This window comes from Finegoldia magna, assembly GCF_003182075.1.
GTDB classification, from domain to species: Bacteria; Bacillota; Clostridia; order Tissierellales; family Peptoniphilaceae; genus Finegoldia; species Finegoldia magna.
Map to the genome: position 1 here is coordinate 57,672 of NZ_QGTH01000001.1, position 57,671 is coordinate 115,342.

Sequence of the window (57,671 nt, forward strand, 5' to 3'; positions counted from 1 at the left end):
TTAAAGGAGGCTTTTTTATGTTTAAAAACAATTTAGCAAAAGAAAATTTGGCAGTTATGTATTTAAGATTATCAAAAGAAGATGGCGAAAAAACAGAAAGTAACTCTATATCCAATCAAAGAGAAATTATAAACTCTTATGCAAGAAAAAATCAAATTACAATGATCAAAGAGTATGTTGATGATGGATATTCAGGTGCAAATTTTGATCGTCCCAATTTTAAAGAAATGATAAATGCTGCCTATGATAGAAAGTTCAATACAATTATTGTAAAGGACTTATCAAGATTCGGAAGAGATTATATAGAAGCTGGAAAATATATTCAAAGAATATTTCCGGAAAATGGTATAAGATTTATATCAGTAAATGACAATTACGATAGTAAAAGTGCAGATATAAACGATACACATCTTATACTTCCTATAAAAAACTTCATCAATGATAGTTATTGCCGAGATATTTCCAATAAGGTAAAAAGCTCTCAAAAGATAAAAAGAGAAAAAGGAGACTTTATCAGTGCTTTTGCACCTTATGGATATAAAAAGTCTGAGGAGAATAAAAACAAGTTAGTGATTGATAAAGATATATCGGATATTATCAAAAATATATTTGATATGAAACTCTTGGGATATTCCTCAAAGGCAATTGCAGATGAACTAAATCATTTAGGAGTTTTAACTCCAAGAAAATATAAAGAAAGTCAAGGATTTAAGTGTAATGGATTTCAAAATACAAAAGGTGGAAATTGGTCAGCAAAGACAGTAAATAGAATTATAGAAAATGAAGTATATATTGGAAATACCTTACAAGGAAAGAGTGTTACTTTAAGTTACAAAAATAAAAAGCAGATAGAAAAAGAGAAAGAAGAATGGATAAGAGTAGAAAATACCCATGAATCAATTATAAGTAAAGAAGTTTTTACTATTGCAAATACTATGTTAAAAAGAGATTTGAATAATTCTCGTGGAAAGGACAAAATTGATATTTTTACAGGAATGCTTTTTTGTAAAGAATGTGGAAGTTCTTTGATTAGAAGGACTGTAAAGTATAAAAAAAGAGAAGAGGTTTTCTATATATGCTCAAAGTATAACAAGGAAAAATCTTGCACAAGACACAGCATAAAAGAAGAAACCTTGATAAAAGCAGTATCTAAAATAATGAAGTCCTACATTGAATTTAATGAAAATCTATATTCTAAAGTTCAGCGTATAGATATAAATAAAAATTTGAAAGACAATCAAATTCCTATACTAAAACGAGAAAAAGCGATGACAGAAGAACTCTTATCTTCCCTATACCTTGACCTAAAAGAAGATGTTATTAGTAAAGAAGAATATCAACTTTTTAGAAAAAACTATACAGAGAAATTGACTAAATTAGATGAAAGTATCGAGTATAGATTGAAAAAACAGGAATATACTAAGGAGAGGATTGACAAAAATAAGAGTTGGATCATCGACATTAACAAGTATAAAAATTTATCTGAGATAGATAGATTATCTGTTGTGATGCTCATTGATAAAATTTATATTTCTGAAGATAAAACGATAGATGTTAGGTTTAATCATACCGAAGAATTGTCTTTACTTGAAGAAATGACAAAAATGGATAAGTCTGACATTAAAGCTAACACTATAAAAAAGAAAAGTATCGATATAAGCAGGAAGTCAAAAACTATACCCACTGTTATGAATAAAAGTCTTGTAAGGGCTGAAAGTGAGGTATGCTGTGGCTAGAACAAAAAATAGGCATATATCACAATCAGAAACAGAAGTTGTAAAAGTGATTGAAAAAATATACATTGCCGGTATTTATGCTAGATTATCACAGGAAAGAAAGGAAGCTTATAGGGATAAAAGTAATTCACTTGAAATGCAGGAAGAACTTTGTATAAATGCTGCAAACGAAAAAGATATAAAGATTTTAAGAGTGTACAAGGACTATGAGTATTCTGGAACAAATTTTAAAAGACCTGCATTTATTGAAATGATGGAAGATATCCGAACAGGTAGGATAAATTGTATAATCGTAAAAGATATGTCAAGGTTTGGTAGAGAGTATTTAGAAATCTCAAACTATATCGAAAAAGTATTTCCATTTTTGGGAGTTCGATTTATTTCCGTAAATGATAATCTAGATACTAAAGACGGTATAAAATCAGATCAGAGTTATGAAATAGCAATAAAAAATATCTTCAATGATTTATACGCAAAAGATATTTCAAAGAAAATAAAAGCCTCTAAAGAAATAAAAATGAAACAAGGGTCTTTTATAGGAGCGATGGCTCCGTATGGCTATAAGGTTGATAAAATTGATGGTAAAAGAGTTCTGGTGATGGACGAACAGGCAGCAGATGTAGTAAGACTTATCTTTTATATGGCAAGTCAAAGAAAATCCAATATGCAAATAGCAAGAGAATTGACTAAAACATATACAACACCTGATGAATATAAAAGAACAGGTAAAATTTTTAAGGATAAAGACGATACAAAACAATGGGATATTTCTCATATATCAAAAATGCTTTCTGATGAAGTATATATTGGGAATTTGATTCAAAGAGTATACTCAAATAGACATGATCCAAGTAGGAAAAGTAAGTTTCGTGATAAAGAAGAGTGGATTATAACAGAGAACACCCATGAAGGTTTGATAGACAAAACTACATTTGAAAATATCAGAGATATAAAGGAGAAAAAACAAAACTATCTACCTTACCATTCACTGAAAAACATAATAAAAGACGGAAAAGAAAATGTTGGAGTAAAAATTCAAAGAGATTATAAAAAAGAAGGAAAGTATGATGACCTCATACAGTGCAGTGTTTGTGGAAGATATTTGAAAAAACGATATGGACCACGAGGACTGAAATATCATGATGAGATTTGCTATTGCTATTATTGTAAAGGTGGAGACAGATTAAACTTAGAAAAATCTCATGTAAGAATATACGAAACAGACCTCGACAAAATTTTAGTAGATACCTTAAAAAGACTGTTTTCATGCTTTTATAAAAAGGATAAAAGATTACAACTAAAAATATATTTAGAAAATATAAGTGCTGAAAAGATAAATCAAGTTTCTATAAAAACAGATGTAAATAATAAAAAGATTGCTTCTCTTAGTATCAATCTGCAAGAACAATATGAAAACTATGTTAAAGGAGAGGTTCTTTTAAGTGATTTTAAAATAGAAAGTAAAAAAATAAATAATCAAATAAAAACCTTAAAAAATGAATTAAAAGTTTTTGATGATAGAATAAGAAATATAAAAAAGAAAAAAAGAGAAATTATAGAATTTATAGATGTACTATTTTGCTGCTTGGATGCTAAAAGCATAGAAGTTGATAAAGAATTGGTTGATACATTAATTAGCCATATAGAAATATCAGAGTATAAGCAGGTTACCATATATTTTAAGTTTAAACTTGATAAAGATGTGGGAAAGCAGTTGGAGGTAGAGCATGAATAAGATAGCTATATATTTAAGACTTTCTGAAGAAGATTATCACAAAGTAGATGAAAGTGAAAGTATAGCAAATCAAAGAGATTATATAAAAAGCTACATTCAAAATGAATCATCTTTAAAAAGTTGTGAAATAGAAGAATATGTAGATGATGGATATTCTGCCACTAATACAAATAGACCTTCATTTTTAAGGCTTATTGAGGATATAAAGATTGGTAAAGTAGGAACTATAATTGTAAAAGATATGTCTAGGTTTTCAAGAGATTATATTTTGCTTGGGGATTACTTAAGCAATATATTACCATTTCTAAAAATACGATTTATTGCTATTAATGACAACTATGATTCTTTAAAAGAACAAGGTAATGGCTTAGATACAGATACACAGTTTAAGACATTGTATTATGATTTATTCAGTAAGGAATTATCTGAAAAGGTAAGAAGTTCTATTAGGCAAATTAAATCGCAGGGGAAAAATATAAATTGGGCAGCACCTTTTGGATATATTAAAGATCCTAAAGATAAACATAGTATCATCATTGATGAAAAAACAGCTTTTATAGTTAAAGAAGCTTTTGATTTATTGCTAAAAGGATATTCCTGTATTCAAGTGGCTAATATATTTAATGAAAAAGGTTATATTACACGCTCTGAACGAAAAGAAGAACTGAAACTTTCTGATTATACTGGAAATTTAATTACTGGAAGTGAGGTAAAGAAAAGAGTTTGGACAAATGCAGCTATCTCACAGATTACAAGGAACGAACTATATACAGGAGATTATGTATATAATAAATTCAAAGAAACAAAAATAGGTGGAAGAAAAAGAATTTTACTTCCTGAAGAGGAGTGGAAAATACTTCCAAATACCCATGAAGCGATTATTTCAAGAGAAGTGTTTGATAAGGTTAAGAAAATAAAAGAAAAACGAAGTTTTGGGGGATATACAGGAAACAAAAATCGTTCTATTTTTTCTGATAAGATTTTTTGTAAAGAATGTGGTAGACATATGAGTTTACGATGTGACAGTAGACAAAAGAAGAATTCAGATAAAATATACAAGTATAAAAGTTATTATTGTAATTTATGTAAAGCTGAGAAAACACCAAACAATATCAAAGAGAAAGATATTATTGAACTTATAAAACCCAAATTAAAAGATTTTAAGATACAAAACACATTAAATAAAGAGAAAGTTATAGAACACAAGAATGTAAAAGAAGAGATTTTAAAGGAAATATCCATATTAAACAGTAATTTACAAATCATTTATGAAAATTATAAAAAGAAAAATATTTCGAAAGAGGAGTATCTAAAGGAAAAAACTTTTATCAAAGATAAAAAGATATTATTGGAGAGTAAGTTGGAAGAATTGAAGTCAGAGAAGATTGATTCAAGGAAAGAAATGGATATTACAGTCTTAGACGAAGAAAGTTTATTGAAGGCTTATGTGGACAATAAAATTGATAAAATAGTTGTATCAAGAAGTGGAGAAATAGAAATTATGGAGAAGTATTAGTTTGTATAGTTGAAGTTGTAACAAAATATAAACGAAAATTTCTATATCATAAAATGACTACTATGTCAATAGTGGAGATACTATTTATTTGCTAAATGTGGTATAATACAAATATGAGCGAGGAGAAATTTATTAAAATTTAGAATAGCGGTGGTGAAAATTTATGGTGAAGAAAAAATTTTATGCAGTAAAGGTAGGTAAGACACCAGGGATATATGGCACTTGGAGTGAAGCGGAGGAACAGGTTAAAGGATTTCCGGGAGCTGTGTATAAATCTTTTTCTACTGAGGAAGATGCAATAAGATATATATCTTGTGAAGATATAAAAGAAATTAAAAGTGTATCTGATGAAACGTCTGCAATAAATAAAAAAATAGAACAGGAAATAAAGAACTTACGAGATAGAGAAGTAATTGCTTTTGTAGATGGCAGCCATTCTTTAGATGCAGATGGAAAAGAAAAATACAGTTTTGGTGTCCTTCTTTTAACCAATGAATCAGAAGACAGTCTATATAAGGCTTTTATAGATAAAACTTATATGGATTCAAGAAATATTGCAGGTGAAATTGAAGGTGTTAAACAAGCTATTTTATGGGCTATTGAAAGCAATAAACAAAGAATAAAAATTTTTTATGATTATGAAGGCATTGAAAAGTGGGCAACGAAAGAATGGAAATCTAAAGTCAAGATTTCACAGGAATATAGTAAATTCTTTGATGAGAAGTCAAAGTTGATAAATATAGAATTTGAGCATGTAAAAGCTCATAGCGGAATTGTGTATAATGAAAAAGCGGATGAATTAGCAAGAAAAGCTCTCTTGTCGCAAGGGTATAAAACATATAATGATGGATCTATCTATTTTATAGGTTTTCAAAAGCAAGATTGGCTTAATATGGTAGAATCACTCAATAATGAAATCAATGAAGAAGATATTAAAGATAAAATTAAGGTAGAAGAATCTAGTCCAAAAGATTACTTAGATAAATTGTTACTTGTGTTTGACGGTCAACGAGTGATTATTAACTGCTACAAAGGTAATAAATCTTACGTTCAAGGGAAACAGAGTTTGCTGTTTCAGAAAATTATTTCATTAGCCATTGAAAAATTACCAACAGATAATGCTGTTATAGAAGTCCTAAATACGTATCATGCTTTAACAGTAGAGAAGCCGGAGGTTGAAAATGCTTTTTCTACGTTATTGCCTAATTTTCCAATTGATGATAAAGATACAAAACTTAGAAATACTTTATTATCCGCAGTATTTAATACACTAATAACAGGCTATATGCCGGATTATACTTGTCTGGTTACACCCCTTTTTAGAGCAATGGAATTTTATTTGCATAGAATTTTAAGTGATAGGTTAGGACAGGATACAACCACACTAAAAGGAAAGAATAATTTTGGATATTTCAAACCTAATGAATTAACAAATAGGTACGAATATAATTCTTCAAAAGGGAATCTTAATAATAATCAGATAGATTATTTAAATGATTTGTATAATAGGTATAAAAAGATGAGACATCCATATTCTCATTGGTCAGAGAATTCAATGGATACTCAAGTTATAACAGATATAAAAACGGCTCATGAATTAATTTTGGAAGGCTTGCAATTTATAAATAAATATTATATAATATTTTAGCTACTTTTTTGTATAAATGATTTGAGAGGAAGGAGGAGATATTGTAATGAAACCATATTTGATAAATAGTTTAAAAAAGGATGGATTTGATGCTATAATAACATTGTTGGATTACCAAACTCAAATATCAAGATGTTTAAAATCCATTAGAATGTCTCCGAACGAAACAAGAAAACTTTTGATAGATACTATATTATGTTCAGGAATGAATGAGTATCGTTTTATTGAAACTACTTTAAATGAAGATGGAACAATTAATTTAAATCATTATAACTATGTTAATGTGGACAATGATGTACTAGAAAAAGCAAATGAGATTCTAAAATATCAACCCGCTTTTTTAAGAAATTCTGTATTGCCGGAATCACAAATAAAAAAAATAGCACAGAGTTAAATATACTGTATACCATATGACGCATCAAAGCACTTAAAGAAATTTAGGTGCTTTTTTAATATCAATTATTTGACATTGTAGGGTAAATCAACTATATTCAAGATTTTGCAAAAACAAGAAATAGCAACCGAAGGAGTAGTTCAGATTAACAATAAAAATATTTTGAATATTACAGATAGCACATATTATTCGAAAATCGGATTTGCAACACAAGACACTGGAATATTCACAGCAAGCATCAAAGACAACATATCCTTGTATGACAACAGACCTGTAGATAAAACAATCATTGAACAATTGGGATTAAATACTATGATTAATTCCAAACCAAAAGGAATTGACACTGTAATCTCCAGCGAAGACAAGTCTATCTCAGGTGGAGAAAAACAACGAATAGCCATTGCAAGACTTCTCAACGAAAACTTCAACTGTATTTTATTAGATGAATCAACATCCTCATTGGATAAAAATAGCGTAGATATTGTTGAAGAATGCATACTTTCGAAAAAAGATTTGACAGTAATAGCAATCACACATCATTTGACAAGTAAAGCTATCGAAATGAGCGATTGTATTTTAAAATTAGAAGACGGGAAACTAGTACCAGTTACAATGTAAACTAAAAGAGGGTAATGATATGGGAACTAAAAACACTTATAACAACTATCAATTTTATGAAACACCAGCATTGACTAAATATTTGGAAGAACAATCAATAAAAGGCTATAGTTTTTGTGGTGCAGTGGGAAGTTTTTTGGATATACTGAAGTTTCGCTATGATGAAAACAAAGCCCCACAATCTTATTGTGTCTTACGTAAGCGCTTGGATAAAAATATAGATGAAAAAATACAAATCATGAAAACTAATTCTCAGATCATTTATGAAAATAATGTGTATGTTGTATTTGCAAATAATTCTGAGGAGGATACGGAGTTAGAATCCATTTTAAAAAAGCAAAATGCTCTCCAAGCAGTTTCCATTAAAAAATCTGTAGCATTTATCAGTATATTATTGATTATTTCTGTGATTAGTTTGGTTTTGAATTTATTATGGTCACGAAATACAAACTTAGTGTTAAACAGTCTGAATGTGGGAGTTTGTATTTCTCTAATTATTAATTTTTTGATTTATTTTATTGGAGATTTGCACGATTATTTTTCAGGAAAAGCAGTAGTAATAGACGGGAAGCTAATATTTAATAACCGCACCAAATTAAAAGATTCGCTATTTCGACTTGGAGATGTACTTAAATTCTCAATATTATTGGTAAGTATATTTCTTAGCATAAAGGTTGTGCTACAAGCAAGTGATCCTGCTGTTACAGTTAATGTTTTAAAAATGTGGTCGATATTTTGTATTGTGGGATTTGCTTCAAGGATAAAATTCCAAAAATCATATATCGCATTGCTTTATATCGAAGTATTTCTAATAACACTTGGAGCGATATAGAATATATTGTATAGTTTGTTACAAATTGAAAATTGATTAAAATTGCGCGATTAATTTCGCGTTTTTTTATTGCATATTTGTTATAGGAAATTGTTTTTTTTAGGATATGCTCTATAATTATATTTGAGAGTATAATTATGGAGCGAAATATGATAGAAGTAAACAACCTGAAAAAAGATTATGAAATAGTTAAGAGAAAAAGTTTATTAAACAAAGAAAAAACTATCGTGAATGCAGTTAAGAAGATTTCTTTTGAAATTGAAGATGGAGAAAGAGTCGGACTCATTGGGCTTAATGGAGCTGGAAAGACTACTACGATTAAAATGATGACTGGAATTTTGTATCCAACAGATGGTTTTATAAAAGTGAATGGATTCACTCCGTCTGACAGGAAAAAGCAATTTTTGAATGAAATTGGAGTATCAATGGGACAACGTTCGTGTATGTTTTACGATATTGATGTGATAGAATCTTTCAAGTATTTTAAAGAAGTTTATGAAATTTCAGATAAGGATTTTGAGGAAAGATTACAAGAATTTGATAAAGTCCTTGGACTTTCACAACTTTTACATACTCCTGTAAGAAAATTGTCTTTCGGTCAGAGGATGAAGTGTGAATTGGCAGTGAGCCTTATTCATTTGCCGCGAACAATATTTTTGGATGAGCCTACTATTGGTCTTGATGTTGTGGTTCAAGAAAATATATTTGAGTTTTTGAATATGATAAACCAAAAATACAATTCTACGATCATATTGACCACACATGAGATAGAAAATATAGATAAATTTTGCCCTAGAATTATAGTATTAAATCATGGAGAAGTGATTTACGATGGAAGGTGCAATAAATTTTTGGATAGGGATAAGTACAGAAAACTAACCGTATCTTCAAAATACGTTAATTATTTGAAGGATTTTAATCCAGACATCGACAATGAGAAGGCGACAGCTTTATTGACAACCGATCAGTTAAATAGTGTTGATATTTCACAATTTTCTAAGTCTGAATTTACTATCGAAGAATTGAGCTTGGAAGATGTTTTGAAAACTAAATTGAGGGTTGAATGATGAAATTATTTGCTTGTTCTCTAAGAATTGCTCTGAAAAAGATGTTTGCTTATCCAAATGAAATAATCATGATATTTTTTCACAGCCTTTTCCAATTATTGTCGACGATTTTGTTTTGGGTTGTGTTATTTGACAATGTAGAATCTTTTGGATACGACAAATCTTTCATATATTTGTTGGCAATGGTCGGGATGTTATCTTCAGCTATTGAAGAAATGTTTTTCGGACTCAGAGATTTTGAGTGGTTAGTGCGTGACGGAAGTTTGGATAGGTATTTGTATCGCCCTCAAAATACTTTGTTTATGATAATGATAGAAAATATTCCACTTGTTGCATTCATTGAGCAACTCTTGCTTGGAATTGTTGGAATATTTTTGGTAGTAGTGAAATTTGATATCGCGATTTCTTTTGTAGCTGTATTAAAGATGATAATTCTTTTAATAATAGGGAACGTGTATTATCAAACGATTTATGCGACAATAACGATGCTGAGTTTAAGATTTGAAAAAATATCGACATTAAGGGATTTGATTTTCAATTTTAATTTTTCAAAAAATTATCCCACTACAATTTTTCCGAATTTTTTGAGAAAATTTCTGACTTATGTAGTTCCTGTTTCATTGATAGCATTTGTTCCAACACTAGCTTTAAGCGGAAAACCTACTAGACATTTTCCTCTAATATTAATTTTTTTAGCAGTGAGCTTGATGATTTTATACATTGTGTACAATCGTGGACTTAGAAGATATTCTTCAAATGGAGGTTAGAATGAAAAAATACTTGCAGTCTTTGAAAATAGAATACCTAAATTCAAAAGAATACTTTATTTCTTTTGTTTCCTCCATATTTTATATACCAATTACAATAATTGTTTATTATTTTTTGTGGAAATTCATAATGAAAGAACAAGCTGATATTGCTGGAATGAATTTTGATGATGTGATTGCGTATTTCATGACGATTTTGGTAGTAAAAAATTCAATATCAAATACAATGGCTGAAACTTATTACATATTTCAAGATATAAATTCGGGAAATATTGATACTCTGATAACTAAGCCAATTTATTATCCTCTTACTAGATTTTGCATATCTATAGGAAGAGTTGTAATATCAATGCCTTTGGGGATAGTTTTTTGGATAGCAGTTCAGTTGTATTTCAATAAGTTTTCATTTGCATCGCTTGGTTATTTTATAATATCCTTGTTTCTAGGATTTTGTTTGATGTTTCAAGTATTATGCATTTTAGGATTACTAACATTTTGGTTAAAATCTGTACTTAGTCTCAGAGATATTTTCTGGTATATTCTGGCAATATTTTCAGGAGAAGTAGTTCCCTTAGCGTTTTTCTCTGGGAAATTTGAAATTATACAACACAATCCACTTGCCGGAATTTATTATATCCCTGCAAACATAATTAACTCAAACAATATGAGCTTGTTGATATTAGAACAAGTAATTTACATCGTGATTTTTTCCATAATAATTTATTTTATGTGGAGAAGAGGAATAAAACATTACGAATCACAAGGCGGGTAAATATGATTTTGATATTAAATAATATATATGATAGGATTAAATTAGCAATGGAGGTGGGTTTATTTATGTTTACAGTATTAAGAGAAGGTGGCAGTGGCGGAGAAGATAAATGCCCAAGAAGAGCTTAAATATTGAATTGTAAAAAAGAGAAAGCAAAAATGAGCGAATATTCTTAAAGTTGGTTTTATATCTAATTTTTGAGAATCAGTTCAAAATGTTTCCTTTTTTTATAATAAATGAAAAGATTTATAATAAATTGTAATTATGAATCTATAAATTATTTGAATAAATTATATTTTTTGTTTGAATTGTCAAATGAATTTGGTTTTTACATAGAAAACCCATTGGAGATGATAAATAATGTTGAAATTAAAAAGATATGTTTCAAATAAAAGGCTTGCTATTTATTGTTTGATAAATGGTCTATTAAAAATTTTGTTTTTAGTATCTCCACTTGTTGCAAAAAAGTTTATAGATAATGCAATGAATAAAAATTTTAATAATATGTTGATTTTTGGACTGATAGATGTTTTCTTATTTTTATTAACTCAGGTTGTATCTTATATATTTGATATTTTCAGTAAAAAAGTAGAAACATCAGCAATATCTAATATTTTCAAAGAGGTAAATGAAAATTTGGATACATATAGAGTAAAAGAACATTCAATTAATAGAGATAGGATTAATCAAGAAATAACAAATAATCTTACATTAATAAAAGGCTTTATTGTAGATATACCTGTTAGTATTGTATTTTCTGTTATTACTATGATAGCAATATTTTTAATAATGTTAAAATTGTCTATTAGCTTAGCATTAGTTATGATAATTGTAGTCCCAGTAGGTGCATATATATCATATAAATTAGGTTATTTGATTTCAGATTATTCGGAAAAGGATTTAACGAATAATAGAGATATTAAGGGATATCTGCTAGATAAATATTCTATTACAAAGTCAGAAAGACTTTTAAAAAAAAAGCAGATGTTTGATATAAAAATTTTATTAGAAAATTATGAAAATACCTTAAATAAAAAATATAAATTAGAATCTCTTGTAAATAATATGATGATTTATTTTGTTTTAAATGGTGTAATAATTTCTATGTATTTGATTTCTGGATATTATGTGTATAGAAATATGATTACAATAGGTACTTTTTATGCTACACAACTTTATGTGTCTAGATTTTGGACACCAGTAGAATATTTGTTTGACATAAGAAATCAATATTTAACAGCAAAGCCAGCAATAAATAGTTTTTTGAATTTTATGGAAGTAAAAAAAACAAGATACAATTATGATATTATAAAAGAAATAGAATTGGTGAATTTTGAATGTTTGAGTAATAAAGGGAAAGTATTAAATGAAAAAATTTCTATGAAATTTGATAATAAAAATATAAATATAATTTCTGGAGATAATGGTGTAGGAAAAACAACTGTGATAGAATCTATTTTGAATTATACTGATAGATACAATGGAGATATATTAATAAATGGAAGAATATTAAAAGAGAGCTACTATGATATGGTGTACATATCATCTGATTATAATATATCTAATTTTGGATTGTTATCTGATAAAATAAATTTTTCTTCTGGACAAAAGAAAAAAGCACAAATAGAGTTAGCATTAAATACGGATAAGAGTGTTTATATAATAGATGAACCTACTAATTTTTTAGATGAAGAAAATAAAATCAAAATAGCGAATATGATAAATGAGTTGTATTTTAAAAGGAAAATAGTGATTTTGATTACGCATGATAGCGAAATTATTAATATGATAAAAAATAAAAAAATGTATTTTTTAAAAAAATCTGCATGAGATTATACTCGTGCAGATTTTTCATTTATTAGCATTCTTTGTTTTCTTCGATTGTTTATGAAATTAATTAAAGCTCCACTGAATATTAAAATATATCCAATTATACTCAAATAATCAGGAATTTGATGTAAGAATAAAAATCCGAACAAACCTGTAAAAATTATCGTCGAATAATCAAACACTGAAATCTCAGAAGCAGGAGCGAATTTGTAAGCTAATGTAATTCCAAATTGTCCGATAAGGGCTGCAAGTCCAACACCTATAAGAGCATGAATTGATGATGTTCCCATTGGAACAAAATTAAATATCATAAAAGGAATACATACTATACACGAAAATCCTGAGAAAAACGCAACGATAAACGAACTATTAACTCCTAGAGTGTTCAATTTTCTAACGCAAGTGTAAGCTCCACCTGCGCAAATTCCACCCAAGATTCCTATTAAATATGGAAGAATTTCGTGGATTTGTAGTGTAGGTTTTACGACGAATAAAACCCCTACAAATGCTATCAAAATCGAAATTATGTGTTCTTTCCTCAAATCTTCTTTTAGGAAAACCCAAGACAAAATCAATGTCGCAAATGGAGCTAGTTTGTTGAGAACTGATGCATCAGAAATAAAAAGATGATCCAACGCGTAATAATTACAAAAAATTCCTGCAGTACCCAAACTTGCTCTCAAAATCAAAGTTTTCCATGGGATTGATTTAACATCGTGAAGTTCTTTTACTTCTTCTTTTTTATTTGATTTTAGTAAAAGCGCGAATGCCACCAAAAAAGCAATCAAATTTCTGAAAAAACTTTTTTGTATAGTTGGCAAATCTCCAGCAAGTGGTATGAATAAATTCATAAGAGCAAATCCAAATGCTGATAATAATATTGCTATAATACCTTTAGTTCTATTATTCATTTATTACCTCCGTATTAATAAATGATATCATAAAACAATGTAGATTTGAAATTTATTCTATTTCGCAAGATTTTATTAGGTGGTATAATCAAAAAAGAGAGGAATTTGTGATTATGAAAACTAAAGAGAAAAAATATTTTATTTATTCAAGTTTGTTTTATGTATTTATTTTTGTGCTTGATTTTTTAGTGTCTGTAATTACATCAAATTTTGCAGACGAATTTGTAAAACTAAATACAGTAGAATTTCAAAATACAATAAAAACTATGTTAATTATAATATTAGTATTTGGTGTGAAATTTTTATTAGAAAAACTGATACCTTATAAATTAGAATTAATAAAACATCAATTAAAATTTCAGTTTAAAAATAATATACTAAAAGATATTTACAATTTACGAAAAGAATTGTTATTCGAATTGTCAGGAGAGCAAGTTTTGCAAATTGTAGATAAGGATAGCGAAATCGTAGCAAGTTTTAGGTATGAATATTTGGTAGAATTTTTTTCTTCATTATTTATTTTTGCGATGGTACTTGTTTCATTTTTGGTTTTAAGTTATAAGGTGACTTTTATTTTTGTTTTATTAGCTATTTTGCAAGTAATACCGCCAATAATTACTAAAAATAGCTTATATAAGATTTACATGGATACTAGAAAAATAGAACAAGATACTACTAACTGGATTATTTCAGCATCAGAAGGAAGAGATGTTTTGAAAACTTTTAATGCGACTGATTGGTATTTTAAAAATAAAAGGAATTTAGATGAACTGAATGTAAATGCTGGTACTAAGGCTGAAATTGCATTTGCACTTGAAAATGCTATGTATTCTCTGTTAGATTTGATTTTAAAAATAGTTAGTTATGCAATTATAGGTATAGCAATCTATAATCAGGAAATTTCCATTGCTGATTCGGTGTTTATGATTATGTTACTTAGTACGTTTTATTCCAATTTTGAGAATATAATAAAATATATTTCGAAGGTTCAAGAATTCAATGTATCAAAAACTAGAATAAATAATATTTTAAATAAAGATATTAATAGTAATGATGTAACAATTTCGGATACTGATTCTCTAATAGATTTAAAAATTGAAGATTTAGATTTTTGTCAAAATTTAAATGGAACAAATCTTAAATTAGAAAAAGGAGATAAAATTCTAATTTCTGGGAGTAATGGCAAAGGGAAAACAACCATTTTCAATTTGATTTTAGGACTTTTACACTCAAATAGCAAATTGGTTATTAGAGATGTTCCAGAAAGACTTATAAGTTATTTAAATCAAAATGATTTATGTATTTCTTTTACAATGAGAGAGATTATGGGTATGCTTGAAGGAAAAGAATACGTTAAAAAAGTCCAAGAACTCTGCAATTATTTTGGGATTAAGGAGCTTGAATGGAGTAAATACTTAGGTGAATTATCAGGTGGAGAAAGGAAAAAATTCGCATTAGCAGTTTGTCTGGCATCTGATAAGAATATACTTTTGTTAGATGAACCGACAAATCATTTAGATGATAGATCAGTGGAAAAACTAATCGGTGTTTTAAGATCTGATTCACGAGAAATGATTGTAATTAGTCATGATAAAAGGTTAAATAAAATATGCAATAAAACTTTAGATTTAGATAGCGGTGATAATTATGTATAAGGATTTATTCAAGTCTATGAGGCTTGGCGCAATATTAGGCCTGATTAGCAATATAATTCAAGATGTGTCAGCAGTTTTCATAGCGACTGTTTTGGGAACTTTTACATCTGCAGTATTGAATTCAGATATAAAAATGATGAAATCTTCAATATATAAGTTGCTCATTGCTATTTTGATTACTGTAGTTTTGATACCTATTTTTCAGATTTTATCAAATAAAATTATCCTGAAAAATAGTTTTACTCACGAAAATTTGCTAATAGACAAATACTTAAAATTTGATGAAAGTATTTTAAGAGATATAAAATCTTATAAATTTGACAATATTATAGAAAAAGAAGCAACTATGCTTAGATTGAATTTTATATGGGCATTTCAAAATATTTCAGAAGCTTTAATAATAGTTTTAATTTTGATAATAAGCTTGAAAGAATTACCAATTTATTATTTCATATTCATAGTTGCTATGGGATTTTTAAGATTTGTATCATTTACTACTTTTAAGAATGAAGTTTCTGAATATACAAGAGACAAATATACATTTAAAGAAAATGAAAGAAAAATATTATTTTCTTGCTCTTTTGAAAAAGATTGGTTGAAATTTAATAATTTGTACACAAAATTCATACAGGTATACAAAGAATTATTTGATGAATTTCTGAATGATAAAATATCAACAGGAGAAATGTACACTAAAACTCAAAACGCAGTAAGAAATTTAGCAGATGGATTGTTTCTAATATTAGTAGTGGGATTTGGAATTATTCTATGTTTCAAGCAAATTATAGGAATCAATTCAATAATAAAAGTTTTAGCTATGTCTGTTATTATCAATAAATTTTTTGATTGCGTTAAAAAATCTGTGGATTCATTTATTCAATTAAAAAGTTTAAAAGTTAATGTTGGAAAATTTTATTCAGATATTTCTCAAAAGAAGAATTTTGATAATAAAACAAATCATATTGAAATTATTGCTGAAAATCTAAGTTACACGGTAAATGATAAAAACATTTTAAACCCTGTAAATTTTATTATAAAAAAAGGAGATAAAGTTAAAATATCCGGAGAAAATGGAACTGGAAAAACAACTTTAATTAAAATTTTAAGTAACATTTATACCGATTATAATGGAAATATTAGTATTAATAGCACAGAGTTAAATAATGCTAAGAATATCAACATAAATTATTTTTGTCAAAACTCTTATGTTTTTCCAACTACTGTGAAAGAGAATATTTTCCTTGGGAAGAATAAAATAGATACTGTATTCACAGATAATAAGTTACTAATGAAAACAGATGTGAATGGTATATCTGGTGGGGAAAAACACAAAATAACTTTGGATAGAGCGTTAATAGGAAACTCAAATATATTTATATTTGATGAACCACTCAATCACTTGGATAGCGAATCAACCGAAAAATTTCTGAAAGTTTTTGATGAAATTGAAGGAATAGTTATTTTTGTCGACCATAAAAACATAATTAAAAACTACAATAAAGAAATAATTTTATCTCACTAAAAAATCTGCCTATTTCAAGGCAGATTTTAGTTCTAATATGCGTTATTGTAAATTGTTTCGATGTCTGATGTTGACAAATCTGAGTAGCTTGTTTTATATGCAGCTGTGTTTTCAGCCATTTCTTTGATTTTGTCTTTTGGAATGTCAAGTTCACGAAGTGTAGTTGGAGCTCCGATTTCTTTGAAGAAGTTTTGTAGTGCTTCGATTGATTCTAGCGCTAATTCTTCATCTGTTTTTCCTTCTGGATCTATATTCCACACGTTGATTGCAAAGCTTCTGAATTTTTCCAAATGATTTTTGTAGACAAATTTCAAATAATTTGGATGAACTACTGCAAGTCCCATTCCGTGAGTTACATCAAAATATGCGGATAATGTGTGTTCCAATTTGTGACTTAACCAATCTGAGCTTTTGCCAGTGGCAGTAAGTCCGTTGATTGCAAGGGTACTTGCCCACATTAGATTGCTTCTAGCTTGGTAATCTTCAGGATTTTTGAGAGCTACTCTTATACTGTCGATTACAGTTTTCATCAAACTTTCTGATATATTATCTGTTGTGTTTTCATAATCTGGTTCTGAAAAATATTCTTCCATTATGTGGCTGAACATATCGCAAGTTCCGCTGATTAATTGATATTTTGGAAGTGAATATGTGTATGTTGGGTCGATTATTGAAAATACTGGATACAATAATCTGTGTCCGTAGCCGTATTTTTTCTTTCTTTCAATATTTGAAATTACACAACTACCATCCATTTCACTACCAGTTCCAGCCATTGTAATTACTGTTCCAAGTTTGATAGCGTCTGTTGGTTTGTTTTTTTCTTCGAAGAAATAATCCCAGAAATCTTCATTAGTTTTTGCACCCATTGCAATAGCTTTTGAGCAGTCCAATGTTGAGCCACCACCGACAGCTAGTATAAAATCAATGTCATTTTCTTTACAGATTTTAATTCCTTCATAAACTTTGTCAGTTCTAGGGTTTGGAGTGATTCCTGAAAGTTCAAAAATTTCTTTGCCCTTTAAGTTCTCCATAACATTATCGTAGACTCCGTTTTTCTTGATGCTTCCTCCACCATAAGTTACTAAAATTTTATTGTAATCTTTTAATTCTTCTTTTAGGTTTGTAACTTGACCTTTACCAAAATGTACTCTTACAGGATTGTAAAATGTAAAATTGTTCATAATGCCCCCTTGTTTTATTTCAAAATTTCTCTTATTTTAATATATATCCGATATTTGATTATTTAAAACAAAAAGCAGCGTGAAATTTGCGCCGCTTAATTCATTTCTTGTATTTTTTTGTAAACTATATCTTTGATTTCAGTTGAATCAAAAATCGTAGTGTCAATTTTTTTGATGTTTTGTAAATTATCGGGAATAGGCGATTTTATAAAAGAGTTTAACTTTTCCAAAGCCATATTTATATCCAAATTTTCATTGTACCCGAATGATTTCAACACATTTTCCGTAGAAGAATATGGTGATGTTGTAGCCATAATTATTGAAGGAGTGTAGTCATAAGAATCGATGACATATTTGTCGTAGGCAAGAGAAGCCATCGCAGTTTGAGGGGATAATGGATACTGACATTCCAAGAATAATCTCAAAATTTTCTGACTGACTTCATCACTTGTCATGCTGTAAGTTTCAATACAACTCAATTTTTGTAGTTCTTCAGGATATAAAGTGAATTTATTTTTTTCTCTAAAATCGGTGTAAATCTCTCTTATTCTATCTTGATTATTTATCAAATGATGAAGCAATCTTTCGATATTCGCCAAGACCAATCTTTCAAATGAAGTGGATTCTTCACCGAAAACTTCGTCATAGACAAATTCTCCCGTATCCAAGAATTTTTTGAAAGACAATGGACTTTTTGTTGCACAAATTATTTTATTAATAGGAAGTCCCATTCTTTTTGCATAGAAACAAGCCATTATATTGCCGAAATTTTCCGTAGGAATACTTACGTTGATTCTTTTTCCAGCTTCTATCTCTCCGTATTTTACCATTGTCACATAACTGTAAAAATAATAAATAACTTGAGTGAGAACTCTGATTATATTCAAAGAATTGCACGTAGAAATAACCGATTCTTTTTGTGCAATCAAATTTTTGATATCAGAATCATTTATCAAACTATCCACCAATTTTTTACATTCATAAAAATCACCATCTACGCCAATTGCACAGACATTATCGGAAAGCGTGGATAATAATTTTGATTTTTCGATATCTGAGATATTATTTGGATAAAACACGAAAACTTTTGTGTTCATCTTTTTAAAATTCTCAATCGTGGACACAGAAATATCAGTGGAAGCTGTGAACAGGTATAAGTTTTTCACATCTTCATTATTATTTAAATTAATATCTATAAATTTAGAGATAATACTCAATGACAAGTCCCTATAAGACAGACTTTTGTTGTTGAAAAGTTCAACGTAGCATCTATCATTCGTTTTTCTCAAAAAAACATTAGGCTCATCTCCATCGTAAGCGTTATTTACAATGCTTGATATTGAATCTTCGTCGATGTCAGTTAAAAAATGCTTCAAAATATATATAGCAAGTTCGTTATATGTCATATCTCTAAGCACATCAATATCGTACAAATTATCTAAATTCAAAGGAACGTAAATATCATCATTTATACAATTGAAGATTACTTCTTGAGAATCGATAGTTATTGAATTATCTCTAGTGCTAATAAATTTCATATTTCCTCCTAATATTATTCTAATTATATCATTTTATGAGATTTAAGTTAATCTTTTTAAATTTTGATGAATTTTAGGTAAAATTATGCCGAAAATATAACGAGAAGCTTATAACTATTGTTTATTTTTTTTTGAAGAGTATAATAATAGTAAAGCGTTTTCTAATCAATAGAATTGATTGTAGCTTTGGGTAAGAATTATAAAATTGAAGGAGATAGGGCATTATGATAAAAGTAATTCTTAAGAAGAACATCAAGTTTATGGCAGTATCTTTGATTATGAGTTTAATTATGGTTGTGGCGATACTGTCCGTACCATTTTTAAGTAATAAAATTTTCAGAGATATAACAAACATTCAAAAAAGTGATTTGTACTTATTGTTTGGGATAATGGTGTTAAATTATTTTATTCAAATAGGGCTGATATTGTTAAAAGAAAAAGTAGCGGTGAATGTGAATTCAGAAAACTTGGATAATTTTATGAAAGATTTATTTCATGTGAAATACGACACTATGATAAATTTGGGAAACATTTCACTGATTACGAAGATTTCTAAGTTGACTAATTCTATTTACAGTTTTTTGATTGATGATGTAAATACAATGGTTAGTTCTATTTTGATAATTATTGGAGCTTTGATTTTTGTTTCAATTCAAAATATTTATTATGGTTTGATTTTATTAGCGATAATACCATTTACATTTTTCGGATTTAAATTAATCAATAAGAAATTATCTGAAAAATGCGTATCACTATCTGCAATTACTTCCAAAAACTACCAAGATTTTAACAATATTTACAGCAATCCAGATTTTTTGAAACAATACTCCAAGTTTGATGGTTTTGATAATCTTATCAACAAGAAAATCGTGGAAATTTTTGAAGCACACAAAAGCGTTAATCAATTCGCAGGTGCAGCAAGTAGTAGTATTAGAATGTTTAACGAGCTTGTGCAAAATGCTTTGTTGATATGGATAAGTTACAATGTTACCATTGGAAATGCTAAGTTATACTCAATTGTGGTGTTTACTTTGGTAATCAATGTATTCTTCGACTCATTGTATTCATTAAATGGAGTAAATATCGACTTAACGAATTTGAAGGTGGATTCTGGATTTTATAAGGAAAATATTTTAGATAATTTAGAAAAGAAAGACGGAATTGCTGTTGAAAATACTATTAGCAAAGTGAAGTTTGAAAATCCTGTTGTGAAAATATTGGACACTGAGTTCAAATTTGAAATTAATGAAGAATTTTATCCTTCAGACATTGTATACATAGACGCAAAAAGCGGTGCAGGTAAAAGTACACTTCTACGTTCGCTGTTGAATATCAGAGATGTTGAGGGAATATCTATCAACGAAAAGGAAGTTAATTCATTATCTTTGGATGAATTAAGAGAAAAGGTCGCATACGTTCCACAAAATCCACTTATCATTCCTGCAAGTTTGAGGGAAAATATTTTGGTGGATGCAGTAAAAGACAAATCTATCGATGAAAAAATATTGTCTATGGATGTTTTGAAGCCTGTGTTGAAGAATAAAAACTTGGATTCAGAAATTTTGGCAAATGGAGAAAACTTATCGGGAGGAGAAAAACAAAGAGTATCCATCGTTAGAAGTCTTATGAGAGATGCAGATGTTTATATTTTTGATGAAATAACTAGCAACTTGGATTCAGAATCACAGGAAGATTTCTTCTCGAATTTTATTAAAGATATCGACAATAAAATCGTGTTCATTATAAGTCATGATAAAAAAGTACAAAAATATTGCAACAAAACAATGCAAGTAAAATAAGAAACGAGCTGATTTAATTCAGCTCGTTTTTAATATGTGATTCTGTCTAATATTTTATTGATTTTCGCAAGAACAATTCCATAATTGGTCATTGGTATGTTGTGCGATTTTGCGAAATTCGTTTTGCTTTGCATGTACATTTTGTTTTGCATACAGCCACCACAATGAATTATCAAATCGTATTTGCAAGCTACGTTGAAGAAATCATCTCCTCTTGTGAAATCAATTGTAACATTTGGATTGATTTTACGAATTAAAGATGGAATTTTGACTCTTCCGATGTCTTCTTCTTTTGGTGAGTGAGTACAAGCTTCTGTTATCAATATTTTCACATCATCTGTCAAATTATCAAGCACTGATACTGATTGGATAAAATAATTGAGGTCGCCTTTGTTTTTTGCGAAAAGTATTGAAAATGATGTTAGTTTTATATTTTTGTCCAAAATTTTGTCTACTTCTTTGAAAACTTTTGAATCTGTGATTACAAGGTCTGGTTTTTTCATCATTTGTAGTGATTGCTCTAAAGTTTCTAGTCCTGTGCTTAAAACCAAGCATTCCTTGTCCAAAAGCTCTTTCATTATTTGAGATTGGGGAAGGATTAATCTTCCTGTTGGACTGCTTTTGTCTTGAGGCATTACTAAAAGAATTTTGTCGTGATTATTCACCAATCCATCTGTTATTGATGATGATTTTGGAATTAAATTTTCTGAAATCTTTTTTAATAATAAGTCGACATTTTTTTCAGTTAGTGCATTTACAGATAAAATTTCAGAGTTCTTTGGTTTAATCATTGCAGACGATTTGTTGTTGAATACTTTTATTATTTTGACGTTTGTATCGGTTTCAAAATCAATTTGAGTTTTGTTCATATCGTCTGTTACATAAATTATCAAATCAGCGGACTTGATTTCATTGAGAGTTTTTGATTTTCTGTCTTCTCCAAGAGATGTATCGTCATCAAGTCCTGCCGTATCCACAATTGTGCACGCGCCAACACCGTCAATTTCTATAGTTTGCTTAACAGTATCTGTGGTAGTTCCTTTGATGTTGGATGTAATCGAAACATTTTGTTTGCAAATTTTATTGATTAAAGTTGACTTACCAACGTTGGTATCGCCGACGATTACGATTCTGTTTTTCATCGATTTGTGAGCGTTAGAATCTGAAATCTCTGTTGCCATTTTCTATTTCCTGTAAATATTCTTTAGTTTTTTCTCGGACTTTTTCATTTGGAATATTTGCTAATTCTTTTTGGATTATTTCTTCACCTTTTTTCTTCGTTTCATCACTGGCATAATCCATCAAGTATTCCTTCAATGTTAGTAGTGCATTTGGACCGCAGACATTGAGGATTTGTTTTGATTTACAAAGTGACATGAATCGGTCGCCAGTTCTTCCTTCTCTGTAACAAGCTGTACAAAAACTTGGAATGTGTCCCATATCCAACAGCCAATTTACAACTTCATCCAAGCTTCTCTTGTCAGATGTATCAAATTGAGAAGTTTCATCTTCTTCTACACAATATCCACCGACAGATGTACGAGATCCACCAGAAATTTGGCTGACACCGACTTTCAAAGCTTTTTCTCTGCTTTTTTGTGATTCTCTTGTAGAGACGATTATTCCAGTGTAAGGAACCGCAATTCGCAATAACGAAACTATTTTTATGAAAATATCATCTGATAATGCGTTTTCAAAATCGTTCGTGTCGATATCATCAGCAGGACAAATTCTAGGCACGCTAATTGTGTGAGGGCCAAAGCCAAACTTTTCTTCCAAATGTTCCTTGTGCATCATTAGCCCAACGAGTTCGTAATCGTATGTTTCCAAGCCAAACAACACACCAACACCAACATCGTCAATTCCACCTTCCATTGCACGATCCATCGCTTCAGTGTGATAATCGTAGTTGTGTTTTGGTCCAGTTGGGTGTAAAATTTCGTAGTTTTCTTTGTTGTATGTTTCTTGAAATAAAATGTAAGTTCCAATTCCAGCTTCTTTTAATTTTCTGTAGTTTTCAACAGTAGTAGCTGCAATGTTTACATTGACACGTCTAATTGATCCGTTTTCGTGTTTGATAGAATAAATAGTCTTGATGCTTTCTAATAAATATTCCATCGTATTTATCCTGTCGTCTTCTCCCATTTCAAGAGCAAGTCTTTTGTGTCCCATATCCATGAGTGCGATTGTTTCTTTTTTTATTTCTTCTTGTGTAAGTTTTTTTCTTGGAATAGTTTTGTTCTTAGCGTGATAAGGACAATATGTACAGCCGTTTATGCAGTAGTTTGATAAGTATAATGGCGCAAAAAGAACAATTCTGTTTCCATAATAATCGTTTTTGATTTTGTTTGCTAATTTGAAAATCTCATCCCATACTTCATCTTTGTTGCAATTAATTAAATATGCAACCTCTTCGTGAGTTAATCCTTTTTCTTTTTTTGCTTTTTCGACAATGTCCATGTAAAATTCCAATGGTTTTTGTTTTTTGGATTCGTCCAAGCATCTCAAAATTTCTTCATTAGATATAAATTCAACAGCTTTATCGCTTTTTTTATCGTACATTTTATTCACCATAATTTCCTATACTCATATTTGGGTTAAACCCAAGTTCTTCTATTTTTTCTTTTAATTTTTCAAAATTGCCAGATATTTGAATTTCGAAATCTTTTTTATCGTTGTAAATCGAATAATTTTTCCTATTTTCAACAGGAGAAACATTAGGCATCAGAACATTTCCTCCAACACTCAAACCTTTTTTAATTGAGTCCTTGTCTAATGTTGATAGTGCTGTTGTGATTGGAATAAGAGCCTTAAGGTCAATTAATCTTATCATTGCCAAAAGAAAATATGTCAAATCCAAATCACCGTGCTCATAATTTTCAAAAGGAGTGTTGTCAGCGGGAATAAATGGACCAATTCCAACCATTTCCGGTTGAAGTTCTTGAATGAAATACAAGTCCTTTGCCAATGTTAAATCAGTTTGAAAAGGAGACCCTACCATCATTCCACATCCAGTTTGAAAGTGAAGACTTTTTAAATTTTTTAGGCAGTCTTTTCTGTGATCAAGACTCATCGATTTGGGATGAAGCTTCGAATAGTGATTTTCATCATTTGTTTCGTGACGAAGCAAATATCTATCAGCTCCAGCGTTTTTTAATTTTTCGTAGGAAGAAAAATCTCTCTCTCCTAATGAAAGCGTCACAGCAGCATCAGAATATTTTGATTTGATTTCTTTAATTAAATCTATCAAAAACTCATCGGTTATTTCAGAATCTTCTCCACCTTGAAGCACGAATGTCCTGAAGCCTCTCTGGTAAGATCCGTCTACTGACTGTAGTATTTCTTCTTTGGATAATCTGTAGCGATGAGCGTTCTTGTTAGAATGTCTGAGTCCACAATAAAAGCAATCATTTTTGCAGAATGAACTTATCTCCACCAACGCTCTGAAATAAACGTCGGTTTTGTAATAATGTTTTCTTATTTTTAAAGCTTCATTTGCAAAATCATCGTAAAAATTATTTCTATTTTTTATCAAATATTCAAACTCTTGTATTGTTAATTTGTCATTGTTTTTTAATTTTTCTAATAGCTCCAAGCCTTGTATCTCTCCAATTATTAATAAAAATATCTAGCAAAAATTTTCAATATTATAATATTATTAACGCAAGAAATTGTCAAATTTTATTTATGCAGTATCAATTTAATAATTAAAAAAATTTTTGATTGACAACATTTGCATACTTTGCTATGATGAAGTTAACAATAAAAATAAGGGGGAAATATGTGTAATTGTTGCGAAAACAAATTTGATATAAGTTGTTTTCTAAAGGGGAAAGACAAGACCGATTTGATTGAAGTTTTGCATAAAGTTCAAGATAAGTACGGTTATATTCCACAAGAAGTTGTGGATAAAATTTCAGAAGAATTTGATATTACACCAGCTAGTATTTACGGTGTAATCACTTTTTACTCAAGATTTACCTTGAAACCAAAAGGAAAGTACGCGATTTCTGTGTGTATGGGAACTGCATGTTATGTAAAAGGTGCTGAAAATTTGTTGGATGAATTTTCCAAGAGATTGGGAATAGAAGTAGGCGATACTACAGATGATTTGATTTTTTCTTTAGTTGAGACGAGATGCGTGGGAGATTGTGCATCAGCGCCTGTGGTTACTGTCAACGATACAGTGTATAAAAATGTTAAGCTTGAAGATGTAGCTGAAATTTTATCAAATGTTAAGGAGTCGTAATGGAAAAGACTAATGTAATTGATCAAATTATAAAAGAAAATTCTTCGAAATTTTACGATAGAATTAAAAATGATGATAATTTTGTAGTTGATGGCGAAAAAATAACTAAAAAAGGTGATTTTTTCCAAAAACAAACTAGAATCGCTTTAAAAAACTACGGGATAATTAATCCTGAAAGTATAGAAGAATACATAGTGATGGGTGGATATAAAGCTTTAGAAAAATCCATTTTTGAACTTAGTAATCAAGAAATAATCGACATAGTAAAAGATTCTAATTTGAGAGGTAGAGGTGGAGCAGGTTTCCCAACAGGAAGAAAATGGGAAGGTGCAATGCGTGTAGAATCTGATCAAAAATATGTAATCTGTAACGCAGACGAAGGCGATCCAGGTGCGTACATGGACAGATCGATTCTAGAAGGAGACCCTCACAGCGTAATTGAAGCTATGGCTATCTGTGCGAAAGCAATCGGCGCAGATAAGGGTTATGTTTACATAAGAGCAGAATATCCAAAAGCGGTAGCTGCTTTGAAAAAAGCAATTGATGATGCAAAAAAATACAATCTTTTAGGAGATAACATATTAGGCTCTGATTTTAGTTTTGATTTGAAAATTAGATTGGGAGCTGGAGCATTTGTGTGTGGTGAAGGTACTGCACTAATTCAATCAATTGAAGGTAAAAGAGGTATGCCTCAAGCGAAAGTTTTCAGAACTACTGAAAAAGGTTTGTTCAGAAAACCAACTGTACTTAACAACGTTGAAACATTTGCAAATATTGCTGCGATAATTAATAACGGAGCTGACTGGTTCAAATCAATCGGTACGGAAGATTCTCCAGGAACAAAAGTTTTCGCATTGGTTGGTAAGGTAAATAATGCTGGACTTGTAGAAGTTCCAATGGGCATGACAATCAATGAAATAGTTTTTGATATTGGTGGAGGAATTCCTGATAACAGAAAAGTAAAAGCTGTTCAAACTGGTGGACCATCTGGTGGTTGTATTCCAGAAGAACTTTTCGATACAAAAGTTGATTTTATTTCTCTTGCAAGAATTGGTTCAATCATGGGTTCAGGAGGAATGGTTGTAATGGATGAAACTGACTGTATGGTCGACATTGCAAAATTCTTCATGAAATTTACTGTTGATGAATCATGCGGAAAATGTACTCCATGTAGAATTGGTAACAAAAGAGTGCTTGAAATTCTTGAAAGAATCACATCTGGTCAAGGCGAATTAGAAGATTTGGATTTGCTTGACGATTTGTGTGCTGTAATTACGGATTCAAGCTTGTGTGGTTTGGGAAAAACTGCGACAACTCCTGTTATTAGTTCTATGAAATATTTCAGGGATGAATACAAAGAACACATTGTCGATAAAAAATGTCGCGCATCAGTATGTAAAGATTTATTGCAATATACAATTACAGAAAAATGTGTTGGCTGTGGAATTTGTAAAAAACAATGTCCGGTTAATGCTATTTCTGGAGAAAAAAGAGAAATGCACGAAATCGACACAGATGTTTGTATTAAATGCGATAATTGTCGTAGCGCATGTCCTGTTCATGCAATTGTAAAAATGTAGGAGGGGAATATGTTAAATATTAAAATTAATGATGTAGATGTACAAGTAAAAGAAGGCACTACGATACTTCAAGCTTGCGAAAAAATAAATATACACATTCCTACTTTATGTCATTTGGATATGCATTCATTGGGATTTGTAAATTCAGAAGCGAACTGCAGAGTTTGTATGGTGGAATTAGCTCACAATCATAAATTAGTTCCAGCGTGCAATACTTTAGTTAAAGATAAAATGGAAATCAGAACTGATACTCCAAGAGTTATCAGAACAAGAAGAACTAATATAGAACTTCTTTTGTCAAATCACCCAACAGATTGTTTGGTTTGCGAGAGAAATGGTAACTGTGAATTACAAGATTTGGCAGTGTTGGCAAATATAAAAGACATAAGATTTAAAGGTGAGAGAAAAATATTCGAGCCTGACACAAGTTCTTTTTCAATTATTAGAGACCCGAACAAATGTATTTTGTGTAAAAGATGCGAAACTATGTGTACTAATGTGCAATCAGTTGGTACATTAACTTCAATTGATAGAGGTTTTGAAACAGTTGTAGGAACACAATATCATAAGCCAATGATTGACACTAACTGCGTATTTTGCGGACAATGTTTGTCAGTGTGTCCAACTGGTGCGTTGACAGAAGTAAACAATGTAAGAAAAGTTTATAAAGCATTGAATGACGAAGAAAAAGTTGTTTTGGTTCAGACGGCTCCAGCAGTTAGAGTTGCTTTGGGAGAAGAATTTGGAATGGAAGTTGGAAGTGTCGTTACAGGCAAAATGGTAACTGCTCTTAGAAAAATAGGATTTGATTATGTTTTCGACACAGATTTTGCAGCTGATTTGACAACTATGGAAGAAGCTTACGAATTTGTAGATAGATTCAAAAAACAAGAAAACTTACCAATACTTACAAGTTGTTGTCCAAGCTGGGTTAAATTCATTGAACACAATTTCCCAGATATGTTGAACATTCCATCTACTTGTAAATCTCCACACGAAATGTTCGGTTCAGTTGCCAAGACTTATTTTGCAGAAAAAATAGGCGTTGATCCAAGAAATATCGTTGTAGTTTCTGTGATGCCATGTGTTGCTAAAAAATACGAATCAGCAAGACCAGAACTTGGTTTGACTGAAGATATTTCTGATGTAGATTATGTAATCAGTACGAGAGAATTGGCACACATGATTAAGGAATACTCATTAGATTTTCCAAGCTTAGAAGATTCTGAATTTGACGATCCATTGGGAGAATCATCAGGAGCTGGTGTGATTTTCGGATCAAGTGGTGGTGTATTAGAAGCTGCTGTAAGAACTGCTTACAATATGTTAACTGGTGAAGATCTTGAACAATTAGAGTTCGAAGAACTTAAAGAAATGAGAGGCATCAAAGAATCCAGAATAGAAATTTTAGGAAAAGAAGTTAAAGTTGCTGTTGCAAGTGGACTCGCAAATGCTAGAAGGCTTTTGGAAAGCATCAGAGATGGAAAAGCTCACTACGATATTATAGAAATCATGGCATGTCCTGGTGGATGCATCGGTGGAGCTGGACAACCACTTCTTAGAGGGAATGTTTCGAAATTAGAAAAGAGAATGAATGCTATTCATAAAGAAGACAGGGACAAACCAATCAGAAGATCATACGAAAATAAATCTATCAAAAAGATTTACGATGAGTATTTGGATGCTCCTGGTTCAGAAAAAGCGCATCATTTGCTTCACACTGAATATTCTTCAAGAGCAAAATATTAATTGAATAATTTTTGAAAAAGTTCTTTGGCGATTGCTGAAGAACTTTTTTATTGAAATCAATTATCAAACACATTTTTTTGTAGTATTATAGATAAATGGAGTTGGTGAATAATTGAAAAAAATTTGTAATATATTTTTAGGACTAATTTTGGTCGCGGTTTTTGTAATAAATTTAAAATGGGGAAATAGCGATCATTTGGTAAGTTATGATGGAATTGAACTTGATTATGTAAAAGCTATTGTAGTAGACGTTGTTGATGAAACATTGGATTATCCTTACAATTCAAAGCCTGTTGGAATACAAAACATAAAAGCAAAAATTAGAAATACAGGAGAAATTGTAGATGTGGAAAACAAACTAGAAGCTTCTCATAGTGTTTTAGTAAAGGAAAATGATAAGGTTATTTTGGCAAAAAGCAGAAATCCTCATCATAATTCTGAAACTTTTTACAGGATGTATAATTACGATAGAAGTTTTGGCACAATTTTTTGGATAGTTTTATTCTTAGTTTTCATAGCACTTGTTGCAGGTATTAGAGGAATAAAAAGTACGGTTGCACTTGTTATTAGTATATACATAATTTTGTTTTTCGATATTTCATTGATAATGAATGGATTTAATAATGTTTTGATTACGATTTTAACTGTAATTTTGTGTACTATTTTTTCGACATTGATTTTATATGGTTATTCGAAAATGAGTTTAATTAACATGATTTCTGTTTCGGTGTCATTTATATTTGTGAGCATTTTGGTTAAGTTAATGAGTATTGGACTTAATATTTCAGGATATAATTTGGAAAATGTCGGAGAATTGATACTCGTAATAGGAAAAGAATGGAAATTAAATATCGAAAATTTACTATTTTCTACCGTTGCTATTTCAGCTTTGGGAGCGTCAATGGATGTAAGTGTATCGATAGCTTCTGCGCTAAGAGAAATTCAATCACTAAATAAAGATGTATCGAGCAAAAAATTATTTAAAAGTGGGATGAGTATTGGCAAAGATATTATAGGAACAATGGTAAATACATTGGTATTTGCATTTATTGGATCATCACTTGTGAGCATTATGATTTTTATATTGCACGGAACAAATACTTTTAATAGAGTTGTAAGTTCTGATTTTTTTGCAGTGGAAATTACGAAAGCGTTAATTGGAATTAGCGTTGTGATTATAATGGTTCCGGTTACTTCTTTTTTTGCTTCAAAAATATACAGTGAGAATATTTTTTATAAGCATATCGAATGATATGCTTTTTTTAATGTTTTTTAACAAATTTTTACATTTTATTAACTTTGAAAAACATAAATTTAATATTTTAATCGTACAATGTAATAGGTGATGAAATATTGAAGAAAATTGTTAATGTAATTTTAATCTTGCTATTGATTGGAATTTTCTTTTTGAATAGAAAGCTAGATGTAAATGAAAGCTTGATTAGTTACAAGGGTGTGGAATATCTGAGGGCGAAGGTTGTGGAAGTTGTGGATGAATCGCTAGATTATCCGGACAATTCTAAACCTGTCGGCGTTCAGAAGATTAAAGCTAAGATTTTAAAAACTGGAAAAGTTGTAGAGTTGGATAACGAACTTGTGAACACACACAGCATTAAAGTTCACAAAGGAAGTAATGTTATCCTAATTCAAAATCAAAATTCAGGTTCAACTGATGATTATTACTATTCCGTGTACAACTACGATAGAAGTATAAGAATTTTTGTGATTATAGCATTATTTGTAATATTTTTGGCTGTGATTGCTGGGATAAAAGGTCTCAAAAGTGCGATAGCTTTATTTGTAAGTATTTACATAATTTTATTTTTTGATGTGGCGCTTTTGATGAATGGATACAATAATATTTTGGTTACGATTATAACGGTAATTTTGTGTGCAGTCTATTCTCTAGTGGTGTTGTATGGATACAGTAAAATGACTTTGGTAAATATGATATCGATAGGGACTTCATTTTTGATAGCGGCAATTATGGTCAAAATCATTGGAAAAGTTTTGTATGTTTCTGGACACAATATGGAAAATGTAGAAACTTTGATTTTGGTAGGAAAAACATGGGGACTTAGGATTGAGAACTTATTATTCTCCGCAGTTTCCATAGCATCTCTTGGTGCTTCAATGGATGTTAGTGTGTCGATTTCATCTTCTTTGAAAGAAATTAAATCATTAAATACAGATTTGGATAGCAGGAAGCTTTTTCGAAGCGGAATGAATATAGGTAAAGATATTATTGGAACAATGGTAAACACTTTGGTGTTTGCATTTATTGGATCATCTCTAGTGACGATTATGGTTTTGATATCGCACGGAGTAAGTTTTAATCAGCTTGTAAATTCTGATTTCTTTTCAGTGGAAATCACAAAAGGGCTGATAGGTACGGTCGTTGTGATTATAATGGTGCCAGTGACATCATTATTCTCATCAATTATATATAATCATAAGGGGGAAAATTAATGAACAAAACGGCAAAAGCGTTATTAGCATTTGGTATGGTATTTTCAATAGCAACAACAGCTACATACACAACTACATTTGCTGAAACTAATGGAAAAAATGATATTAGCACAACAGCAACACAAACTCAAGAAGAATCTCAAATAAGATTTCCAATCTTGACTATAGGTAAAGACCAAAGTGAAAGAAACTTCACTTGGTACAGCAAGAGCAAAGAACAAGGTTATTTGGAAATCGTAGAAGCAAATGATCAAAAAGATTTTTCAAATGCAACGAAAATCAAAGCTGTAACTTCTGACAAGAACACAACATTTGATATCAATGACAAATCAAACGCAAAAGTAAAAATCGAAAAAGATAAGAAAGATCAAGCTTTAAAAGATTTGTATGAACTTAAAGATATGTCAAACTCTCAAGTAAATATCAAAAACTTGAAACCAAACACTAAATACATGTACAGAGTTTACAATGGTAATGGCAAAAAATCTCAAGTATTCGAATTTACAACTCAACCAAAAGGAGGCTTTACATTTGTATTAGCAGGGGACCCTCAAATTGGTGCCGGTAAATTCTACGCAGACAGAGACAAATGGGAAAAAGCATTGGGAACTATCAAGAAACAAGTTCCACAAATGAGTTTCTTGTACAGTTTGGGAGACCAAGTCAACGAATATACATCTAAATCAGAATTAGAATACAGTGGATATATTGAAAGAGAAAACGCAAAAGGAATTACATTTGCAACGTTAATTGGTAACCACGATTCACAAGCAAATTCTTTTTCACAACACTTTGCACTTCCTAACCTTCAAGCTGAAGGAAAAACAGAAGCAGGTTCCAACTATTATTTCGTATACAATAATACGCTATTCATTCAATTAAATTCTAACAACATGAATACTGCTGAACACAAAGCTACAATTGAAAAAGCAATTGAAATGACAAAAAATCAAAACATCAAATGGAAAGTAGTTGGCTTCCACCACGCTATTTATTCTGCAGCGACTCATGCGAATGATGACGATATCATCAAAAGAAGAGCAGAATATCCAGCGTTGATGAAACAATATGGTATTGATTTAATAGTAGCAGGTCACGACCACGTTTACACAAGAAGTCGTATGATGGATGGTGGATTGGCAATTGAAAGCGAAAGAAACTTTACTGATAAATCAAAAGAAGAAGGAAAGGTTCCATCAAAATACGTAAATCCAAAAGGACAATTATATTTAACTGCAAACTCTGCATCAGGTTCAAAACACTATGATTTAGTAGAATTCAAAGACTACATGGCAGTTAGAGACCAACATTACAAGCCAAACTTCACAAAAGTTAAAGTGACTGACAAATCAATCGTAGCCACAACATATGAAACAGATTCTTTAAAAGTTGTGGATCAAGTTGAAATCGAAAAATCAACTGCAGACACTACAAATGAAAATGTTCAAAGAATTTCTGGAGAAAACAGAGTACAAACAGCTATCGAAGTTTCTAAGAAAATGTTCAAAGAAGGAACTAACAAAGTCGTATTAGCTAACCAAAATAATTATTCAGACGTTTTGACAGCTGCTCCATTTGCAAAAGCAAACAACGCATCTTTGTTGTATATATCTTCTAACTCAATCAGTAAGGAAGTTATGAGTGAAATTTCTAGATTAAAAGCAAAAGAAATCACTATTATTGGTGGAGAAAAATCTGTCGATGAAGGATTGAAAAAAGAATTAGAAAAGAGAAACTTCAAAGTTGACAGACTTTCTGGATCTGACAGATACAAAACAAGTGCCAAAATCGCAGCTAAACTTATCGGCGATAAGACAACAACATTAGAAATCGCAAGTGGAGAAAATTATGCAGATGCATTATCTCTTAACAACGCAGCTGAAAAAGACAAAGCTCCAATACTTTTAGTAAGAGTTAACGCTATCGACAAATCAGTTGAAGATGTTATCAAATCATCAAAAGCATCATTAATAAACATAGCTGGTGGAGAAAAATCAGTATCTGAAAACACAAAAGCTAACATCAAAAAAATCTCTAATGCTACAGTAAACAGAATGGGCGGAGCTGACAGATACGAAACAAGTATTCTTCTTGCAAAATATTCTGGAGCAAAAGAAGTTGTCGTAGTAGCAAGTGGCGAAAACTTTGCAGACGCATTAGTTGCAGCACCATTCTCAGCAAAACAAAATGGCGCAATCCTTCTTACTAACAAAGAAAAATTAGGACAAAAAGCAGAACAATTCATCAAAGATACTAAATTCAACAAATCTTATGTAATTGGTGGATAAAAATCAGTATCTGAAGATGTAATCAATCAATTAACAAGTATCATAAAGTAATCCCACAAACTTCTAAATTTTAGGTATCCTCTCAATTTATATTGAGGGGATATTTTTGTTATAAATTTTAAAAATCAGGGTATAAATAAACCAAATAAAGGGGGAGTATGTATGAAAAGATTACATAAGTTTTTACGATTTTCAGTTGTTTTATTATTTGCGATAATTTTTCTAGCATCTTGTAGTAAAAATGATGCGGAAAAAGAAGAAATAAAACTAACTGAAGAACAACAAAAATGGGTCGGAAATTACTTTGAACAAGCTTTTAAAGGGATAAAGGCAGGAAAAGATAGAAAGCTTACAGATGACGAGGTCAATCAAATTAAAAAAGTATTTGTGGAAAAACGTCCTGGATCAGAATTTGATGAAATTAAAAACATAACTTCTAATTTCTTCAAGGCAGGAAGATACAACGATCCAAAAGAAATAGATTTGGATGGTTTTATCAAATATTTTCCATCGAAAAATTATGAAGAAAATTCAGATGAGCTCAAAGCTATAATAGAAAAATTGAAAAAACTAGATAGTTTTTCAGAATTCGAGTTTTCAAGCAAAAATATGCCACTTGTAGAAATCGACAAGAATCTTGTAGATGCTACGTTGAAAAAATACGCAGGAATTGTTTCAGACGATGTTAAAAGCAAAGAAAAATGCTTGTATTTGAAAGAAAACAACTCTTACTATACATTCGTGAGCGATGTTTCGATAGGCACTTTTTATCCAACTGAAGGAGAAATCAAAGGCAATGATTTGATATTAAAAGATGCAAATGCTACTCTTACACTTGAAAACAAGGATGGCAATTACTTTATAAAATCATATATTGAGAAATAATTTACACTAAATGACTCCAAAAAATTGGGGTCATTTTTTGTATTTGTAAAATATTTCAAAATAATATATACTATCTAATGATAAAATTTAAAAATATGGAGGGATTATGAAAAACAAATTTTTAAAGATGTTAAGTCTTTCTTTAATGTTGATTTTTGCATTGACTGCTTGTCAATCAAAAGATAACTCAAAGGAAACAACATCAAAAGAACCTACAAAAACAGAAGAAAAAGCAGACGACGCTAAAAAGTTTGAAGGTAAAACTTTGAACGTTGTGGCTACAAGCGACAAATACGTAAAATTATTTGACAAGTTCACTGAAAAAACAGGAGCTAAGGTAGAATTCTTATCTATGTCAAGTGGTGAAGTTTTATCAAGAGCAAAAGCTGAAGGAAAAGCTATGGCTGATGTATGGTTTGGAGGCGGAATCGACGCTTTCATGAAAGCTAAATCAGACGATATGTTAGAAAAATATGAATCTGAAGCTTTGAAACAAATTCCAGACGATTACAAAGACAAAGATGGTTACTGGTTATCAAAAGGAATCACAGTTGTTGGTTTCTTAGCAAACAACGAAGTATTAAAATCTAAAAACTTAGAAGTTCCAAAAACTTGGGATGAATTAGCTGATCCAAAATACAAAGGCGAAGTAATCATGAGCGATCCTTCAATTTCTGGTACAAACTACGCAGCAGTTAAAGGATTATTGGACAAATATGGCGAAGAAAAAGGTTGGGATTATTTATCTAAATTAAATGATAACATCAGTTTCTACGGCAAAAGAGGAAAAGATCCTCAAGAAAAAACAGCAGCTGGAGAATTTGGAATTGGTATTATTCCAGTTGACAAATCAGCGTTCGATACAGCAAAAGACAACAACTTAACTGTTGTATATCCTGAAGATGGTATTCCATGGGTTCCAGAAGGAGTAGCTATTTTCAAAAATTCACCTAACACTGAAGTTGCAAAAGCATTCATCGATTTCATGTTAGAAGATGAATCTTTACAAATGTTAGCAGAAATAGACGGAAAAGATTCTAACCAAATGGTTAAAGATGGAATCAAAGGTCTTGATTTAGGTTTGAAAAAAGAAAATTTAATCAAACAAGATTTGTCTACTTTTGGTGAAAAGAGAGAAGCTATTTTAAATAAATTCTCAGAATTTGTAAAAAGTAAGTAATTTAATAGGGAGAAATCTGTCAGGTTTCTCCCATTTTACTAGCACCTTAACGGGTGCTTGTTTTAAATGGAGTAAATTATGAAAATATTAGATAAATTTATTAAATACATAATTTTCCTACTCATATTCGTTTTTATAGGATTGCCATTTTTGTATGTATTTAAAGAAGCATTCACTGCAGATGGAGGCAATTCAATAGATTTTATATTAAATGTATTTAAAGAGAACAAAAATCTGTTTGTGAATTCAATTACTGTTGGTTTTATTGTATCGGTTTTAACGACTGTTTTTTCTGCAATAATTGGATTGTATTGCTTTTTGAGTGTTAAAATCCATCAAAAAATCATCAGTGCAATTTTATTGGTGACGATGATTTCGCCTCCTTTTGTAACAAGTTTGTCTTACATAAATTTATTCGGTAGAAGAGGGTTCATCACGTACAATTTGTTAAAATTAAACACCAATCCTTATGGAATGACGGGAATTATATTAATGGAAACGTTGGGATTTTTGTCGTTGAGTTGTTTAATGGTTATATCTTATCTTAATAATTTGGATACAGCTTCTATCAATTCAGCAATTGATTTGGGGGCAAATACGAATCATGTAGTAATCGATATTTTAATTCCACAATTAAAAAATACATTGATTTCTGTGTTTTTTCTCACATTTATTCGTTCGATTGCGGATTTTGGAACTCCTGCAATTATAGGTGGTAAGTTTAACGTTCTAGCAAGTGAAGGATACATGTCGGTAATTAGCAAAGGAGATATTAAAACTGCGGCAGTTATCAACATAATGATTTTGATTCCTTCTGTTATTATGTTTATCATTTATTCGAAGTCTATGAGAAAAAGCAATGTCAATTCTAATTCTTCACAAAGTGCAATTATTGACAAAAAATCTGCTGTGTTTTATTTCTTGTGCGTTATCAGTGTGTTTTTGTTGAGTTGGCTTGTAATTCAATATGCGTCAATTATTTTGTCAGCATTTACGAAAATGAAAAACAACGAACTTACATTTACTTTTGAAAACTTCAGAAATTCCAAATCTTACATTACAAACACTATAACAAGAAGTATTGTGTACTCTTTGATTAGTGCATTTTTTGGAAGTATGATTGGTTTGTTGATGGCTTATTACTCGATAATCAAAAAGAGCAAGGTAATTAAAGTTGCAGATTATATTTCAAATTTGCCTTATATTTTGCCGGGAACATTCTTCGGTCTAGGTTATTTGTTGGCATTTAATCACAAACCATTGATGTTGGTTGGAACTAGTGCAATTGTAGTGTTGAATGTTTTGTTCAAGCAAATGCCTTTTTCGACAAAAGTTATGAACAGTCACGTTTTATCAATCAGCGAAGATGAAATCAATTCTGCACAGGATTTGGGTGCCAATTTCATTTATGTATTTAAAGATATCGTGCTTCCACTAACTAAGAAAGGCTTTACTGTTACATTCATCAATGCCTTCACTGCGACAATGACGACAATTGGTTCGATTATTTTCTTGGTTTATCCAGGACAAAAAGTTTTAACACTTGTTATGTTTGATGTTATAAACAGTGGTAATTACAATATTGGTTCTGTAATTGCTTTAATAATAATTTTGATATGTCTTGTTGTAAATGGTGGATATTATTTGGCGACAAAAATAGGAGATAAAAAATGATTTTAAGTGTAAAAAATCTTACGAAAATTTACGAAGATAAAACTGTTGTGGATAATGTTGAATTTGAATTAGAAAAAGGAAAAATGTTGTGCATTTTGGGACCTTCTGGTTGCGGTAAAAGTACGATTTTGAACATGATTGGTGGTTTTGTGAAGCCAAATTCTGGACAAATTATTCTAGATGGAGAAGATATCACAATTCTTACTGCTGAAAAAAGAGACATCACGACTGTGTTTCAATCATACGGACTTTTCTACCATATGAATGTTTTCAAAAATGTTGCCTATGGTTTAAAATTCAAAAATATAGACAAAACAACTATCGAAAACAAGGTTAACGAAATGATTGAGCTTGTGGGATTAAAAGGTCATGAGAAAAAAATGATTGATGAATTATCTGGCGGTCAAAGACAAAGAGTTGCCCTTGCAAGGTCATTAGTTTTGAGTCCGAAACTTTTATTATTGGACGAGCCTTTGAGTAACTTGGACCAAAAATTGAGAGTTAGCATGAGACTTCTTATAAAAAATATTCAAAAAAATTTAGGAACTACCATGATTTTCGTAACACACGACCAAAACGAAGCTTTTGAGTTAGCAGATGATATTATTTTAATGAACAAAGGTAAAATCGAACAACATTCCTATCCTTTAGATATCTACAAAAATCCGAAAAATAATTTCGTGTTGAATTTTATCGGTGATAAAAATATTTTTGAAGGATATTACGTTAGACCTGAAGATGTAAAAATTTCAGACCAAGGAGAAGATGGTATTATCAAGGATATTGTGTTCCAAGGCTCAAGCGTAAAAGTTGAGATACAATTAGATGACAAAACTATCGATTCTTATATGCTCAACAATGATTTTAAAAATGAAATTGGAGATAAAGTAAAAGTTATATATTCTAAAAGAAAATTACCGACAAATTAGAGTAAAAGACTTGAATTTTGGGTAAAATATAGTATAGAGATATTTTTAGGAGGTAACATGGGTAGAAAAAAAGTTTCTGAATATCCTTATACTATTCAAGAATTGAAAGAGATTACGATTCGCCAATTACAAGAAAGAGGCGTTGAGATAGAAGATATTTCAAAAATAGTGTTCATTTTACAAGAAAAATATTATCCGAATTTGACGATGCAATTGTGCACTGAAAATGTAGAGAGAGTTTTAGAAAAAAGAGAAGTGTTGCAATGCGTGTTAACAGGGATTGCAATCGACAAAGCTTGTGATAAGAAATTATTCGACGATCCTATTCAAAAAATTATCGAATCAGACGAAGGACTTTATGGAATTGATGAAGTGTTGGCTTTGTCAATAATCAATGTGTATGGCTCAATCGGATTTACTAATTTTGGGTATTTGGATAAGGAAAAGATCGGAATTATCAAAGAGTTAGATGTAGAAAAAACTGATTGCGTTAACACATTTTTGGATGATATAGTAGCTGCGATCGCAGCGGCTGCGGCAAGTAGGTTGTCTCATTCGAGATTTAAATAGGAGAATTTATGTATACGATAGATAACATAAACAAAAAAAGAAGATTAAAAAAAATAGACTTGGATTGTAGCCTTGAAATAGAAGAAGGTTACATCTATTTGTTTACAGGTCATGACAAGAACATTGATGAATTGTTTGATATTTTGGGTTCTTTTACTACTAAATACAATGGAGAATTCTTGTATGGTTTTGAAGAAAAAGAAAACGTCCTAAAGAATCCAAAACTAACTAATGAGGTTGAATTTTCAACATTTTTACAAGATTATAACTCATCAATGAAGGTGAAGAAGTATCTTAAATTAAAAAAGAAGTTGAATCCTTATTTCGATGAAGAATTTGTGGACTCTGTGCTAAAAGGATTTGCGATTGATGAATTTGCAAGACTAGAGGATTTGAAAGAGGATTACTGCAACATCGTACTTATGACTGCGGCGCTTGCTACGAATAAAAAGATAGTATTATTGAAAAATTTTGAAATAGTAGACAAAAAACTTTCTTTGGAATTCATAGATATAATGAAAAAACGTCAAGAATTAATCAGAAACACAATTCTGATTTCAGCTCCAATTGCGGAGGAAGTATTTTTTGATTACTTGGTGTTGATGCAAGATGGTAGAATTAAATTCAAGGATTCTAAGCACAACATACTAACAAAAGCAAATGTGGTTCGTGGACCTAAGGAGATTATCACTGCTATGAATTACAAAAGGATATTGACGAGAACTTCTGATGGATTAGAAGATGAAATCAAAATGTTCGATGAAATCAACGAAGATGAACGAATTTTACTTGAAAATAACGGCTGTGTAATCAAACAATTGCCATTAGACGAATTAATTACAATGATTGAGGAGGGAAATTATGAAAAGACTGTTAAAACAGAAGTTGTCGAATAGTTTGGCATACGCATTTTACACTCTTCTTGTATCTGTTGTTATATTAGCAATCATTGGAGGACTTTCCTACTTTAATATATGGAAATTCGATTTTGGAAAACTTCCACTATTCACATACGTCGTGCCTATGTTTTTATTCAATACTTTCTACTTTTTATTGGTAGCAAGTAAGGATTACTTCCAAGATTTTGGAATGAACGTTGAATCATCTTACCATAGAAAACAAATTAAAAAAGCTACGATTTTTGAAAGAATTTTCAACGTCGTGTTGGTATTTGCAATTATAATTGGAGTAATTTATCTAACGAGAATTTTATCAGGATTCTTACATGCAAAACAAATCGAAATTTATTACGACAAGATTGGAGTGTTCACAAAAGGCTCATTGTTGTCATATATGCCAATAGTTTTTGTAATCACATCAGTGTGTAGCCTTGCATTTAATTCATTGATATTCTTAGCGTACAAATTCGGTGCTGTGAAAATATTCATATTATTTACTGCAATTATTATCGCTTTAAATGTATTCTTCTCAGAATATTTAATATCAGCATTCAAATTATTTAGTGGACTTAACATGTATATCTATTTGGGAGCTGGTGTAATAGCACTTATATTATCGATATTATTTACCAACTTCATCAAAGGCTTAAATGTAAAATAAAGGAGATGGCTCGGAGCAATCCGAGCTTTTTTATATGAGAGATATTTACAAATCAAAATTAGGAAATATTCTTATCGAAAGTGACGGAGAAAATATAATAAAATGTGAATTCACAGATTTTTTTGTAGAACAGGGGACTGATGAAATAATTGAAAAATGTAAGAATTATTTGGACGATTATTTTTCGGGTAATATTACAGGGCAATTTGACGATATATTAATCGACAAATCAGATTATGCAACTAAGATATTGAAGTTAGTGTGTGAAATTCCGTATGGAATGATTGCAACATATACCGACATCAAAGAAAAATACGAAGAAATCTACAGCGTTAAAACATCAGCAAGAGCAGTTGGAAGAGCTGTTGGCTCAAATGATTTGATGATTTTAGTACCTTGCCACAGAGTGATTGGAAAAAACAATACGCTTACTGGATATAAATTTGGAATAGAAAAGAAAAAGTATTTATTAGATTTGGAACAAAATCACAAATCTTCTGTAAATATTTGAGCAATGTTTACGAAATTGCAACAAATGTTTTTAAGCGATTTTTAAGATATTTGTCGTGATATAATTAAGAAAAGCAGGAGGAAATTATGAGGTTAGATATTTTTAAATCGAAACTTAAAAACTTACAGAAAACAATAAAGCTATATCCAATGGTACTACTTGCCATATTTATTGCTACGATATTTGCAATTATGGTGATATGGAATATTGAAGTTGGAGCATTTAATAGCACATTAACAACAGATTTGCTTATTTCTTCGCTATACTTTGCAATGAGCTACATGATTGTAAAACTAATAATTACAGACAAAAACATAGAAATCACCAAGGGGAAAAAAGCTTTGGTGTATGCAATTGTGTCAGTGCTTATGGGATTAGTGAGCTATTTTCTAATAATAAAAGTAGACAAATCATTTGTTCTTAGAAATCAAATCACTCAGATTGGATTATTTGTTACGCTTTTTGTTGGAATGTTTGTAGCAGGACACTTTAATGTGAGAGTTGACTATGCTGACTACGCAGTTAAAATAGTTTTATCAATAATAGAATCGTTAATTTATTGCGTAACGATTTTTATTGGAATTGTTGCGATTTTGTTCACGACAAAGGAACTGTTCAAACTACAATTTAATCTTAGCAATGTCATGGTATCATGTGCAGCGGTAATTTTTCTATTGCTAAATGCATCTATAATTTTATCCAGATTCCCGTTGAAATATTGTGATCAAAATCTAAAAATTAAATGGCTATTGCCTTTTAAGTTTTTATTTACGAGAATTATTGCTCCGATATTTTTGGTATACGGTTTTATTTTACTTCTATATATAATAAAGGTAGTAGTTTTAAAGACGATACCTAACAATATCATCACAAATCTTATTTTGTGGTATGGATTGCTTTCAGTAGTGGTCTTGTTCATATCAAAAACGGTAGAAGATAAATTCATAAATGTTTACAATAAAATTCAACCTATAATATTATTGATACTTTCAGTCATGATGTTTTACTCAATAGGAATCAGAATATCATATTATGGAGTTACGGAAGAAAGATATCTTGTGGTAGTTGGCGGAATATTCATTGTTATATCAATGATTTACTATTTATTCTTCAACAAGAAGACATACATCACGATACCGACAACGTTTTTGATATTGGCACTGATTTCTTCGGTGGGACCTCTTTCTGCATATAATATCAGTAGAATAGACCAAAAAGCCAAATTAGAAAAAATGCTAGTTGAAGAAAATCTTCTTGTCGATGGCAAAATAAAATCTCAAAACAATGTAAATCCAGCTAAAATAAAGGAAATAAAAGACAAACTTGACTATTTTGTAGTCAAACACAGCACAAAAGAACTTCCTTATTTGGGTGATAAATTTACAACTTTACAAGAGGATATGAATCGTGTATTTGGATTCAGAGGAGACGAATTTGAGTCGCTATACGGACAAATCAGATCCTTTGTCAATGATAGGTTAGAAATTGATACGACAAACTACGACCGTTTATTGGAAAATATTCAATTTCAATACGATTCCAATACACAAAATATCGAAAATTTAGGAAATCAAAATGTTACGTTTTCCAAAAAATCAAATATTGTTGTTATAAAATACAAAAATGAAATAATTGGTAAATTTAACATAGAAATATTTAATAACAGATTAGAAGAATTGTGGAATCTACAAGGCCCTGATATTAACACAGAAGATCCTGACAATTTGATAAAAGATGAAGGTGTAATTAACAATCGTAAATACAAGACGATACTTGAAAGAGCTGAATGTGTTTATGACAATGGACAAAAAATGACATATTACATCAAATGTTTATACACAAAATAAGTGAATAATATTCTTTACAAAAAATTATCAAGTGTTATAATAAATCTGTATTTTAACAAACTAATTATTGTCGATTGAGGAGAAAAATTATGTATAATTTTAACTGTGATTACCTAGAAGGAGTTCATCCAAATATCATAAAAGCACTTGAAGAAACCAATATGGTTCAACAACAAGGCTATTGCAACGATGAATACACTCATCAAGCAAAAGAACTTATCAGAAAAAAGATTTCTGATCAAGACGTTTATTTTCTACATGGTTCTACAGCTTGTAATAAACTTGTTATCAAAACATCGCTAAGACCTTTTGAAAGTGTTATCGCATGTGATAATGCTCATATTAATACATTAGAAACAGGAGCTATTGAAGATATTGGTCACAAAATAGAAATAGTAGAAGATGAAGATGGATTATTAATTCCAGAAGTAATAGATAAGTTTGTATCAGAAAGAATGAATGATCCTGCATATTTTCACAAGCCAATTCCAAAAATGGTTTACATAACCAATTCATCGGAATCTGGAACAATCTACACTAAAGAAAGACTTATGGAAATAAAAAAAGTCTGCGACAAACATGGACTGTATTTATTCATGGATGGTGCAAGACTTGCATATGCATTAGCTGCAAAAAACAACGACCTAACATTAAAAGAAATTTGTGAGATTGTCGATGCGACATATGTCGGAGGAACAAAATGCGGGGCTATGTTTGGAGAAGCGTTGATATTAAACAACGATGATTTCAAGCTTCATTTTAAAAACTACATCAAAGGCTCTGGAATGTTGATTGCTAAATCCAGATTTTTAGGAATTCAATTTAGAGAATTATTTACTGATGATTTAATTTTCAAATTAGCTGAAAAAGCAGATGAACAGGCTGACAGAATCAGACGAAGATTAAAAGAACAAAACTATGTGTTAGCTACTCAATCTACTACCAACACAATATTCGTAAATATGGATTATGAAAGATATCACAGATTAAAACACAAATATAATTTTTGTGAAAACTACAAAACAGATGATTACATAAATGTAAGAATTTGTACATCATGGTCTACCGAAGAGCACATGGTAGATGAATTGATAAATGACTTATAAAATTGCGACCTTAAATGGTCGCTTTTTTAATAGAGATTCTTTAAAAATAAAAAAATATTACAAAAAAGTTACAATGATTTACAAAAATCTACTAAATGCTTTTATGGTGTAAATACCTAAAATATCCAATCTTTTATTTGCTTAAATTCATTTATTAATCTTTTTGCACAAAAAACAAAAAAAAGCTACGAAAAAATGTAAAAATATTTCACTCATGGTAGATATGATAACTAATATCAAATAATAAATTCATGAAAACAATATTTCAACAAAATAGCGATTATTACGAAATGTCTACAATTAAGTAAAGATAAATTAAAACGAAAAATTTTAAAAAAAATTCAAACAAGACAATAAAATAACAATTTAATATTAAAATATTTTGAAAAAACGATGATTATGTTATCATTTTCATAAATTCATGTTATAATGAAATTACGAAAAAAGTGAATGCTAGAACTTATATATTTTCAAATATGTATTCACGATTAATTCGGATTTTCTCATAAAGATTAAAATATTTAAGGAGGAATTGTAAATGAGAAACAAGAAAAGGTTTGTTGCCTTGATGTTAGCCGGCCTTATGGTTGCTGGTACAGCATGTGGAAATGGAGGCTCAAAGGGTGGAGAAAAAGGAGAAAACACAGTATATAATACTTTCTTAAGTGCAGACCCTGACTCTATCGATGCTCAAAAAGGTAGCGACAGCTATGGTAATACAGTTGTTAATAACGTATATGAACCACTTATCAGATTAGTTCAAAACGAAGACTTAACATTGAAACCAGAAGCAGCAGCAGCTAAAGAATGGAAAGTATCCGAAGATGCTATGACTTACACATTCACATTACGTGATGGCTTAAAGTGGGAAGATGGTCAACCACTAACAGCAAAAGACTTTGAATATGGTATTAAAAGAACTGTAGATCCTAAGACAGGTTCTGGTTCATCATTCTTATTGGCTGATATACTTAACTTCCAAGAAGTTAACGAAGGCAAAGCTCCATTGGATAAATTAGGAGTTAAAGCTCTTGATGATAAAACATTGGAAATCAAATTAGGTGCTCCAGCACAATATTTCATTAACATTGTACCTTTCAGAGTATGTTTCCCACAAAGAAAAGACATAGTTGAAAAACACGGTGAACAATTCGGTTCTGAAGCTAACACAATCGTAGGTTGCGGACCTTTCAAATTAACTGAATGGACTCACAACTCTAAATTAGTTCTTGAAAAGAACCCAGACTACTGGAACAAAGACAAAGTTAAATTAGAAAAAGTTAACATAAGAGTTATCACTGATACAAACACAATGATGAACGCTTTCCAATCTGGAGAAGTAATGAGTGTAAGTACTAATAAACCAGAATGGACTTCTAAGTTCGACAAGAGAGAAGGAACTAAGACTCAAAAAATTGATATTCCAGCAGTAGATTACTTCGCAGTTAACCACAAAGATAAATTATTTAAGAACAAAAAAGTTAGACAAGCATTCAACATCGCTTTAGACAGAGAAGGCTTCAATGAAACAGTTCTTAAAGGAAAATCAGCTCCAGCTTATTTCTGGGTACCAAAAGCTATTACAATTGAAGATTTGAAATACAGAGAAATGGCAGGTAACCCTGTTAAAGAAATGGCTGATAAATTAGGCGATCCAAAAGCTTTATTATCTGAAGGTCTTAAAGAATTGGGAATGGATCCAGATCCATCTAAATTAGAAGTAAGCTTAATTATGACTAACTCACCAGACTTGAAAAAATTCGGTGAATATTTCCAACAAAACTTCCAAAACAAACTTGGTGTTAAGGTTAAATTGGAAATGATGGAATGGGCTATCCTTTCTGGTAAAATCAACAAAGGTAATTACCAAATGGGTTATTTAGCATGGACTGCTGACTACAACCACCCATCAGCAATGATGTCTCTATTCACTTCAAGTGCTAACGCAGTTAGAACTGGATGGAAGAGCGAAGAATACGATAAATTAATCAGAGACGCTGCCAAAGAAAAAGACAAAAACAAACAAGTTGAATTATATAAGAAAGCTGAACAAATCCTAGCTGATGAAACAGTTATTATTCCAATCATTTCTGGTACTACTAACATGTACTATCAAGATTATGTAAAGAATATTAACTTAAACCAATTCTCAACAGCAGGATACAAAGACACTTATTTAGAAAAAAAATAAAATAACTAGTAGCAAATGGCAGGCTGTTACAAATTATTTGTAACAGCCTACTAATTGTATATAGGAGGACTCATGTTAAAATATCTTATAAAGAGAATCTTGTATATGTTGCTTACATTGTTTGTAATTACAACAGCAACATTCTTCTTGATGCATAACATTCAAGGGGATCCATTGTCTGCTATGGGTAAGACTCTTCCAGAGCAAACAATAAAAAATTACAAAGCTAGATACGGTTTAGATAAACCGGTATCAACACAATATGCAATATTTTTGAAAAATGCATTACATGGAGATTTAGGTGCTTCATACAAATATCCAGGTAGAGAAGTAAAAGCTACAATCGCTCAAACTGCTCCAGTATCTGGAAGAATTGGTGGACAAGCCATGGTAATAGGTATTACTATCGGTATTATTTTTGGTATTCTTGCGGCCTTAAACAGGGGTAAAGTGCCAGATTATATTATCAGTGTATTGGCTATTTTGGGTATTACGATACCTGTATTTATTTTGGGGGCTCTTTTACAATACGCTTTCGCAGTAAAACTAAATTGGTTTCCAACTTCAGGCTACGGAGACGAAATCAAGTATACAATTTTGCCTTCAATAGCATTATGCTTTGGTTCAATAGCTACTTATGCTAGATACATGAGAAGTAATGTATTGGAAGTTTTAAACGAAGACTACATACTAACTGCAAAAGCAAAAGGGGTATCAGGCTTCAATGTAATTAGAAAACACGTATTCAGAAATGCTATACTTCCTATCATCACAATAATAGCTCCACAAATCGTTGGTATTTTTACAGGATCTTTCATTATTGAAAGTATGTATTCTATACCAGGTTTAGGAAGTTACTTTGTAAACTCTATAACTGCCAGAGATTATCCTATGATTATAGGTACAACAATTTTCTATGCATTCTTGTTCTTAATCTCTCAATTAGTTGTAGATATCTTATACGGAATAGCAGATCCAAGAATTAAAATAGTAGATTAGGGGATTAGTATGGAAAAAATAGATCAAAGCAAATTTCAAAGACTTTCAGATGACGATAGAACATCTGAGTTTATAGCAAGACCTGTAGTAACATACTGGTCTGACGCTTGGAGAAGATTTAAAGAAAACAAGGCAGCCTTAGTTGCATTCATTATATTAGTAGTTTTAATTTTAATGGTTATCATCGGACCGATGTTAACGGGATATTCTCACGAAGATTTAGTAGGAGAAATTAACTTATCACCAAGCTCAAAATTCTGGTTCGGTACTGACGAACTTGGAAGAGATATATTCACAAGAATTTGGAGAGGCGGTAGAATTTCCATCATAATAGGTCTTGCAGGTGCTATTATTGGTACTGTAATTGGTTCTATTTATGGTGCAGCTTCAGCATTCTTTGGTGGAAGAGTTGATACAATTATGATGAGAATTGTAGAAATTTTGATTTCTATACCTTACCTATTATTAGTAATCATTTTAAGATTGGCTTTAAACTCAAATGGTGTAGGAACACTTATTTTAGCCATGACTATCACAGGATGGTGTGGTCTTGCAAGACTTGTAAGAGGTCAAATTCTTTCATTAAAAGAACAAGACTATATCATGGCAGCTCGTGTATTGGGAGTAAGCAACAAAGATATCATTATCAAACACCTTATTCCAAATACTTTGAACGTAATACTTGTATCAATTTCATTTGATATTCCAGGATATATATTCGGGGAAGCTTTCTTAAGTTACTTAGGACTTGGTGTACAACCTCCAGAAACTTCTTGGGGACTTATGTGTTCACAAGCTCAACAAGTATTCCAATTTTATCCTTATCAATTGTTTTTCCCAGCTCTAATGATCGGGTTAACAATGCTTTCATTTACTTTGTTAGGTGATGGTTTGAGAGATGCACTTGACCCTAACCTTAGACAGTAGGAGGAAAAAACATGAGCAAGAATAAATACAAAGATGTAGACGAATTAAAAAAAGAACAAAACCTTTCAGAAGAAACATTAGTTGAAGAAACTGTAATTAATGAAAATAATGAAGTTGAAACTACAACTAAATATGTTTCCTCTGAAGTTGTAGAAGATAAAGTTAACGAAGAAAAAAATATGAACGAAAAACAAAATTTATCAGAAGAACTTACAAGAACTGCTAGAGTAGAAAAAGATTATACTAACAGACCAAAAGTAATTGAAGTAGATAACTTAAACGTATCTTTCAATACTTACGCTGGTGAAGTAAAGGCTGTAAGAGGCGTAAGCTTTGACATCTACGATGGAGAAGCTTTGGCTTTGGTAGGTGAATCTGGATGTGGTAAAACAGTAGTAAGTAAATCAATACTTCAAATTTTACCTCAATCAGCAGTTATCAAAGAACCATCTTCAATTAAATATATGGATGAACAAGTTCTTAACATGGATAAGAAGAGATTAAGACAATACAAGGGTTCTGATGTATCAATGATATTCCAAGACCCTATGACTTCTCTTAACCCAACTATGAAAATAGGTAAACAAATTACAGAATCTCTTTTATTGCACACTGATTTATCAAAAGATGAAGCTAAAAAAGAAGCTATTAAATTATTAAAGACTGTAAATATTCCTAATGCTGAAGAACGTGTTAAACAATATCCACACGAATTATCAGGTGGTATGAGACAAAGAGTTATGATTGCCATAGCATTGGCATGTAACCCTAATGTTATCTTGGCTGACGAACCAACTACAGCACTTGATGTAACTATTCAAGCACAAATCTTGGACTTGATGAGAGAATTAAGAGATACTAAAAATACTTCTATAGTATTGGTAACTCATGATTTAGGTGTAGTAGCTGACTTTGCAGACAGAATTCAAGTAATGTATGCCGGTGAAATCATGGAAACTGGTACTGTACAAGAAATATTTAAAGATGCACATCACCCATACACATGGGCATTATTGATGAGCGTTCCAAGACTTGATTCATCAAAAGAGAATGAATTGTATTCATTAGGTGGAACTCCACCGGATTTATTGATGGAAATTCCAGGATGTCCATTTGCGGCAAGATGTGATTATGCAATGCAAATTTGTAGAGAAAAGAAACCACCTGAAACTAGATATTCAGACCATCATGTTTGCAGATGTTGGTTAACACATGAACAAGCACCAAAAGTTGAAAGACCTTATTAGGAGTGAATTATGTCAGAAACTAAAGTAATAAAAGAAAAGAACATAGATTATTCAAACAGAGAAGTGCTTGTTGATTTAGAAAACTTAGATAAGTTTTTCAAAGTTGGTAAAAACAAGACTTTAAAAGCTGTTGAAAATGTAAATTTAAAAATATATAAAGGGGAAACTTTCGGACTTGTAGGAGAATCTGGATGTGGTAAAACTACATGCGGAAGAACAGTTATTAATTTATATGAACCTACAAATGGTAAAGTTATATATGAAGGAAAAGATATCACCAAGTTGAGCAGTAAAGAAAAACAATCTTTCAAGAAAAAAGCTCAAATGATTTTCCAAGACCCATACTCATCACTTGACTCTAAGATGACTATTGGTGATATCATTGGAGAAGGTATCAGAGTACACTTCCCTGAAATGAAAGAAAAAGATATTCAAAACAGAATTACAGAATTATTAAAAACTGTAGGACTTAACGCTGAACACGGAGCTAGATTCCCACACGAATTATCTGGTGGACAAAGACAAAGAATTGGTATTGCCAGAGCTTTGGCGGTAGAACCAGAATTTATCGTATGTGACGAACCTATCTCAGCACTTGATGTAAGTATTCAAGCACAAGTAGTAAACTTACTTATTGAATTACAAAGAGAAAAGAAATTAACTTATTTGTTTATTTCTCACGATTTATCAATGGTAAAACACATTTCAGATAGAATTGGAGTAATGTATTTGGGTAGTATGGTAGAAGTATCTTCAAACACAAAGATTTACCATCAACCACTTCACCCTTATACTAAAGCATTGATTTCTGCAATTCCTATTCCAGATCCTGATGTTTCAAGCGAAGGACGTGTTAAATTACAAGGTGAAATTCCTTCACCAATTAACGCACCAGAAGGATGTAAATTCTGTACAAGATGTAACTATGCAATGGAAATATGTAAAACTGATAGACCAGTTCTACAAGAAATTGCTGATAAACACTTTGTAGCCTGTCACTTATTCGATAAGGGATTAGACGAAGGTATAAGGGCTATGAAAGAACAAGATGCTAAGCTTAGTCGTGCACCACAATCTGAAGTTCAAGAAAATGTTGAAGAAACAACAGCTGAACAAGAAATGGGCAAGAGATTAGATGATGAAGCACAAGCTAGAAACATCGATTCAACAGGAATGACAAAATAAATTATATTCCCCGCCATGTGCGGGGTTTTGTTTTGTCCAAAATTCAAACACAAAAACAAATATATGATAAAATAACCATTGGTGTTAAAATTAATTTATAATTACACCACAGTAAATTTGCTATGATATAATAAATCGAGAGGAGAATTATGATTAAAAATATAATATTTGATCTTGATGGTACTATTACGAATTCTTATGAGGGAATTGTAAATGCTGTTAAGTTTAGTTTGGATAAAATAAATTTCAAATACGATGAAAGTAAGCTTATATCTTTTATAGGTCCACCATTAAAAGACAGTTATACGGAGTTGGGTTTTAGTGAAATTGAATCAAAAGAAAGAATTGAAGATTTCAGAGATTATTATTTCAAAAAAGGTATGAAAGAAATGGAACTCTACGATGGAATTGTAGAAACTATACACAAATTTTATGATGAAGGATATAAAATTTATTTGGCTACAAGTAAGGTTGAATCTTCAGCTAGGAAAATTTTGTCAGATAATAATTTGTTGAAATATTTTTCATATACTGCTGGTGCGACTATGGATCAATCAAGAGTAGAGAAGGAAGATGTAATAGCTTATTTAATTGATAAAACTGATATAAATCCAGAAGAATCGATTATGGTTGGAGATAGACATCATGATATTGAAGGGGCAAGACTTAACAATATTAAAGCAATCGCTGCAGGATATGGATTTGGAAATGCAGAGGAATATAAAAATGCGGTTTTTGTTGCAGATAATCCTACTGATGTGTATGAATTTGTGATTAATCAAAATGATAGGTGATTTGAATGGTTAATAATATTAAAAATACGGTTATGGAATTTTCAAAAGAAAATGAAGAAGTTAGAAGCCTTATAGAAACTGGAAGAAGACTTAATCCTACTTTGAAAAAGGACGAAAACACTGATTACCACTTTGTTTTCGGCGTAAGTGATCTTGAAAAGTTTAAGGATTCACACTTCATTGAAAACTTATTCGGTGATGTGTTAATGTTAGAGAAATCTGATAAATTAACCTACACAAATAAAATTAATCCTCACAATATAAGCTACACTATTGTGCTTAATGATATTTCTAAAATAAGAATATTTTTCATTAAGGAAAACACGATGCAAGCTTATATTAATGAAGATAGTCAAGCGGAAATTTTAGTAGACAAAGACCAAGTTTTAGTTGGCAATAGTACCAAATCAGATGTTTGTTTCAGACAATTAAAGCCAACTAAGCATGAATTTGAATCACTAGTCAATCAGATGTTCATAAATTCATTGAACGTAGCAAAGGGATTGTATAGAAAAGAAGAAATCTACGCCATTCAAATGTTTTATCATGTCAGAGAGAACGTAGATAAAATGACTGGTTACTATATTGGTAGTAATTACGACTTCAATGTTAATATAGGATACAATTACGAATACATCAAGACTTATCTTCCAAAAGATCATTACGAAAGATATTTGCAAACATATCCACTTCCTGAAATAGAGAATTTGTGGAGTACATTATTCAAATCGTGTGATCTTTTTAGAAAACAAGGACTTCATGTCGCAGAGCTTCTGGGATATGAATATCCGAAGAGGGTTGACCGTGATATAATGCAAAAGATTAGAGATATATGGCAAAGATCATACGATTAAAAAAACTGGTTTATAAAAACCAGTTTTTTTATCCCTTGAATATTTCCAAACCAAACATATCACACATATCGTTTAATCCTTGTAGGATTTCGTCACGACTGTAGTTTGATTTTTGAAGTTTTTCATCCGAAAGTCCTTTTAATTTGTCATAAAATCTCGTTGCGATTGTTGCATACATAAGATTATTTGTTTCTAGCTTTTCGAACAAAATATTTTCAGCATCGTTTATTCTATCTTCTTCGATTAGATTTTCCAACAATCTTTCAAATTCGAACGAATCTTTTTGATATTGTTCATTCTCATTTAATTTTCTATTTGTTTCCATATCCGTAAATAATTTTTGCAAAAATTCACTGACCACATTGATTTGTTTTAGTAGCCAATCGTTTGATTCTATCATATTATCACTCTTTCTAAATTTCTCTACTTATATTATACTAAATTTTCAAGTTTTGATATACTATTATTAGAATAAGATTATCGGAGAAAATTATGATTGTAAAATTAAAAAGAAATCCTAACGAAAAGGAAGTAAAAAAACTAATAGATTTTTTAAATGGACAAAATGTCAGAGTTGACGAAACTGTTGGCGATAGATACACGATTATTTCGTTAATAGGAGATACCTCAAGCATTGATGAAAAGCTAATATCACGCTTTGATATTGTGGACAAGGTTATTAGAATAGAAGAACCTTTCAGTAAGGCAAACAAAAAATACCATCCACAACCTAAAATTGTCGATGTAGATGGTGTAAAAATAGGTGACGGAAATTTCTGCGTGATGGCAGGGCCTTGTTCTGTTGAGAGCGAGGAACAGATTATTACGATTGCTAAAAGCGTGAAGGAGAACGGAGCAAATATCCTTAGAGGCGGAGCTTTTAAGCCTAGATCTTCGCCTTATGCATTCCAAGGATTAGGCAAAAAGGGAATCGATTTGTTAATCCAAGCAAAAAAAGAAACTGGACTTCCGATTATTACAGAGATTATGGATTTGTCTGATTTGGATTATTTTAACGATGTCGATATGTTGCAAGTTGGAGCTAGAAATATGCAAAATTATTCCTTGCTTAAAGAGTTGGGACATTCAGATAAGCCGATTTTACTAAAGAGAGGTTTGAGTGCTACTTACAAGGAATGGATAATGAGCGCAGAGTACATTATGACTGGTGGCAACGAAAATGTCGTATTGTGTGAGAGAGGAATTCGAACTTTCGAAACTTATACAAGAAACACTTTGGATATTTCAGCTATTTCTGTGATGAAGGAATTGTCGCAACTTCCTATTATAATGGATCCATCACACGCAAGTGGTAAATATACTTTGATAGAACCGCTATCACTTGCATCGACTGCTGCAGGTTGCGATGGACTTATGATTGAAGTGCACAATGATCCAGAAAATGCGCTAAGCGACGGACCACAATCTGTAACTTGCGAAAGATTTAGAACTATAATGAGAAAAGTAAGGAAATTAAGGCAATGTATTCAGTAATAAATGTCAAAAATTACGATCTAATAGTTGGTCTTGATGCTTTGAATCTATCACGCGATTATTTGAAAAATTTCATAAAATCAAAAGCGATTATTATTACCGATGAAAATGTCGATAGGTATCACCACAAAACACTGGATATTTTATTAGATGAATTGGAGATTGAACATGAATTTTACGTTATAAAATCAGGAGAATCTTCCAAAAGCTTATCAGAGTACGAAAAAATAATGACTTACATGAGTATGTCTTATCACAGAAATGACACTGTGATTGCTTTTGGTGGAGGAGTCGTTGGAGATTTGGCTGGTTTTGTAGCTGCGACTTTTATGCGTGGGATTGATTTCATTCAAATTCCTACGACTGTTTTGTCAATGGTAGATTCATCCGTAGGGTCTAAAACTGGGATTGATTTGCCAACTGGGAAAAACTTGATAGGAGCGTTCAAGGATCCAAAGCTTTGCATTATTGATCCACTTTTGTTGAAAACTTTAGACGATTACGTGTTTGAAGATGGTTTCGGGGAAATTATCAAATACGCGATTTGTTTTGATGAAGAATTATTCGACATGATAAGTTCCAAAAGATACACTAAACAAAGCGATTTATCGGAAATTGTGGAGATTTGTGTGAGCATTAAAAAAGATATCGTCCTCCAAGACAAATTGGAGCAAAATTTGAGAAGATTATTAAATTACGGGCACACATTGGGACATGCTGTCGAAAAACTGTCCGATTATAATGTTATGCATGGACATGCCGTAGCTTTCGGAATGAAGTGTATGGCGAAAAAATACAGCAAGGATTACGACAGAATCTTGGAAGTTTTGAAAATGTATAATTTGAATTATAATTACGATTATTCTGAGGAAGATGTCTATGAAGTTAGCCTTCGCGATAAGAAAAACACAAAAGACATGATTAGTTTGATAGTTTCCGAAGAAATTGGAGATTGTACGGTTTTGAGTATGAACAAATCGGATTACAAAAAGGTTTTGAGTGATATTTATGAAGATTAAAACGGACAATTTACAAGGAACAGTGGATGCTATATCTTCCAAATCATTTGCACACAGGTTTTTGATTTTAGCAAGTGTTGCAGATACCGATACAACAATTATTATTAATGAATTCTCAAACGATATAATGACAACTATTGATTGTCTGAGAAATTTGGGAGTAGAAATCGACATAAACGAAAATGAAGTTACAGTTCATCCTTCGTTTTTCCAAAAAGATGTGTCTGATATTAATGTAAATGATTCGGGTTCAACTTTGAGATTTTTGCTTCCATTGGTGAGTTTCTTATCTCAAAAAACTAACGTAAAATGCACTGGAAGATTACAAGATAGGCCGATAAAAGAATTGATGGATCAATTGAAATTATCGGGTCTTACTTTTAGTGCAGATAAACTTCCTTTTACAGTTGATGGAACTTTTCATAAAATTGATTTCGAATTTCCTGGTGATGTATCCAGCCAATATATTTCTGCGATTATGATGATTGCACCACTTATTGGTGGCTGTGAAATCAAATTGACATCACTACTTGAATCTACTGGATATATCAAAATCACACAAGAATGTTTGAGATTATTTGGAGTAGATTCCGAGATTTTATTTGATAAAGTCATCGTAAAACCAGGGGCTTTAAAATCACCTGGGAAAATAATCGTAGAAGGAGACTGGTCAAACGCGGCGTTTTTCTTGTGTGCAAATGAATTGGGTGCAGATATAAACGTTCAGAACTTAAACATGGTCTCAGTTCAAGCAGACAGAAAAATAGTTGAATTATTAGAAAAAATAAATAAAAACAGAGATTACTGTGAAATAGATATATCACAAACTCCAGATTTATTTGTAATTTTGGCAGTGGTTTTGTCTCAAAAATGCGACAAATCGGTGCTAAAAAACGCCAAAAGATTGAGACTCAAAGAATCGGATAGAATTCAATCAACTTACGATATGTTAACATCATTCGGCGTAAACTGCGAGATAGAAGGAGATAATCTCGTAATCTACAAATCAGAAATGAAACCTGCTGTTGTAAATTCTTGTGATGACCACAGAATTGTAATGGCAGCAGCAATAGCATCTATCATCACGAAAGAAGTTGAAATCAATGATTGGCAAGCTGTGAAAAAATCTTATCCATCGTTTTTTGAAGAAATAGAAAGGTTGGGTAGCGATGTCATCGATAGGTAAATTAGTTAAGTTAACCGTGTGGGGAGAATCGCACGGCTCAATGATAGGTGGCGTGATTGATGGAATAGATCCAGGAATAAAAATCGATCACGAAAAATTGAGAGCACATATGAAAAGAAGATCTCCTGGAAAATCCAACACGACACTTAGAAAAGAATCAGATGAAGTTGAGTTCGTATCGGGGATTGTGAACGATACAACAACGGGGGCTCCACTATCTTTTATTATAAAAAACTCGGATCATCACTCAAAAGATTATTCAAATATTTACAATACTCCAAGGCCATCGCATGCAGACTATCCAGCAACTGTTAGATACAATGGTTTCAACGATATCAATGGAAGTGGACATTTTTCTGGAAGATTGACTGCAGTCATTAATGTGGCAGGATTTATCGCACAAGAAATATTAAAGGAATACGACATATATGTGTTCAGCCATTTGTATTCACTGGGAGATATTGTAGATGAACGATTTGATGATTTAAAGTTTACAGACTACAGTTATTTGAAGAATAGGAAAATCGAAGTAATAAACGATGAAATAATTGATAAAATATATGACAAAATAGAAGAGTTGAGAGATAGAAAAGATTCCGTTGGATCAAGTGTCGAAACTGTTGTGTATAATTTGAGATCGGGAGTTGGAGATACGCTTTTTGATTCGATTGAATCTAGATTGTCACAAAGCTATTTTGGAATTGGAGCAGTAAAATCGGTTGAATTTGGTTTGGGAAAATCATTCGACAAATCAAATGCATCTGTTGTGAATGACTGCTATTATATAGAAAACGAACAAATCAAAACAAAAACGAATTATAACGGTGGAATACTGGGAGGAATTTCGACGGGAATGCCGATAATTTCCTCGGTTACATTCAAACCACCAGCATCGATTGGAATAACACAAGATACAGTTGATTTGAGAAGTAGAACGAATACTACGTTGACTGTTGAAGGAAGACACGACCCAAGCATTGGAATCAGAGCCGTAAGCGTTATGGAATCTATTACGGCATTTGTGATTTACGATTTGTTAAAGGAGTACGGATGGAAAAATTTAGGAAAGAAATAGATAAAATTGATTCTGAAATCGCCAGATTATTAGAGAAAAGATTTGAGATTTGTTCTGAAATTGGCGATTTTAAAACAAAGAATAATATTGAAACAGAAGACAAATCGAGAGAAAAGGAAATTTTTGAAAAAATAGAACGAACAAATTTAAAATACCGCGACAATATAAAGGAAGTTGAATCCAAAATTTTACTAGAATCAAAAAAAATTCAGGATAATTTGAAATGAAATACGGATTATTAGGAAAATCTTTAAAGCATAGCTATTCCAAAGAAATTCACGAACTATTAGGATACTACAAATACGAATATTTTGAAGAAGATGATTTGGATAAATTTTTCAAAAGAAAGAATATCAATGGAATCAATGTAACTATTCCGTACAAGGAAGACGTCATAAAATACTTGGACGAAATGAGTGAAGACGCGAAGAAAATCGGATGCGTAAATACGATTAAATTTTCTGATACTATCAAAGGATATAACACCGACATCGACGGAATGGAGTATATGATTAGTCGAATTGTCGATTTGAAAGGAAAAGAAGTTGTGATTTTAGGTGATGGTGCAACTAGCAAAAC

Annotated in this window: 51 protein-coding genes (1 of these 51 only partly in view); 44 read left to right on the forward strand and 7 right to left on the reverse strand. The window is 30.8% G+C overall.

What is annotated here, in order from left to right; all coding sequences use genetic code 11:
* The first annotated feature begins 17 nt into the window (after positions 1-17).
* From DES33_RS00200 to DES33_RS00250, 12 genes are all read left to right on the forward strand, one after another.
* Complete coding sequence (locus DES33_RS00200) at positions 18-1,736, forward strand: recombinase family protein (RefSeq protein WP_110057758.1); 1,719 nt, start codon at positions 18-20, stop codon at positions 1,734-1,736.
* Complete coding sequence (locus DES33_RS00205; protein ID WP_110057759.1) at positions 1,729-3,471, forward strand: recombinase family protein; 1,743 nt, start codon at positions 1,729-1,731, stop codon at positions 3,469-3,471. Before DES33_RS00200 ends, DES33_RS00205 begins: the two co-directional genes overlap by 8 nt.
* Complete coding sequence (locus DES33_RS00210; RefSeq protein WP_110057760.1) at positions 3,464-4,987, forward strand: recombinase family protein; 1,524 nt, start codon at positions 3,464-3,466, stop codon at positions 4,985-4,987. Before DES33_RS00205 ends, DES33_RS00210 begins: the two co-directional genes overlap by 8 nt.
* A 163-nt stretch (positions 4,988-5,150) precedes the next feature.
* Positions 5,151-6,635 carry a ribonuclease H1 domain-containing protein gene (locus DES33_RS00215; protein WP_110057761.1) on the forward strand — a complete coding sequence of 495 codons (1,485 nt, stop codon included), beginning with the start codon at positions 5,151-5,153 and terminating at the stop codon, positions 6,633-6,635.
* Positions 6,636-6,681: 46 nt separating this feature from the next.
* On the forward strand, positions 6,682-7,029 hold the full coding sequence (locus DES33_RS00220; RefSeq protein ID WP_110057762.1) for a type II toxin-antitoxin system RnlB family antitoxin: 348 nt from the start codon (positions 6,682-6,684) through the stop codon (positions 7,027-7,029).
* Positions 7,030-7,122: 93 nt separating this feature from the next.
* Positions 7,123-7,647 (forward strand): ATP-binding cassette domain-containing protein, encoded by a 525-nt coding sequence (locus tag DES33_RS00225; protein WP_227930672.1) that lies wholly within the window; start codon positions 7,123-7,125, stop codon positions 7,645-7,647.
* 19 nt (positions 7,648-7,666) lie between these two features.
* Positions 7,667-8,479: a hypothetical protein gene (locus DES33_RS00230; RefSeq protein ID WP_110057763.1), complete on the forward strand. Its 813-nt coding sequence runs from the start codon at positions 7,667-7,669 to the stop codon at positions 8,477-8,479.
* Positions 8,480-8,628: 149 nt separating this feature from the next.
* Positions 8,629-9,546, forward strand: coding sequence for an ABC transporter ATP-binding protein (locus DES33_RS00235; protein WP_110057764.1), 918 nt, complete (start codon positions 8,629-8,631; stop codon positions 9,544-9,546).
* Complete coding sequence (locus DES33_RS00240; protein WP_094206110.1) at positions 9,543-10,313, forward strand: ABC transporter permease; 771 nt, start codon at positions 9,543-9,545, stop codon at positions 10,311-10,313. The genes DES33_RS00235 and DES33_RS00240 overlap by 4 nt, the downstream gene beginning before the upstream one ends.
* A gap of 1 nt (position 10,314) precedes the next feature.
* On the forward strand, positions 10,315-11,085 hold the full coding sequence (locus tag DES33_RS00245) for an ABC transporter permease (RefSeq protein ID WP_227930628.1): 771 nt from the start codon (positions 10,315-10,317) through the stop codon (positions 11,083-11,085).
* 2 nt (positions 11,086-11,087) lie between these two features.
* On the forward strand, positions 11,088-11,213 hold the full coding sequence (locus DES33_RS09880; RefSeq protein ID WP_265334482.1) for a hypothetical protein: 126 nt from the start codon (positions 11,088-11,090) through the stop codon (positions 11,211-11,213).
* A gap of 232 nt (positions 11,214-11,445) precedes the next feature.
* Positions 11,446-12,915, forward strand: coding sequence for an ATP-binding cassette domain-containing protein (locus DES33_RS00250; protein WP_110057766.1), 1,470 nt, complete (start codon positions 11,446-11,448; stop codon positions 12,913-12,915).
* 2 nt (positions 12,916-12,917) lie between these two features.
* Here DES33_RS00250 and DES33_RS00255 read toward each other — a convergent pair whose 3' ends face one another.
* Positions 12,918-13,826, reverse strand: coding sequence for a DMT family transporter (locus tag DES33_RS00255; RefSeq protein ID WP_110057767.1), 909 nt, complete (start codon positions 13,824-13,826; stop codon positions 12,918-12,920).
* A gap of 113 nt (positions 13,827-13,939) precedes the next feature.
* On the opposite strand from DES33_RS00255, the gene DES33_RS00260 reads away from it, so the two are divergent.
* Positions 13,940-15,481, forward strand: a complete 1,542-nt coding sequence (locus tag DES33_RS00260; RefSeq protein ID WP_110057768.1) for an ATP-binding cassette domain-containing protein — start codon at positions 13,940-13,942, stop codon at positions 15,479-15,481.
* Complete coding sequence (locus tag DES33_RS00265; RefSeq protein ID WP_227930629.1) at positions 15,474-17,003, forward strand: ATP-binding cassette domain-containing protein; 1,530 nt, start codon at positions 15,474-15,476, stop codon at positions 17,001-17,003. The genes DES33_RS00260 and DES33_RS00265 overlap by 8 nt, the downstream gene beginning before the upstream one ends.
* Positions 17,004-17,035: 32 nt before the next feature.
* Here the strand turns inward: DES33_RS00265 and DES33_RS00270 are convergent, their stop codons facing one another.
* Both DES33_RS00270 and DES33_RS00275 read right to left on the reverse strand, forming a co-directional pair.
* Entirely contained in the window at positions 17,036-18,187 is a 1,152-nt protein-coding gene (locus DES33_RS00270; protein ID WP_110057769.1) for an iron-containing alcohol dehydrogenase, read from the reverse strand.
* 95 nt (positions 18,188-18,282) lie between these two features.
* Complete coding sequence (locus DES33_RS00275; RefSeq protein ID WP_110057770.1) at positions 18,283-19,725, reverse strand: PALP domain-containing protein; 1,443 nt, start codon at positions 19,723-19,725, stop codon at positions 18,283-18,285.
* A gap of 224 nt (positions 19,726-19,949) precedes the next feature.
* Between DES33_RS00275 and DES33_RS00280 the strand changes: the two genes are divergently transcribed.
* Positions 19,950-21,524 carry an ATP-binding cassette domain-containing protein gene (locus tag DES33_RS00280; protein ID WP_110057771.1) on the forward strand — a complete coding sequence of 525 codons (1,575 nt, stop codon included), beginning with the start codon at positions 19,950-19,952 and terminating at the stop codon, positions 21,522-21,524.
* 29 nt (positions 21,525-21,553) lie between these two features.
* Here the strand turns inward: DES33_RS00280 and hydF are convergent, their stop codons facing one another.
* The 3 genes from hydF to hydE are packed head-to-tail and all read right to left on the reverse strand — an operon-like array spanning position 21,554 to position 25,119.
* Positions 21,554-22,705: a [FeFe] hydrogenase H-cluster maturation GTPase HydF gene (gene hydF / locus DES33_RS00285; RefSeq protein ID WP_110057772.1), complete on the reverse strand. Its 1,152-nt coding sequence runs from the start codon at positions 22,703-22,705 to the stop codon at positions 21,554-21,556.
* Positions 22,680-24,086 (reverse strand): [FeFe] hydrogenase H-cluster radical SAM maturase HydG, encoded by a 1,407-nt coding sequence (gene hydG, locus DES33_RS00290; RefSeq protein WP_110057773.1) that lies wholly within the window; start codon positions 24,084-24,086, stop codon positions 22,680-22,682. Before hydG ends, hydF begins: the two co-directional genes overlap by 26 nt.
* 1 nt (position 24,087) lies before the next feature.
* On the reverse strand, positions 24,088-25,119 hold the full coding sequence (gene hydE, locus DES33_RS00295; protein ID WP_170111611.1) for a [FeFe] hydrogenase H-cluster radical SAM maturase HydE: 1,032 nt from the start codon (positions 25,117-25,119) through the stop codon (positions 24,088-24,090).
* 186 nt (positions 25,120-25,305) lie between these two features.
* On the opposite strand from hydE, the gene nuoE reads away from it, so the two are divergent.
* The 23 genes from nuoE to DES33_RS00410 all read left to right on the forward strand — a co-directional run bounded on the left by nuoE (position 25,306) and on the right by DES33_RS00410 (position 52,318).
* A complete protein-coding gene (gene nuoE / locus DES33_RS00300; RefSeq protein ID WP_110057775.1) occupies positions 25,306-25,773 on the forward strand; it encodes an NADH-quinone oxidoreductase subunit NuoE in 468 nt (155 codons plus the stop codon).
* Entirely contained in the window at positions 25,773-27,353 is a 1,581-nt protein-coding gene (locus DES33_RS00305) for an NADH-ubiquinone oxidoreductase-F iron-sulfur binding region domain-containing protein (protein ID WP_110057776.1), read from the forward strand. The genes nuoE and DES33_RS00305 overlap by 1 nt, the downstream gene beginning before the upstream one ends.
* 9 nt (positions 27,354-27,362) lie before the next feature.
* Positions 27,363-29,102, forward strand: a complete 1,740-nt coding sequence (locus tag DES33_RS00310; RefSeq protein WP_110057777.1) for an NADH-dependent [FeFe] hydrogenase, group A6 — start codon at positions 27,363-27,365, stop codon at positions 29,100-29,102.
* Between the two features lie 112 nt (positions 29,103-29,214).
* Positions 29,215-30,354, forward strand: a complete 1,140-nt coding sequence (locus tag DES33_RS00315; RefSeq protein WP_110057778.1) for a YibE/F family protein — start codon at positions 29,215-29,217, stop codon at positions 30,352-30,354.
* Between the two features lie 101 nt (positions 30,355-30,455).
* On the forward strand, positions 30,456-31,571 hold the full coding sequence (locus tag DES33_RS00320) for a YibE/F family protein (RefSeq protein WP_110057779.1): 1,116 nt from the start codon (positions 30,456-30,458) through the stop codon (positions 31,569-31,571).
* A complete protein-coding gene (locus DES33_RS00325) occupies positions 31,571-33,859 on the forward strand; it encodes a cell wall-binding repeat-containing protein (RefSeq protein ID WP_110057780.1) in 2,289 nt (762 codons plus the stop codon). Before DES33_RS00320 ends, DES33_RS00325 begins: the two co-directional genes overlap by 1 nt.
* Before the next feature lie 162 nt (positions 33,860-34,021).
* Positions 34,022-34,744 carry a hypothetical protein gene (locus DES33_RS00330; protein WP_110057781.1) on the forward strand — a complete coding sequence of 241 codons (723 nt, stop codon included), beginning with the start codon at positions 34,022-34,024 and terminating at the stop codon, positions 34,742-34,744.
* A 106-nt stretch (positions 34,745-34,850) separates the two neighbouring features.
* Complete coding sequence (locus DES33_RS00335; RefSeq protein WP_094206097.1) at positions 34,851-35,924, forward strand: ABC transporter substrate-binding protein; 1,074 nt, start codon at positions 34,851-34,853, stop codon at positions 35,922-35,924.
* A gap of 78 nt (positions 35,925-36,002) precedes the next feature.
* Complete coding sequence (locus tag DES33_RS00340) at positions 36,003-37,598, forward strand: ABC transporter permease (RefSeq protein ID WP_110057782.1); 1,596 nt, start codon at positions 36,003-36,005, stop codon at positions 37,596-37,598.
* Positions 37,595-38,527 carry an ABC transporter ATP-binding protein gene (locus DES33_RS00345; protein WP_110057783.1) on the forward strand — a complete coding sequence of 311 codons (933 nt, stop codon included), beginning with the start codon at positions 37,595-37,597 and terminating at the stop codon, positions 38,525-38,527. Before DES33_RS00340 ends, DES33_RS00345 begins: the two co-directional genes overlap by 4 nt.
* Positions 38,528-38,584: 57 nt before the next feature.
* On the forward strand, positions 38,585-39,097 hold the full coding sequence (locus DES33_RS00350) for a phosphatidylglycerophosphatase A family protein (protein WP_094206094.1): 513 nt from the start codon (positions 38,585-38,587) through the stop codon (positions 39,095-39,097).
* 8 nt (positions 39,098-39,105) lie between these two features.
* Positions 39,106-39,993, forward strand: a complete 888-nt coding sequence (locus tag DES33_RS00355) for an ABC transporter (protein ID WP_110057784.1) — start codon at positions 39,106-39,108, stop codon at positions 39,991-39,993.
* Positions 39,959-40,657, forward strand: coding sequence for a hypothetical protein (locus DES33_RS00360; protein WP_227930631.1), 699 nt, complete (start codon positions 39,959-39,961; stop codon positions 40,655-40,657). The genes DES33_RS00355 and DES33_RS00360 overlap by 35 nt, the downstream gene beginning before the upstream one ends.
* Before the next feature lie 34 nt (positions 40,658-40,691).
* Positions 40,692-41,168, forward strand: a complete 477-nt coding sequence (locus DES33_RS00365; protein WP_110057785.1) for a methylated-DNA--[protein]-cysteine S-methyltransferase — start codon at positions 40,692-40,694, stop codon at positions 41,166-41,168.
* Between the two features lie 86 nt (positions 41,169-41,254).
* Positions 41,255-43,015 (forward strand): DUF4153 domain-containing protein, encoded by a 1,761-nt coding sequence (locus DES33_RS00370; protein WP_110057786.1) that lies wholly within the window; start codon positions 41,255-41,257, stop codon positions 43,013-43,015.
* 89 nt (positions 43,016-43,104) lie between these two features.
* Positions 43,105-44,121 (forward strand): threonine aldolase family protein, encoded by a 1,017-nt coding sequence (locus tag DES33_RS00375; protein ID WP_110057787.1) that lies wholly within the window; start codon positions 43,105-43,107, stop codon positions 44,119-44,121.
* 538 nt (positions 44,122-44,659) lie between these two features.
* Complete coding sequence (locus DES33_RS00380; RefSeq protein ID WP_110057788.1) at positions 44,660-46,312, forward strand: peptide ABC transporter substrate-binding protein; 1,653 nt, start codon at positions 44,660-44,662, stop codon at positions 46,310-46,312.
* 72 nt (positions 46,313-46,384) lie between these two features.
* Positions 46,385-47,311, forward strand: coding sequence for an ABC transporter permease (locus tag DES33_RS00385; protein WP_110057789.1), 927 nt, complete (start codon positions 46,385-46,387; stop codon positions 47,309-47,311).
* 9 nt (positions 47,312-47,320) lie between these two features.
* The gene (locus tag DES33_RS00390; protein ID WP_094225004.1) at positions 47,321-48,238 is read left to right on the forward strand and encodes an ABC transporter permease; all 918 of its coding nucleotides are present in this window, start codon (positions 47,321-47,323) and stop codon (positions 48,236-48,238) included.
* Between the two features lie 11 nt (positions 48,239-48,249).
* Positions 48,250-49,485 (forward strand): ABC transporter ATP-binding protein, encoded by a 1,236-nt coding sequence (locus tag DES33_RS00395; protein ID WP_110057790.1) that lies wholly within the window; start codon positions 48,250-48,252, stop codon positions 49,483-49,485.
* Positions 49,486-49,494: 9 nt separating this feature from the next.
* Entirely contained in the window at positions 49,495-50,670 is a 1,176-nt protein-coding gene (locus tag DES33_RS00400) for an ABC transporter ATP-binding protein (RefSeq protein WP_094225002.1), read from the forward strand.
* A gap of 149 nt (positions 50,671-50,819) precedes the next feature.
* A complete protein-coding gene (locus DES33_RS00405; RefSeq protein ID WP_094225001.1) occupies positions 50,820-51,464 on the forward strand; it encodes an HAD-IA family hydrolase in 645 nt (214 codons plus the stop codon).
* Between the two features lie 5 nt (positions 51,465-51,469).
* Positions 51,470-52,318: an aminoglycoside 6-adenylyltransferase gene (locus DES33_RS00410; RefSeq protein ID WP_110057791.1), complete on the forward strand. Its 849-nt coding sequence runs from the start codon at positions 51,470-51,472 to the stop codon at positions 52,316-52,318.
* A 28-nt stretch (positions 52,319-52,346) separates the two neighbouring features.
* Here the strand turns inward: DES33_RS00410 and DES33_RS00415 are convergent, their stop codons facing one another.
* Complete coding sequence (locus DES33_RS00415; protein WP_094206082.1) at positions 52,347-52,718, reverse strand: DUF6483 family protein; 372 nt, start codon at positions 52,716-52,718, stop codon at positions 52,347-52,349.
* Between the two features lie 92 nt (positions 52,719-52,810).
* Here DES33_RS00415 and aroF point away from each other — a divergent pair, with 92 nt between their 5' ends.
* The 6 genes in view from aroF to DES33_RS00445 are tightly spaced (each overlapping or abutting the next) and all read left to right on the forward strand, a layout consistent with a single transcriptional unit that may run on beyond the window.
* Positions 52,811-53,812 carry a 3-deoxy-7-phosphoheptulonate synthase gene (aroF, locus tag DES33_RS00420; protein WP_110057792.1) on the forward strand — a complete coding sequence of 334 codons (1,002 nt, stop codon included), beginning with the start codon at positions 52,811-52,813 and terminating at the stop codon, positions 53,810-53,812.
* Positions 53,800-54,831: a 3-dehydroquinate synthase gene (aroB, locus tag DES33_RS00425; protein WP_110057793.1), complete on the forward strand. Its 1,032-nt coding sequence runs from the start codon at positions 53,800-53,802 to the stop codon at positions 54,829-54,831. Before aroF ends, aroB begins: the two co-directional genes overlap by 13 nt.
* A complete protein-coding gene (locus tag DES33_RS00430; protein ID WP_110057794.1) occupies positions 54,821-56,017 on the forward strand; it encodes a 3-phosphoshikimate 1-carboxyvinyltransferase in 1,197 nt (398 codons plus the stop codon). Before aroB ends, DES33_RS00430 begins: the two co-directional genes overlap by 11 nt.
* Positions 56,001-57,092, forward strand: coding sequence for a chorismate synthase (gene aroC, locus DES33_RS00435; protein ID WP_110057795.1), 1,092 nt, complete (start codon positions 56,001-56,003; stop codon positions 57,090-57,092). Before DES33_RS00430 ends, aroC begins: the two co-directional genes overlap by 17 nt.
* The gene (locus DES33_RS00440; RefSeq protein ID WP_110057796.1) at positions 57,068-57,319 is read left to right on the forward strand and encodes a chorismate mutase; all 252 of its coding nucleotides are present in this window, start codon (positions 57,068-57,070) and stop codon (positions 57,317-57,319) included. Before aroC ends, DES33_RS00440 begins: the two co-directional genes overlap by 25 nt.
* On the forward strand, positions 57,316-57,671 hold the 5' end (the start) of the coding sequence (locus tag DES33_RS00445) for a shikimate kinase (protein WP_110057797.1). It continues 856 nt past the right edge of the window; only the first 356 of its 1,212 coding nucleotides appear in the window; it begins with the start codon at positions 57,316-57,318; its stop codon lies off the right edge, out of view. The genes DES33_RS00440 and DES33_RS00445 overlap by 4 nt, the downstream gene beginning before the upstream one ends.

Coding starts and splice junctions, on each gene's coding strand:
- DES33_RS00255 (WP_110057767.1), bottom strand. CDS start 13,826: ATGAATAATAGAACTAAAGGTATTATAGCAATATTATTATCAGCATTT.
- DES33_RS00235 (WP_110057764.1), top strand. CDS start 8,629: ATGATAGAAGTAAACAACCTGAAAAAAGATTATGAAATAGTTAAGAGA.
- DES33_RS00250 (WP_110057766.1), top strand. CDS start 11,446: ATGTTGAAATTAAAAAGATATGTTTCAAATAAAAGGCTTGCTATTTAT.
- DES33_RS00370 (WP_110057786.1), top strand. CDS start 41,255: ATGAGGTTAGATATTTTTAAATCGAAACTTAAAAACTTACAGAAAACA.
- DES33_RS00430 (WP_110057794.1), top strand. CDS start 54,821: ATGAAGATTAAAACGGACAATTTACAAGGAACAGTGGATGCTATATCT.
- DES33_RS00280 (WP_110057771.1), top strand. CDS start 19,950: ATGATAAAAGTAATTCTTAAGAAGAACATCAAGTTTATGGCAGTATCT.
- DES33_RS00340 (WP_110057782.1), top strand. CDS start 36,003: ATGAAAATATTAGATAAATTTATTAAATACATAATTTTCCTACTCATA.
- hydG (WP_110057773.1), bottom strand. CDS start 24,086: ATGTACGATAAAAAAAGCGATAAAGCTGTTGAATTTATATCTAATGAA.
- DES33_RS00335 (WP_094206097.1), top strand. CDS start 34,851: ATGAAAAACAAATTTTTAAAGATGTTAAGTCTTTCTTTAATGTTGATT.
- DES33_RS00375 (WP_110057787.1), top strand. CDS start 43,105: ATGTATAATTTTAACTGTGATTACCTAGAAGGAGTTCATCCAAATATC.
- DES33_RS00405 (WP_094225001.1), top strand. CDS start 50,820: ATGATTAAAAATATAATATTTGATCTTGATGGTACTATTACGAATTCT.
- DES33_RS00220 (WP_110057762.1), top strand. CDS start 6,682: ATGAAACCATATTTGATAAATAGTTTAAAAAAGGATGGATTTGATGCT.
- hydF (WP_110057772.1), bottom strand. CDS start 22,705: ATGGCAACAGAGATTTCAGATTCTAACGCTCACAAATCGATGAAAAAC.
- DES33_RS00260 (WP_110057768.1), top strand. CDS start 13,940: ATGAAAACTAAAGAGAAAAAATATTTTATTTATTCAAGTTTGTTTTAT.
- DES33_RS00330 (WP_110057781.1), top strand. CDS start 34,022: ATGAAAAGATTACATAAGTTTTTACGATTTTCAGTTGTTTTATTATTT.
- aroC (WP_110057795.1), top strand. CDS start 56,001: ATGTCATCGATAGGTAAATTAGTTAAGTTAACCGTGTGGGGAGAATCG.
- DES33_RS00345 (WP_110057783.1), top strand. CDS start 37,595: ATGATTTTAAGTGTAAAAAATCTTACGAAAATTTACGAAGATAAAACT.
- DES33_RS00230 (WP_110057763.1), top strand. CDS start 7,667: ATGGGAACTAAAAACACTTATAACAACTATCAATTTTATGAAACACCA.
- DES33_RS00305 (WP_110057776.1), top strand. CDS start 25,773: ATGGAAAAGACTAATGTAATTGATCAAATTATAAAAGAAAATTCTTCG.
- DES33_RS00395 (WP_110057790.1), top strand. CDS start 48,250: ATGAGCAAGAATAAATACAAAGATGTAGACGAATTAAAAAAAGAACAA.
- DES33_RS00210 (WP_110057760.1), top strand. CDS start 3,464: ATGAATAAGATAGCTATATATTTAAGACTTTCTGAAGAAGATTATCAC.
- DES33_RS00270 (WP_110057769.1), bottom strand. CDS start 18,187: ATGAACAATTTTACATTTTACAATCCTGTAAGAGTACATTTTGGTAAA.
- DES33_RS00325 (WP_110057780.1), top strand. CDS start 31,571: ATGAACAAAACGGCAAAAGCGTTATTAGCATTTGGTATGGTATTTTCA.
- DES33_RS00390 (WP_094225004.1), top strand. CDS start 47,321: ATGGAAAAAATAGATCAAAGCAAATTTCAAAGACTTTCAGATGACGAT.
- DES33_RS00350 (WP_094206094.1), top strand. CDS start 38,585: ATGGGTAGAAAAAAAGTTTCTGAATATCCTTATACTATTCAAGAATTG.
- DES33_RS00200 (WP_110057758.1), top strand. CDS start 18: ATGTTTAAAAACAATTTAGCAAAAGAAAATTTGGCAGTTATGTATTTA.
- DES33_RS00385 (WP_110057789.1), top strand. CDS start 46,385: ATGTTAAAATATCTTATAAAGAGAATCTTGTATATGTTGCTTACATTG.
- nuoE (WP_110057775.1), top strand. CDS start 25,306: ATGTGTAATTGTTGCGAAAACAAATTTGATATAAGTTGTTTTCTAAAG.
- DES33_RS00355 (WP_110057784.1), top strand. CDS start 39,106: ATGTATACGATAGATAACATAAACAAAAAAAGAAGATTAAAAAAAATA.
- DES33_RS00440 (WP_110057796.1), top strand. CDS start 57,068: ATGGAAAAATTTAGGAAAGAAATAGATAAAATTGATTCTGAAATCGCC.
- DES33_RS00410 (WP_110057791.1), top strand. CDS start 51,470: ATGGTTAATAATATTAAAAATACGGTTATGGAATTTTCAAAAGAAAAT.
- DES33_RS09880 (WP_265334482.1), top strand. CDS start 11,088: ATGATTTTGATATTAAATAATATATATGATAGGATTAAATTAGCAATG.
- DES33_RS00360 (WP_227930631.1), top strand. CDS start 39,959: ATGAAAAGACTGTTAAAACAGAAGTTGTCGAATAGTTTGGCATACGCA.
- DES33_RS00415 (WP_094206082.1), bottom strand. CDS start 52,718: ATGATAGAATCAAACGATTGGCTACTAAAACAAATCAATGTGGTCAGT.
- DES33_RS00265 (WP_227930629.1), top strand. CDS start 15,474: ATGTATAAGGATTTATTCAAGTCTATGAGGCTTGGCGCAATATTAGGC.
- aroF (WP_110057792.1), top strand. CDS start 52,811: ATGATTGTAAAATTAAAAAGAAATCCTAACGAAAAGGAAGTAAAAAAA.
- DES33_RS00400 (WP_094225002.1), top strand. CDS start 49,495: ATGTCAGAAACTAAAGTAATAAAAGAAAAGAACATAGATTATTCAAAC.
- DES33_RS00215 (WP_110057761.1), top strand. CDS start 5,151: ATGGTGAAGAAAAAATTTTATGCAGTAAAGGTAGGTAAGACACCAGGG.
- DES33_RS00365 (WP_110057785.1), top strand. CDS start 40,692: ATGAGAGATATTTACAAATCAAAATTAGGAAATATTCTTATCGAAAGT.
- DES33_RS00275 (WP_110057770.1), bottom strand. CDS start 19,725: ATGAAATTTATTAGCACTAGAGATAATTCAATAACTATCGATTCTCAA.
- aroB (WP_110057793.1), top strand. CDS start 53,800: ATGTATTCAGTAATAAATGTCAAAAATTACGATCTAATAGTTGGTCTT.
- DES33_RS00310 (WP_110057777.1), top strand. CDS start 27,363: ATGTTAAATATTAAAATTAATGATGTAGATGTACAAGTAAAAGAAGGC.
- DES33_RS00240 (WP_094206110.1), top strand. CDS start 9,543: ATGATGAAATTATTTGCTTGTTCTCTAAGAATTGCTCTGAAAAAGATG.
- DES33_RS00245 (WP_227930628.1), top strand. CDS start 10,315: ATGAAAAAATACTTGCAGTCTTTGAAAATAGAATACCTAAATTCAAAA.
- DES33_RS00380 (WP_110057788.1), top strand. CDS start 44,660: ATGAGAAACAAGAAAAGGTTTGTTGCCTTGATGTTAGCCGGCCTTATG.